Annotated in this window: 50 protein-coding genes and 3 tRNA genes (1 of these 53 only partly in view); 18 read left to right on the top strand and 35 right to left on the bottom strand. The window is 61.8% G+C overall.

Annotated features, from left to right (window positions below):
- Positions 1–161: 161 nt before the first annotated feature.
- From BLW08_RS23880 to rpmH, 9 genes are all read right to left on the bottom strand, one after another.
- A complete protein-coding gene (locus BLW08_RS23880) occupies positions 162–314 on the bottom strand; it encodes a hypothetical protein (RefSeq protein ID WP_175538701.1) in 153 nt (50 codons plus the stop codon).
- A 2831-nt stretch (positions 315–3145) separates the two neighbouring features.
- Entirely contained in the window at positions 3146–4375 is a 1230-nt protein-coding gene (locus tag BLW08_RS13710) for a ParB/RepB/Spo0J family partition protein (protein ID WP_091325753.1), read from the bottom strand.
- Between the two features lie 67 nt (positions 4376–4442).
- Entirely contained in the window at positions 4443–5498 is a 1056-nt protein-coding gene (locus tag BLW08_RS13705; RefSeq protein ID WP_254779860.1) for a ParA family protein, read from the bottom strand.
- Between the two features lie 87 nt (positions 5499–5585).
- On the bottom strand, positions 5586–6236 hold the full coding sequence (rsmG, locus tag BLW08_RS13700) for a 16S rRNA (guanine(527)-N(7))-methyltransferase RsmG (RefSeq protein WP_090822133.1): 651 nt from the start codon (positions 6234–6236) through the stop codon (positions 5586–5588).
- Positions 6237–6242: 6 nt separating this feature from the next.
- The gene (locus BLW08_RS13695) at positions 6243–6794 is read right to left on the bottom strand and encodes a Jag family protein (protein WP_090822135.1); all 552 of its coding nucleotides are present in this window, start codon (positions 6792–6794) and stop codon (positions 6243–6245) included.
- Entirely contained in the window at positions 6794–7771 is a 978-nt protein-coding gene (gene yidC / locus BLW08_RS13690) for a membrane protein insertase YidC (protein ID WP_062072211.1), read from the bottom strand. The genes BLW08_RS13695 and yidC overlap by 1 nt, the downstream gene beginning before the upstream one ends.
- A 16-nt stretch (positions 7772–7787) precedes the next feature.
- Positions 7788–8141: a membrane protein insertion efficiency factor YidD gene (gene yidD, locus BLW08_RS13685; protein ID WP_254779881.1), complete on the bottom strand. Its 354-nt coding sequence runs from the start codon at positions 8139–8141 to the stop codon at positions 7788–7790.
- Positions 8142–8202: 61 nt separating this feature from the next.
- Positions 8203–8613, bottom strand: coding sequence for a ribonuclease P protein component (rnpA, locus tag BLW08_RS13680; RefSeq protein WP_090822139.1), 411 nt, complete (start codon positions 8611–8613; stop codon positions 8203–8205).
- Between the two features lie 41 nt (positions 8614–8654).
- Complete coding sequence (rpmH, locus tag BLW08_RS13675) at positions 8655–8792, bottom strand: 50S ribosomal protein L34 (RefSeq protein WP_011776797.1); 138 nt, start codon at positions 8790–8792, stop codon at positions 8655–8657.
- Positions 8793–9257: 465 nt separating this feature from the next.
- On the opposite strand from rpmH, the gene dnaA reads away from it, so the two are divergent.
- The 11 genes from dnaA (at position 9258) to BLW08_RS13625 (ending at position 21397) form a co-directional block, all read left to right on the top strand.
- On the top strand, positions 9258–10676 hold the full coding sequence (gene dnaA, locus BLW08_RS13670) for a chromosomal replication initiator protein DnaA (RefSeq protein WP_024818846.1): 1419 nt from the start codon (positions 9258–9260) through the stop codon (positions 10674–10676).
- Between the two features lie 563 nt (positions 10677–11239).
- A complete protein-coding gene (dnaN, locus tag BLW08_RS13665; protein WP_090822140.1) occupies positions 11240–12364 on the top strand; it encodes a DNA polymerase III subunit beta in 1125 nt (374 codons plus the stop codon).
- Positions 12365–12406: 42 nt separating this feature from the next.
- Positions 12407–13291: a phosphogluconate dehydrogenase (NAD(+)-dependent, decarboxylating) gene (gene gnd, locus BLW08_RS13660; RefSeq protein WP_090822142.1), complete on the top strand. Its 885-nt coding sequence runs from the start codon at positions 12407–12409 to the stop codon at positions 13289–13291.
- A gap of 23 nt (positions 13292–13314) precedes the next feature.
- The gene (gene recF / locus BLW08_RS13655) at positions 13315–14508 is read left to right on the top strand and encodes a DNA replication/repair protein RecF (protein WP_091325750.1); all 1194 of its coding nucleotides are present in this window, start codon (positions 13315–13317) and stop codon (positions 14506–14508) included.
- The gene (locus tag BLW08_RS13650; protein WP_091325749.1) at positions 14495–15049 is read left to right on the top strand and encodes a DciA family protein; all 555 of its coding nucleotides are present in this window, start codon (positions 14495–14497) and stop codon (positions 15047–15049) included. The genes recF and BLW08_RS13650 overlap by 14 nt, the downstream gene beginning before the upstream one ends.
- 337 nt (positions 15050–15386) lie before the next feature.
- Complete coding sequence (gene gyrB, locus BLW08_RS13645; RefSeq protein WP_090822149.1) at positions 15387–17465, top strand: DNA topoisomerase (ATP-hydrolyzing) subunit B; 2079 nt, start codon at positions 15387–15389, stop codon at positions 17463–17465.
- 62 nt (positions 17466–17527) lie between these two features.
- Entirely contained in the window at positions 17528–20197 is a 2670-nt protein-coding gene (gene gyrA / locus BLW08_RS13640) for a DNA gyrase subunit A (RefSeq protein ID WP_139244902.1), read from the top strand.
- Positions 20194–20898 carry a DUF3566 domain-containing protein gene (locus BLW08_RS13635; RefSeq protein WP_090822151.1) on the top strand — a complete coding sequence of 235 codons (705 nt, stop codon included), beginning with the start codon at positions 20194–20196 and terminating at the stop codon, positions 20896–20898. Before gyrA ends, BLW08_RS13635 begins: the two co-directional genes overlap by 4 nt.
- 113 nt (positions 20899–21011) lie before the next feature.
- Positions 21012–21085 (top strand) — tRNA-Ile (locus BLW08_RS13630).
- 46 nt (positions 21086–21131) lie between these two features.
- Positions 21132–21251 carry a DLW-39 family protein gene (locus BLW08_RS24040; RefSeq protein ID WP_217639245.1) on the top strand — a complete coding sequence of 40 codons (120 nt, stop codon included), beginning with the start codon at positions 21132–21134 and terminating at the stop codon, positions 21249–21251.
- A gap of 70 nt (positions 21252–21321) precedes the next feature.
- Positions 21322–21397, top strand: a tRNA-Ala gene (locus BLW08_RS13625).
- A gap of 178 nt (positions 21398–21575) precedes the next feature.
- Here BLW08_RS13625 and BLW08_RS13620 read toward each other — a convergent pair.
- From BLW08_RS13620 to BLW08_RS13600, 5 genes are read right to left on the bottom strand one after another with little or no spacing between them, the layout of a single operon-like run.
- Positions 21576–23057, bottom strand: coding sequence for a 5-methylcytosine restriction system specificity protein McrC (locus BLW08_RS13620; RefSeq protein WP_091325747.1), 1482 nt, complete (start codon positions 23055–23057; stop codon positions 21576–21578).
- Positions 23044–24699, bottom strand: coding sequence for an McrB family protein (locus BLW08_RS13615; protein WP_091325746.1), 1656 nt, complete (start codon positions 24697–24699; stop codon positions 23044–23046). Before BLW08_RS13615 ends, BLW08_RS13620 begins: the two co-directional genes overlap by 14 nt.
- Entirely contained in the window at positions 24699–26666 is a 1968-nt protein-coding gene (locus BLW08_RS13610; protein ID WP_091325744.1) for an N-6 DNA methylase, read from the bottom strand. Before BLW08_RS13610 ends, BLW08_RS13615 begins: the two co-directional genes overlap by 1 nt.
- Entirely contained in the window at positions 26663–28435 is a 1773-nt protein-coding gene (locus BLW08_RS13605) for a DNA methyltransferase (RefSeq protein WP_091325742.1), read from the bottom strand. The genes BLW08_RS13610 and BLW08_RS13605 overlap by 4 nt, the downstream gene beginning before the upstream one ends.
- On the bottom strand, positions 28432–28578 hold the full coding sequence (locus BLW08_RS13600; protein WP_139244901.1) for an AbrB/MazE/SpoVT family DNA-binding domain-containing protein: 147 nt from the start codon (positions 28576–28578) through the stop codon (positions 28432–28434). The genes BLW08_RS13605 and BLW08_RS13600 overlap by 4 nt, the downstream gene beginning before the upstream one ends.
- A 384-nt stretch (positions 28579–28962) precedes the next feature.
- Between BLW08_RS13600 and BLW08_RS13595 the strand changes: the two genes are divergently transcribed.
- Positions 28963–29775: a GIY-YIG nuclease family protein gene (locus tag BLW08_RS13595; protein ID WP_091325739.1), complete on the top strand. Its 813-nt coding sequence runs from the start codon at positions 28963–28965 to the stop codon at positions 29773–29775.
- Between the two features lie 988 nt (positions 29776–30763).
- Here the strand turns inward: BLW08_RS13595 and BLW08_RS23875 are convergent.
- The 3 genes from BLW08_RS23875 to BLW08_RS13580 form a co-directional block, all read right to left on the bottom strand.
- On the bottom strand, positions 30764–30919 hold the full coding sequence (locus BLW08_RS23875) for a hypothetical protein (RefSeq protein ID WP_175538700.1): 156 nt from the start codon (positions 30917–30919) through the stop codon (positions 30764–30766).
- A 428-nt stretch (positions 30920–31347) separates the two neighbouring features.
- Complete coding sequence (locus BLW08_RS13585) at positions 31348–31629, bottom strand: hypothetical protein (protein WP_254779859.1); 282 nt, start codon at positions 31627–31629, stop codon at positions 31348–31350.
- Positions 31630–31740: 111 nt separating this feature from the next.
- Positions 31741–33735: a glycoside hydrolase family 84 protein gene (locus tag BLW08_RS13580; RefSeq protein ID WP_139244900.1), complete on the bottom strand. Its 1995-nt coding sequence runs from the start codon at positions 33733–33735 to the stop codon at positions 31741–31743.
- Positions 33736–33853: 118 nt separating this feature from the next.
- Between BLW08_RS13580 and BLW08_RS13575 the strand changes: the two genes are divergently transcribed.
- Complete coding sequence (locus tag BLW08_RS13575; RefSeq protein WP_091325736.1) at positions 33854–34762, top strand: DMT family transporter; 909 nt, start codon at positions 33854–33856, stop codon at positions 34760–34762.
- A 17-nt stretch (positions 34763–34779) separates the two neighbouring features.
- Here the strand turns inward: BLW08_RS13575 and BLW08_RS13570 are convergent, their stop codons facing one another.
- Together BLW08_RS13570 and BLW08_RS13565 are read right to left on the bottom strand one after the other, a co-directional pair.
- Positions 34780–35655 (bottom strand): glycosyltransferase family 2 protein, encoded by an 876-nt coding sequence (locus BLW08_RS13570; protein WP_090822157.1) that lies wholly within the window; start codon positions 35653–35655, stop codon positions 34780–34782.
- A gap of 117 nt (positions 35656–35772) precedes the next feature.
- Positions 35773–36732: a hypothetical protein gene (locus BLW08_RS13565; protein ID WP_090822159.1), complete on the bottom strand. Its 960-nt coding sequence runs from the start codon at positions 36730–36732 to the stop codon at positions 35773–35775.
- 153 nt (positions 36733–36885) lie between these two features.
- Here BLW08_RS13565 and BLW08_RS13560 point away from each other — a divergent pair, with 153 nt between their 5' ends.
- Both BLW08_RS13560 and BLW08_RS13555 read left to right on the top strand, forming a co-directional pair.
- Positions 36886–37428 (top strand): peptidylprolyl isomerase, encoded by a 543-nt coding sequence (locus BLW08_RS13560; RefSeq protein WP_090822161.1) that lies wholly within the window; start codon positions 36886–36888, stop codon positions 37426–37428.
- A 21-nt stretch (positions 37429–37449) separates the two neighbouring features.
- On the top strand, positions 37450–38304 hold the full coding sequence (locus tag BLW08_RS13555; protein ID WP_091325734.1) for a rhomboid family intramembrane serine protease: 855 nt from the start codon (positions 37450–37452) through the stop codon (positions 38302–38304).
- A 13-nt stretch (positions 38305–38317) separates the two neighbouring features.
- Here BLW08_RS13555 and BLW08_RS13550 read toward each other — a convergent pair whose 3' ends face one another.
- From BLW08_RS13550 to BLW08_RS13520, 7 genes are all read right to left on the bottom strand, one after another.
- Positions 38318–38929, bottom strand: a complete 612-nt coding sequence (locus BLW08_RS13550; RefSeq protein ID WP_090822165.1) for a GyrI-like domain-containing protein — start codon at positions 38927–38929, stop codon at positions 38318–38320.
- Positions 38930–39688: 759 nt separating this feature from the next.
- Complete coding sequence (locus BLW08_RS13545) at positions 39689–40309, bottom strand: DNA-3-methyladenine glycosylase I (RefSeq protein WP_091325732.1); 621 nt, start codon at positions 40307–40309, stop codon at positions 39689–39691.
- Positions 40310–40410: 101 nt separating this feature from the next.
- Entirely contained in the window at positions 40411–41127 is a 717-nt protein-coding gene (locus BLW08_RS13540) for an alpha-ketoglutarate-dependent dioxygenase AlkB family protein (protein WP_091325730.1), read from the bottom strand.
- Positions 41124–41753: a methylated-DNA--[protein]-cysteine S-methyltransferase gene (locus tag BLW08_RS13535; protein ID WP_091325729.1), complete on the bottom strand. Its 630-nt coding sequence runs from the start codon at positions 41751–41753 to the stop codon at positions 41124–41126. Before BLW08_RS13535 ends, BLW08_RS13540 begins: the two co-directional genes overlap by 4 nt.
- Positions 41750–42280, bottom strand: a complete 531-nt coding sequence (locus tag BLW08_RS13530) for an RNA polymerase sigma factor (protein ID WP_090822173.1) — start codon at positions 42278–42280, stop codon at positions 41750–41752. The genes BLW08_RS13535 and BLW08_RS13530 overlap by 4 nt, the downstream gene beginning before the upstream one ends.
- Positions 42280–42789, bottom strand: a complete 510-nt coding sequence (locus tag BLW08_RS13525) for a methylated-DNA--[protein]-cysteine S-methyltransferase (protein ID WP_091325727.1) — start codon at positions 42787–42789, stop codon at positions 42280–42282. The genes BLW08_RS13530 and BLW08_RS13525 overlap by 1 nt, the downstream gene beginning before the upstream one ends.
- 45 nt (positions 42790–42834) lie before the next feature.
- The gene (locus BLW08_RS13520; RefSeq protein ID WP_090822177.1) at positions 42835–43089 is read right to left on the bottom strand and encodes a cell division protein CrgA; all 255 of its coding nucleotides are present in this window, start codon (positions 43087–43089) and stop codon (positions 42835–42837) included.
- Positions 43090–43247: 158 nt separating this feature from the next.
- On the opposite strand from BLW08_RS13520, the gene BLW08_RS13515 reads away from it, so the two are divergent.
- Entirely contained in the window at positions 43248–44075 is an 828-nt protein-coding gene (locus tag BLW08_RS13515) for a class E sortase (protein WP_090822623.1), read from the top strand.
- A 170-nt stretch (positions 44076–44245) separates the two neighbouring features.
- Positions 44246–44887, top strand: a complete 642-nt coding sequence (locus tag BLW08_RS13510) for an aminodeoxychorismate/anthranilate synthase component II (protein WP_091325725.1) — start codon at positions 44246–44248, stop codon at positions 44885–44887.
- Positions 44888–44985: 98 nt separating this feature from the next.
- Here the strand turns inward: BLW08_RS13510 and pknB are convergent, their stop codons facing one another.
- From pknB to BLW08_RS13475, 7 genes are read right to left on the bottom strand one after another with little or no spacing between them, the layout of a single operon-like run.
- A complete protein-coding gene (pknB, locus tag BLW08_RS13505) occupies positions 44986–46887 on the bottom strand; it encodes a Stk1 family PASTA domain-containing Ser/Thr kinase (RefSeq protein WP_090822180.1) in 1902 nt (633 codons plus the stop codon).
- 10 nt (positions 46888–46897) lie between these two features.
- A complete protein-coding gene (locus BLW08_RS13500; protein WP_091325723.1) occupies positions 46898–48733 on the bottom strand; it encodes a protein kinase domain-containing protein in 1836 nt (611 codons plus the stop codon).
- A complete protein-coding gene (locus tag BLW08_RS13495; protein WP_090822183.1) occupies positions 48730–50187 on the bottom strand; it encodes a penicillin-binding transpeptidase domain-containing protein in 1458 nt (485 codons plus the stop codon). The genes BLW08_RS13500 and BLW08_RS13495 overlap by 4 nt, the downstream gene beginning before the upstream one ends.
- On the bottom strand, positions 50184–51614 hold the full coding sequence (locus BLW08_RS13490) for an FtsW/RodA/SpoVE family cell cycle protein (protein WP_090822185.1): 1431 nt from the start codon (positions 51612–51614) through the stop codon (positions 50184–50186). Before BLW08_RS13490 ends, BLW08_RS13495 begins: the two co-directional genes overlap by 4 nt.
- A complete protein-coding gene (locus BLW08_RS13485; protein ID WP_091325722.1) occupies positions 51611–53290 on the bottom strand; it encodes a PP2C family protein-serine/threonine phosphatase in 1680 nt (559 codons plus the stop codon). The genes BLW08_RS13490 and BLW08_RS13485 overlap by 4 nt, the downstream gene beginning before the upstream one ends.
- A gap of 3 nt (positions 53291–53293) precedes the next feature.
- Entirely contained in the window at positions 53294–53773 is a 480-nt protein-coding gene (locus BLW08_RS13480; RefSeq protein ID WP_090822625.1) for an FHA domain-containing protein FhaB/FipA, read from the bottom strand.
- Between the two features lie 5 nt (positions 53774–53778).
- The gene (locus BLW08_RS13475; RefSeq protein ID WP_091325720.1) at positions 53779–54528 is read right to left on the bottom strand and encodes an FhaA domain-containing protein; all 750 of its coding nucleotides are present in this window, start codon (positions 54526–54528) and stop codon (positions 53779–53781) included.
- Positions 54529–54914: 386 nt separating this feature from the next.
- On the opposite strand from BLW08_RS13475, the gene BLW08_RS13470 reads away from it, so the two are divergent.
- Positions 54915–54997: transfer RNA gene (locus tag BLW08_RS13470), tRNA-Leu, on the top strand.
- A 63-nt stretch (positions 54998–55060) separates the two neighbouring features.
- On the opposite strand, the gene BLW08_RS13465 is transcribed toward BLW08_RS13470, so the two are convergent.
- Together BLW08_RS13465 and BLW08_RS13460 are read right to left on the bottom strand one after the other, a co-directional pair.
- On the bottom strand, positions 55061–56260 hold the full coding sequence (locus BLW08_RS13465; RefSeq protein ID WP_091325718.1) for an aminotransferase-like domain-containing protein: 1200 nt from the start codon (positions 56258–56260) through the stop codon (positions 55061–55063).
- Positions 56257–57671: the 3' portion of an ABC transporter ATP-binding protein gene (locus BLW08_RS13460; protein WP_091325716.1), read on the bottom strand. It continues 301 nt past the right edge of the window; the window shows 1415 of its 1716 coding nt (coding positions 302–1716); its start codon lies beyond the right edge, outside the window; the stop codon is at positions 56257–56259. Before BLW08_RS13460 ends, BLW08_RS13465 begins: the two co-directional genes overlap by 4 nt.

The following is a 57671-nucleotide window of genomic DNA, read 5'->3' as shown; positions in this document are numbered from 1 at the left end:
TGCGGTTATCGCGATCCACTTCCTGAGTGGTATCCACGCGCTAAGACGTCCATCTCCTGCTCTACGGGTAAACCGTGGAGGAACCGAAGCCAGTCGGCCAGAAATCAATGAATACCGGGCTATATGCGATTGCTCACACCGCCGAAGCTGTGCTCCAGGGACTATTCGAGCCAATCCAAATTCAGTCCCCTGGTGCCGGCCTCGGGCCATGCCAGCTGGCGGCATATGAGAGTACGAGCGTCGACGTGGATGAGCTTGTTCTCCACAAAGTTATCCCCAATGTTTTCCACAGGGATATCCACCGGGTTGTCCACTGTGGCGAATCTACAATTGCCTGCTCCCAGGGCGTTGGAGCTACAGTCGGATTTGTCTCGTTTCACGTGAAACATGACGCCGTGGGATCTCCGACACCACTACGTCAAACAGTCGCCCAAGCAAACATTCCACTGCAACTCGGAACAAGTCCAGCTCTTACGAACGTCCTCGAGACTGCAGCCCAGAAGTCGCACCACATACCTGCCATCAACATCGGACCAATCCGCCGCCTGAACGGATGGGGTCTGCAAGCATTATGTACTCCTGCTGAGAGCGTCAGCACCTTGAATGTAGGCTGCAAGCACGGCTTCCCAGCAACCCCTAGAAGGGCTGTGAGTGACTTCAACGGTGGCCCCAGTGATTCCGTGAGCACGGGGGAGCCTCAGCTTTTCGTCGGGTCGTCATGGACTAGCTGAAGCCCCGTACCTTTCCTGCCTCACAGATGAAGCTGGGGGGGCAGATGTACATCGACGCCCGATACCCCCGCACCAATACGTTCACGGGGAATCTGTCTCCGTAGGGAAGTGACTCCAGCCGACAAGAGATTGCAGCTTCACTGACTGCGATTCGACTTCTAAGCTTGTCCGGCATCAATACATCATGGTCACCAGGCATCCACGCGGAACCTCTCATCGTCCATTGGGCGTCAGTGCCGCAGCATCCACCAAAGCGGCGGACGGTATACAGATGACCCGCCTGGAAGTCGCCGGTGGGCCCTAGCGTTGCCAAGGGTGTGCTCAGGAAAATCAGGGCATCGCATGGTGTCCCTCCGTGCTCCGGACCCGCCCAACCCCATGAACACTGTGCCGGGCGGGGATGCCTACTGCGCCTGGATCGGGCACGACAAGGGCAAACCAATTGCCTCGGTTACAAAATTGCCCGCAAGCCCAGTCCCACCTTCAACGGATCGGACCCAGATCGTACTGAAGCAGGAGCCAATGACAACAACCGGCGTCGACCGGCACCGGTGTCCGGTACTCAGAGGCGTATCCAAGATTCGCTAAAGGACGGCCTTCTTACCCGTCGACGAGGGAAAGCGTTCTGTGGACAGTGCACGGTAGCTCTCGGGATGTTGGCGAGCACCCACCACTGCGGATATCCAGGGTGGCGAGCTGCAGATGCGAACCCCAGCATAGAGCGAAGACGCAGTTGCACGGGGGAGTCTGATCGCTGTTCGGCCATTGCGTCTTGCCTTACATGGACCAACTTTGACGCTGCATCCAAATGGCCACGGTGGAAGAAATTCCATAGCCGCCAAGCCTGACACCAGCGGGTGAGGATCCGCCACCAGGGCTCAGCGTGACCACCCCGAGCGTAGGGTTAGTAGAACCGACCGAAATCTAGGCCACATACGGTTTCATTCCTACGCGGCAATCCATGTTTCACGTGAAACCAGGTACTAAGAGCCAGCTAGGCGTGGGTCGCCGCCTAAGCAGACTCTGCGGAAACTCACTCTCATACTGCCCACGGTCGGATTACCCCCCCGCCACGCTTCTACGTCCAGGAGCATTTCGCGCGTCTCAAGTGGCCATTGAATGCTTCCTGTTCAGTACAAGCGACCAAGCCAGCTAACATTCTCTGCGCTGCGAAGCGTTCCTTACCCTAATGTTTCACGTGAAACGGCGGCTCTGAAAGCGGTTGACGCATGCAAATTCGACGCGGTGCCAGTGCCGTGGTGTCAGTGAGTGACGGAAGCCGCCCACCTACAAGCAAGCCCTGAAGAGTCTGTTGCGCTGATCCCTCTGGGGAGTCCAGGCACAAAGATAATGACAACATCGAGTCTGAGTGAGCGCAGCCCAATGGTTCCGCCTTGTAGGAGAACTTGGTATCGATAGTACTTAGTGCGAAGACATTGGGCAGCCAAGTGACGAGCTGCGCAAGCTGACATCCAAGCATCCAATCTGCTACACCACACATGGAGTCCACAGGTTGAATCCCCTTTGGCAGGGCGCCGAGCGTCGAATTGCCCTTCTTTATGCCGAATCATGAGCAATTCGGTCGTCCCGAGTCGTACGGGTACCTCTCCGTTCAGCCCAACTCGCGCACAGTAGGCAAACAGAAGCTGCTTCCCGGAAGAATCTGAATCGAAAGGCGCATCTGCGGGACATTACCCTCTCAATTGCTGCGCAGAAGTAGTGTTTCACGTGAAACTGCGCGGAGGATTGGAACCCGGATAGCTCGATGAATCGGGCTGTTTCACGTGAAACAGCGTAAGGGCGGTCCCGGATTCAGAACTGCCCGACGTGCTCCAGGCGTTCACCTTGCTGAATCTGGACTGAGCTCAAGGCCTCCGGTCTGAAACTACCGAGCTGGTCCAAGTTGGTTCCCCGCATTCAGGAAGCCCTCCATTGTTGGCCAACTACCGCAGCGGAGCCCTTACGGGCATCCGAGCCTCCCAGACCGGCACCTAGCCGTACACCGCCCATGGCCAGATTCGTCGGCAGTCGATGAATGCGTAGAGATTTAGCGATGAAGCCCTTAGTCCATCAACGCACCATCACGCCCTCAAAGCTGGCAGGCAACGTGGTTCTGCATTGGGCCACCGAATTGCCACACTAGGGATAGACGCTCATGTCACTGAGACTCATCAGTCCAGCGCTATCTCCGCGTCGAGGGGAACAGGAAATTCGACTTTGCAGTTGTGTCTCCTACATGCGGCCGTCAGAACCTTGTTCCGCTGACAAGTTTCACGTGAAACATGTCAATGAACACTGAACATGCGGGGCCCAACGCATGATCAATCCGCCCCCAAACCAACAAACTGCTCATCCTAGAGGCAAACAAGAAAGGGGCCCACTTATAAAGTGAGCCCCTTCAGTTGATTTGTTAATTACTCCTCTGCGCCTGGACCCAGGACATCCATGATGCGGTTGAGGTCCTCGACGCTGGCGAACTCGATGCTCACGCGGCCCTTCCGAGCACCAAGGGTGATCTTCACATTGGTATCCAGGCGATCCGAAAGAGACGACGCCAAGTAATCAAGACGTTCGTGGCGTGCATTTGGCTTTGGAATGCTGCTCTTCGCAGGCGTTGTGGGGTCCTGGTACAGGGCAACGGCTTCTTCCGTGGCCCGAACGGACATTCCCTCAGCCACGATCTTCTGAGCGAGGCGCTCCATAGCAGCAGCATCAGGGAGTGCGAGCAAAGCTCGAGCATGGCCGGCAGACAGAACACTCGCCGCAACCCGACGCTGCACCAGCGGTGGAAGCTTCAGCAAGCGCAGTGTGTTTGATACCTGTGGGCGTGAGCGGCCGATGCGGTCCGCCAGCTGCTCGTGCGTGGTACCAAAGTCTTCCAAGAGCTGCTGATAGGCAGCTGCTTCTTCCAAAGGGTTCAGCTGACTGCGGTGAAGGTTCTCGAGGAGAGCGTCACGGAGAAGGTCGTCATCCGTCGTATCACGAACAATGGCAGGGATAGTTTCGAGTCCCGCGGCCTGTACTGCACGCCAGCGACGTTCACCCATGACGAGCTCATACGGTTCTCCACCTTTTTCAGTTGAAGTACGTACAACAATTGGCTGGAGAACGCCGATTTCCCTTACGGAGTGCACCAACTCAGCCATGTCGTCTTCATCGAAGACGGATCTGGGCTGCTTACGGTTCGGGTGGATATCGCCCACCGGAATCTCAGCAAACCTGGCACCGGGAACCTCTACCAGCTCAACATCATTGGCGGACGGAGCGGATGGAGCGTGCTCAGTAGAGGGCGCCTCAACCGGCGTCGGCTTGGGCTCCTCTGCCGGTACCTCTTTGGAAGCAGCCCGCTTTGCCGCCGGCTTGGACGTCGGGGACTTGGCCGGGGTCGCCTTGGCGACAGGCTTCGCAGCAGCGCTCTTTGCCCTGGACGCAGAGGCAGCGGAAGTCTTTTCCGGGGACTCCTTGGAAACAGCGGCACTCAGGTCATCAGAAGCAGCATCTACTGTGGACTCTGCAGTCTTGCGTGCCTCAGGGAAGAACAGATCCACAGGACGGGATGGTGCAGCGCCATTCCCCTGAGCTCCTGCAGAGCTGGGAATGAGAGCCCCAAGACCCCTGCCGAGGCCCCTTCGCTTTTCGCTCATTGATTCATCCCTCCGATGGAATAGCCGAGCACGGACCGGCTCAAGCTGTTGCAGTGTTTCAAGAATTCTAGCGTTCAGCGATTTCGGCGGCGGCTTCCATATAGGACAGCGCGCCGCTCGATGAAGGATCGTAGGTCATGACCGTCTGCTGGTAGCTCGGCGCCTCAGAGATGCGTACAGAGCGCGGAACCACAGCACTGAGGACCTGCTCGGGGAAGTGCTGGCGGACCTCTGATGCGACTTGAGCGGCAAGGTTCGTCCGGCCGTCATACATGGTCAAAAGGATTGTGGAAACTACCAGATCAGCGTTGAGGTGCTTCTGGATCATCTCAATGTTTTTGAGTAGCTGGCTCAAGCCTTCCAGGGCGTAGTACTCGCACTGGATGGGAATGAGGACTTCGCTGGCTGCGCAGAACGCGTTGACGGTGAGCAGTCCCAGGCTGGGTGGGCAATCGATGAAGATGAAGTCCAGCCGGCCTTCACCGTTCTTCTCCCGCTCCTTGGCGTAGACGTCAATGGCACGTCGGAGCCGCTGCTCGCGGGCCACCAGTGACACGAGTTCGATCTCAGCGCCAGCCAGGTGAATAGTGGCGGGCGCGCAGATCAGATTGGGGATGTCAGGGCACGGCGCCACAACATCCTTCAAGGGGAGGTCATTTATCAGGACATCGTAGATGCTGTCCACATCGGCATGGTGCTCGATGCCCAAGGCCGTCGATGCGTTGCCCTGCGGATCGATGTCGATCACCAGGACGTTGAGTCCGGCGGACGCCAAGGCAGCTGCGATGTTGACCGTCGTAGTGGTCTTACCCACTCCGCCCTTCTGGTTGGACACTGTGAAGATCCGTGTCCCCTCCGGCTTGGGCAGTTCGCGGCCTATCAAGCGCTCACGACGCCGGGTCTCGTTGGCCAGCTGGCGGGCGATGGGGCTTGAATCATCAATGGAATCCATGACGTTGTGCACTCCATCTGAAACGGTTTCACGTGAAACGGCCGCATTATCAACTGAATTAGTGCGCACAATCGCGGATTGAAGGGACGCAGAGGGTGTGGCCATGGCCCGCGCGGACCCCAAAGACATAAACGGGGGGATCCGCTGCGTGGAGGTTTCACTACTGCCCACTGGTCACACTCTCACTCTCATTCGGCGCTTGCTGCCGTTCTCTAGCCTAACCGCTCAGCCGCCGACACGCGGGAAACCGAGCGGGACCTACGCCGTCTTTCCGGGCTTGTTGACGATAATCCTCACCACGGTGGTGGGTTCCTCCAAAAGCTCCTGTCCACAAACAACAACGGACGTTTCCACGCCGCCAAGTTTGCGTATGACCTTCTTTGCCTTCTCAATCTCCTCGGCAGCACTGCGGCCCTTGATGGCAACTACTTCGCCGTGGCCATTCAGGAGGGGGATGGTCAGTCCTGCCAAGTTGGTGAGTGCAGACACCGCTCGGGCCGTCACCACATCCGCGTCCACCATTCCAACTGCCAGTTCGGCACGCGTCCTCATGATGGTGACGTTGTCCAGGCCGAGGTCGTCCACGACTTCCTGCAGCCAGATGACTCGGCGTTCCAGCGGCTCAATCAGCGTCAGTTCCAGGTCTGGACGGGCAATCGCCAGGCAGAGGCCCGGGAGGCCTGCGCCGGATCCGACGTCAGCCACGTGGCTGTCCATGGCAATCGCGGATTCAATGACGGCACAGTTGAGAACATGCCGGCTCCACAAACGGGGAATCTCGCGCGGACCAATCAACCCACGCTCAGTTCCTGACGTTGCGAGGTGTTCCACGTAGCGCTTGGCAAGATCCAGGCGCTCCCCAAAAATCTTCTCTGCCGCTTCCAGTTCAGCTGCGGTAATTTCAACCATGAGCTGCTAGTCAGCCGATACAACGATGTGGCGGCCAGCGCCTTCGCCTTCGGACTCGGAAACGAATCCGAGGTCGGCGACAGCGTCGTGCACGATCTTGCGTTCGTAAGCGCTCATCGGCTCAAGGGCGACAGTTCCGCCGTCGGACTTCACCTTGGCAACGGCGTCATCGGCGATCTGCTGAAGGACGCCCGCACGCTCCTTGCGGTATCCGTTGATGTCCAGAACCAGACGCGAGCGGTTTTCCGTTGCAGAAAGAACGGAGAGCCGCGCAAGCTCCTGCAGTGCCTCAAGAACTTCACCGTCGCGCCCTACCAGGCTGTCCAAAGCGGCGGATTCTTCATCGGCGCCGATGGAGATGTAGGTGCGTCCGTTGCGGACTTCAATGTCGATGTCGCCGTCGATGTCGGCGATATCCAGGAGTTCCTCGAGGTAGTCGGCGGCAATGTCGCCTTCCTCTTCCAAACGGCTGGCCGTCTTGGACTGGGTTTCTTCCGTGGAGGCTTCCTGCTCTTCAGTCACAGGGGCAATAACTTCTTCGGTGCTCTCGGCAGACATTACTTCTTCTTCCTGTTCTTACGTTGTGGCTGGACGCGCTGGGCACGGATCTCGGCTGCTGCAGCGGCAGCAGCTTCGGCTTCAGCGGCAGCGTCCGCGGTCTTCTTGCCACCCAGCAACGGCGGGAGGCCCTTGGCGGCGCGTCGTTCCTCCAGTGCCTTGGCAGCGGGTGAGCCCGGGGTGGGCATACGGCGGATGACAAAGAACTGCTGGCCCATGGTCCAGAGGTTGGTGGTGGTCCAGTAGATGAGGACGCCGATGGGGAAGTTGATGCCACCGATACCGAACACGAGCGGCAGGATGTAGAGCATCATCTTCTGCTGCCGCATGAACGGGCTGGCCATGGCCTCTTCGGACATGTTCTTGGCCATGATCTGCTTCTGGGTGATGAACTGCGAGGCCGTCATGGCCACGATCATCACGATGGAGAGAATCCAGACTGCGACCTCGTTGCCACCAGCACCACCGTGGAGCAGCGATGCAGAGAGCGGGGCACCAAAGATGCTGGATTCATCGAACTGGACAACCTGGTCGGCACTCATTGCCCCGATGCCCTTGCCGCTGTTTCGGGCCGCGGTGATACCCGACAACACCTGGAACAGCGCGAAGAAGAACGGCATCTGGATCAGCATCGGCAAACATGCCGAGAACGGGTTGGTCCCGTGCTTCTTGTACAGCGCCATCTGCTCCTGCGCCATGGCCTGGCGGGAGAGCTGATCGGTCTTGCCCTTGTACTTGGTCTGAAGTTTCTTCAGGTCCGGCTGCAGGAGCTGCATACCGCGCTGGGCTTTAATCTGCTTGACGAAGACAGGAATCAGGGCGGCACGGATCACCAACACGAGGCCGATGATAGACAGAGTCCACGTCCAGCCGTTCGCGGCGGGCAGGCCAATGAAGCTCAGTCCCTCGTGGAAGCCAACCATGATGATTGACACCAGCCACTTGAACGGAAACATGATTGTTTCAAAGAAGTCCATACGATATCCCTATTCGTTAGGCCGCCGAGCGGCCTTCTTCATCAGCCTGAGCAGCCAGGAACTGGTCCGGATTGTTCAGTACAACAATTGTGGGCGTCTGGCCTTCGGGCCAATGACGATGGCCGGCGGGGACATGATCCACTCCACCAGCGTTCCAGGGGTGGCATTTGGCGAGCCTCTTGGCTGCAAGCCAGCTACCCTTCACGGCGCCGTGCACCGTCACTGCTTCCAAGGCGTAGGCCGAGCAGGAGGGAAAGAAACGGCAAACCTGGCCGTACAGGGGCGAGATGACCTTGCGATACGTCTTCAGCAAGAGAATGAGGATGTTGCGCGGCAAATCCCAAAGGAAGGTGCCCACCGCAGCGGACAGATTCCTCGAGGGAACCTGTCCGGAGGGCGCGCTTGAAGAAGGAACGACGGCGGTGCTTATGTCATGCACGCGGTGTCCCTTCCGTTGTGGTGCCGTTGTGTTCAGTCGAAGCGTTGCGTGGAGCTGAACCACTCAATCGCTTCGTCGTCACTGCCAGTGCGGCGTTGTAGTCCGAGAGCAGTTGCTCCCAGCTGGCAGATGCAGCTGCGGGCAACGCCCGGACCACGACCGCCAGACCCGTTCCATGCGTGTGCAAGGAAAGTGCGCCTGCTTCTCTCAGTCTCCTCTTAACGAGGTTCCTGGTCACGGCGTTCCCGACGGCTTTGGAGACAATGAAGCCGATTCGACTCGGCTCCCCGGCCCCGATAGAGGCCGTATATAACACTAAGTTCCGGCGTCCATTGCGGACGCCGGAACGTACAGTTGTTGAAAAGTCGGTAGACGTCCGCAGACGGTTAGGGGTGGCTAGCACCGTCGAACCCGCAAAAAGACCCTGACCGACAAGTCAGTTATTTACGCCGACAGTTCGACGCGGCCCTTGCCGCGACGGGCAGCCAGGATGGCGCGGCCGGCACGGGTGCGCATACGAAGGCGGAAGCCGTGCTTCTTGGCCCGACGGCGGTTATTCGGCTGAAAAGTCCGCTTGCTCACGTTAGTTACTCCAGTGGATCAAAGGTGCGCCCACCCGATCAAAAAAGGGGAAGAACTGGCCGACGCTAAGTTTTGTATGTGCCTGCCGCCGTTGCCTCCCGCACGGTGAACGTACGGAGTTACAACTGATCTCAAAAGCGGACACAAAGGACTTCACAACGTTAGGGCAAAAAGGCACCCACAGTCAAACCGGGAGCCTGCCGGAGGCCTATCCACAGCTGTGTCCAACCACCGTTCCCAACCTGTGGATGAAGTGGCTCACAGGCCACTTTCCAGAACCACACCGGTGTAATTATCCACAGGCAACTTCCCAGCTATCTTCTAGCGATTTCATCCCCTAGAGTGGCTCAGTAGCCCATTGTCCACCCGCTGTGTATAACTCTGTGGATTATTGCCCAGAACAGCGCCGCCGGAGTGACTTCGGCTGCCAGCAACGCCGGCAAGCAAGTATTTAGGAACTGATTGATGACAGTAGACGAAGCCAACCACGCCAACACTGTCGGAAGTTCCTGGCGCAGGGTGCTGAGCCTCATGGAACAGGACGACCGGGTTTCACCCCGTCAGCGCGGTTTCGTCATCCTCGCCCAGGCTCAGGGCCTCATCGGTTCAACTCTGCTGGTGGCCGTACCCAACGAACTCACCCGCGAAGTCCTCCAGACGCAGGTCAAGGACGCTTTGGATGATGCCCTCCGCAATGTCTTCTCGGACGACATCCGCTGCGCAATCGACGTTGATACCGATCTGGTGCCCGTCCACGCTGAGCCGGAACCCGTCGTCGAACTTTCTGCTGTTTCCGACTTCGCCGAGCCGAAGCCGCAGCCCACACCCCCGAGTACCTCGCATGAATTCGGGCGCCTGAACCCGAAGTACATTTTCGATACTTTCGTGATCGGTTCTTCCAACCGCTTTGCACACGCTGCGGCAGTGGCTGTGGCGGAAGCGCCGGCGAAGGCCTACAACCCGCTGTTCATCTACGGTGATTCGGGTCTCGGTAAGACCCACTTGCTCCACGCGATCGGTCACTATGCCCGCCGGCTCTACAGCGGGATCCGGGTCCGCTACGTGAACTCCGAAGAGTTCACCAACGACTTCATCAACTCCATCCGTGACGATGAAGGCACCAGCTTCAAAACCACGTACCGCAACGTGGACGTGCTCCTGATCGATGACATCCAGTTCCTGGCGGGCAAAGACCGGACCCAGGAAGAGTTCTTCCACACGTTCAACGCGCTGCACAACGCCAACAAGCAGGTTGTGATCACCTCGGACCAGCCGCCCAAGATGCTCGCCGGCTTCGAGGACCGCATGACATCCCGCTTCGAATGGGGCCTGCTGACGGACATCCAGCCGCCCGAACTCGAGACGCGCATCGCTATCCTCCGCAAGAAGGGTCTTAGCGAGGGTCTCTCGGCACCGGACGATGCCCTGGAGTACATCGCTTCGAAGATCTCCAGCAACATCCGTGAACTCGAAGGCGCTCTGATCCGCGTTACCGCCTTTGCGAGCCTCAACCGCCAGCCCGTGGACGTAGCCCTTGCCGAGATGGTCCTCAAGGACCTGATCACTGATGACGGCGCCCAGGAAATCACGGCAAAGCAGATCCTCGACCAGACTGCCGACTACTTCAAGCTCAGCATGGAAGAGCTTTGCAGCAAGTCCCGCACACGGACCTTGGTCACTGCGCGGCAAATAGCCATGTACTTGTGCCGCGAGCTGACGGACATGTCGCTGCCCAAGATCGGGCAGGAGCTCGGTGGACGCGATCACACCACAGTCATCCATGCGGACCGCAAGATCCGCGAGCTGATGGCAGAGCGTCGTGTGATTTACAACCAGGTCACCGAGCTGACCAACCGCATCAAACAGCAGCAGCGCGACTCCTGAACCCACATCGCACCCGCCACTACATACCTTATTAACAGGTGCATGTGGATAAGCCTGTGGATACTTAAGGGGACAAGCGTGCTTAATGGGCTTAAAACCCTTAAGCCGTCTGTGGATCGTTAAAAACGGCCCTGGGAGTTGTCCCCATCCACACCCTGTTTAAAACCCAGTTAACGCACAGTCCGTGAACAGGGCTTAACCGCGGAACTGCGCGGCGAGATGGGGTTATCCACAGTTTCCACAGCAGTTATTAACACTACGAATCCCAAAAAATTGAAATCCCTCAAATAACAATCTCGTTCTGCCACACTTCGAGCCCGGCCACCGGCCAGGCCGAGGCCAGCCTGCGGCTGTCCACATACGCAGGGTCCGTCCGAACGGGGATGGGTTAATCGCGGATCTTCCGGCTAAGCTGTCAGCAGCGCTCCCATCCTTGGGTCTGTTTGTAGTTCGCTGAGTGCGGACCATGCAGGTTCCGGTGCCGGACTGCGAAGACTTAGCGGACTCCAAGCAGGAATCCGCAGCTATTACATGGCAGCAGCAATGAAAGGCGGCACCCTTCCGTGAAGTTCAGAGTCGACCGCGACGTCCTGGCAGAAGCCGTTACGTGGACCGCGCGGTCGTTGTCTCCGCGGCCGCCCGTACCGGTGCTTTCCGGTCTCCTGCTCAAAGCCGAAGCAGGCACCGTTAGCCTCTCGAGCTTCGACTACGAGACCTCGGCTCGCTTGGAAATTCCCGCAGACATCGCCGTTGAGGGCACCATCCTGGTATCAGGACGCTTGTTGGCAGACATCTGCCGCAGCCTCCCCTCTGCGCCGGTCGAAGTCGAAACCGACGGAAGCAAAGTCACACTGAGCTGCCGCCGAAGCAGCTTCCACCTGGCCACCATGCCTGAATCCGAATACCCGGCACTCCCGGCTTTGCCGGCAATCAGCGGCACCTTGCCTGGTGATGCTTTTGCCCAGGCCGTTTCCCAGGTCATCATCGCGGCCAGCAAGGACGACACCTTGCCGATCCTCACTGGCGTTCGCATGGAGATCGAAGACGATCTCATCACGCTCCTCGCCACAGACCGTTACCGCCTTGCCATGCGCGAAGTTCCCTGGAAGCCCGTCACCCCTGGAATTTCCACCAGCGCTTTGGTGAAGTCCAAGACTCTGAACGAGGTTGCCAAGACCCTCGGTGGCAGCGGCGACATCAACCTGGCCCTGGCTGACGACGACAGCCGCCTCATCGGCTTTGAAAGTGGCGGGCGCACCACCACCTCACTTCTGGTGGACGGCGACTACCCCAAGATCCGCTCCCTTTTCCCGGATTCCACGCCCATTCATGCCACGGTTCAAACCCAGGAACTGGTGGAGGCTGTCCGCCGTGTATCGCTCGTTGCCGAACGCAACACTCCGGTGCGGCTTGCCTTCACCCAGGGTCTGCTGAACCTCGACGCCGGTACAGGCGAGGACGCGCAGGCTTCCGAAGAACTTGAGGCCCAGCTTTCCGGCGAAGACATCACCGTTGCCTTCAACCCGCATTACCTCGTTGAAGGCTTGAGCGTCATCGAAACCAAGTACGTTCGCTTCTCCTTCACCACCGCCCCCAAGCCGGCCATGATTACGGCCCAGGCTGAAGCGGACGGCGAAGACCAGGACGACTACCGCTACCTCGTGATGCCGGTCCGCCTTCCCAACTAATCGGCAAGCACCCACCCGCTTTCGCAGAAAAGAGTTTGCACTGTGCACATCGGACTGATCGGCCTTGGAAAAATGGGGTTCAACATGCGGGAACGCATGCGGAACGGCGGCATCGAGGTCACGGGTTTCGACCGCAATCCGGACGTCACCGATGTCGCGTCAGTGGATGAACTCATTGCCGCTCTGCCCACTCCGCGACTCGTGTGGGTCATGGTTCCGTCAGGCGCCATCACCGATTCTGTCGTGACGGAACTCGGCGACAAGCTCAGCCCCGGCGATCTGGTGATAGACGGCGGCAACTCACGCTTCACCGAAGATCAGAAGCACGCTGCTGCACTCGCGGAGAAGAGCATCCGCTTTGCCGATTGCGGAGTTTCCGGCGGTGTGTGGGGCTTGGAGAACGGTTACGGACTCATGGCTGGCGGGGCCGATGAAGACATCGAGCTTGCCATGCCGGTCTTCGATGCCTTGCGCCCTGAAGGCGAACGCGCGGACAGCTTCGTTCACGTTGGCGGAGTCGGCGCCGGCCACTACGCCAAGATGGTCCACAACGGCATCGAGTACGGCCTCATGCAGGCCTACGCGGAAGGCTACGAACTACTGGCAGCCAAGGACATCGTGAAGGACCTTCCGGGGACGTTCCGTGCGTGGCAAAAAGGAACCGTCGTCCGGTCCTGGCTCTTGGATCTTATGGTCAAAGCACTGGACGAAGATCCTGGTCTGGCCTCGATTGATGATTACGTTGAGGACTCAGGCGAAGGCCGCTGGACGGTGGAGGAAGCCATTGCCAACGCTGTACCGGCTCCGGCAATCACGGCTGCACTGTTCGCCCGTTTCTCTTCCCGTGAAGACAACTCTCCTGCCATGAAGATGGTTTCCGCCCTGCGCCATCAGTTTGGCGGGCACGCCACCCGTCCGGCCAACTAGGCCGCAGGAGTCCTGCAAACGGCGTGTACCTAGAACATCTTTCGCTGACGGATTTCCGCAGCTATGCACAGGTTGACCTGAAGCTCGGCCCCGGCGTGACTGTCCTGGTTGGTTCCAACGGAATCGGCAAGACAAATCTGATGGAAGCCATCGGGTACCTGGCCACGCTGAGTTCACATCGGGTGAGCACGGATGCGCCTTTGCTCCGCTTCGGCGCAGAGCGCGCCATGATCCGTGCCAGGCTGGTCCGCGGAGAGCAGTCAACGGTCATCGAGCTGGAGATCAATGCCGGACGCGCCAACCGGGGCCGCATCAACCGAAGCAACCCTGTCCGCGCCAGGGATATTTTGGGCATCTGCCAAACAGTATTGTTCGCGCCGGAGGACCTGGCGCTCGTCAAGGGTGACCCGTCGAACCGCAGGCGCTTCCTGGATGAGTTGTTGGTCAGCCTTGTTCCGCGCCATGCGGCCACTCGAAGTGACTACGATCGCGTCCTGAAGCAGCGGAACGCCCTCCTGAAATCGGCCCGTGCCGGCAAATTCACCGCCGGCCACGAAGCGACACTGGATGTTTGGGACCAGCACATGGCCCGGGCAGGTGCCGAACTCCTGCACGCCCGCCTTGAACTCGTGGAACGATTGCGTCCCCACTTGAACAACGCTTATGCGCAGCTCACCGACGGGTCCAAGGACGCCGGTGCCATCTACAGGTCAACCATCCAAGGCGTCCTGGACGACGACGGCGGCCCGGCCGATCACGGAACGGAACCTTCGCCGTCGGTTGATGACCTCCGGCTCTTGTCGGTAGACGAACTCACTGAACGCTACATCCAGGCTTTCGCAATGTCCCGGAAAAAGGAACTGGAGCGTGGGATTTCGCTGGTAGGTCCGCACAGGGATGAACTTGAACTTATCCTGGGCCAAGCCCCCGCCAAGGGCTATGCCTCCCACGGCGAAACGTGGTCCATGTGCTTATCCCTGCGGCTGGCTTCCTACTATGTGATGCTGGATGATGCCCGCACCGGTGGCACCGCGCCGATTCTCATCCTGGACGATGTTTTTGCCGAACTCGATGTCCAGCGGCGGCGTAAACTTGCTGCAATAGTTGCCGGTGCCGAGCAGGTACTGGTGACTGCCGCCGTCGACGCAGATATCCCTGAGGAGCTGGCCGGACGGCGCGTAACCGTTGTTCCGGGAGGCATCGATGGCGAAGGATAGCCGCGACGGACTTCAACCTGGACGCGATCCGGACGAGATTGATGCTGCCCAAGCGGCCCTGAACCGCATGCGCGAGGCCGCTGCAGCCCGGGGAGAAGTGCGGCAGAGAGCCCCACGGCCTGGTTCTGCCCCGAAACGCAAGGGCCTGCGCGATACAAGGGGTTTTGCCCAGTTCCACGGCAGCGGCAGGGATCCCTTGGGCCTGGGAAATGTGGTTGGCCGTCTGGTGGCTGAACGCGGCTGGACGTCTCCTGTGGCGGTTGGCTCTGTCATGGCGGAATGGGAGACCCTGGTTGGTGCGGATATTTCGGCCCACTGCACCCCGGAGAGTTTCACCGATACAACCCTGCATGTGCGATGCGATTCCACGGCATGGGCCACGCAACTGCGGTTGTTGAGCAGCAGTTTGCTGGAGATGTTCCGCAATGAGCTCGGCGAAGGGGTGGTCACCAGCATCCAGGTGTTGGGGCCCTCGGCTCCGAGTTGGCGAAAAGGCGGGCGAAGTGTCAATGGTCGGGGCCCCAGGGACACGTACGGCTAAACGGCGTGCAGGGCGATTGAACGCCCCTGAGCCGTATGGACCCCCATCGGGACCACCGCAGGGCCATTGCAGATAGGGCCAGTGGCCTCCCATGGGCATATTCAGCTCTCGGCTGCCCCCGTATTTGCAAGGATTCACGCGTATCCACGATAGAATTGGCGTAGATCACTGAGCGCCGGTGAAACGTCGTCCAGGTCCTGAATCCACTCTGGTGGCATCGGAGACCCCTTCGTCGGAGTAATCGGCGCAATCAGTCACGTGCCCGTTGGCGGCCGCGGTTCACTGCGGGCAGCACCGGGAACGGCCGACATCGAGTACAGAGGAGTCGAAAGCGCCTGTGGCTAACGACAATGCAGAGACCTTGGCAGTAGAGCCCGAAGAGGAGACTGTTCCCAAGCCTGACACGCCCACGGAGGCGCCCAGGGAGTACGGTGCCAGCGACATTACCGTGCTGGAGGGCCTCGAAGCCGTGCGCAAACGCCCCGGCATGTACATCGGTTCTACGGGTCCCCGAGGCCTGCACCACTTGGTCTATGAAGTGGTGGACAACTCTGTTGACGAGGCCCTTGCCGGCTATTGCAGCCACATCGAGGTCACCCTTCGCGCTGATGGCGGCGTCCGGGTTGTTGATGATGGCCGCGGCATCCCGGTGGACATTCACCCGACCGAAGGCAAGCCCACGGTTGAAGTTGTCATGACCATCCTGCACGCTGGTGGCAAGTTCGGCGGCGGCGGTTACGCAGTATCCGGTGGCCTGCACGGTGTGGGTATCTCCGTGGTCAACGCACTGTCGCGTCGCGTGGACACGGAAGTCCGCCGTCAGGGTCACGTTTGGCGCATGACCTTCGCCGACGGCGGCAAGCCCCAAGGCGAACTCGTTCAGGGTGAAGCCACGGACGTTACTGGAACGTCCCAGACGTTCTACCCGGATGGGACCATCTTTGAGTCCACCGAATTCGATTTCGAGACGCTCCGCGCGCGCTTCCAGCAGATGGCCTTCCTGAACAAGGGTCTGCGCATTACGTTGACCGATGAGCGTCCCGTTGCACGCGAGGGCGACGACGATCTTGATCTCGATGCTGTTGCAACCGAAGGCGAAGTCGCCGCAGAGCACCGCACGGTGGTTTACCAGTACCCGGATGGGCTGCTGGACTACGTTAAGCACCTTAACTCGAACAAGAAGGTGGAAATCGTCCACGAGGACGTCATCGCTTTCGAGACCGAAGACACTGAGCGGCACATCGCCGTCGAAGTTGCCATGCAGTGGACCACCGCTTATTCGGAAAGCGTCCACACCTATGCCAACACCATCAACACCCATGAGGGCGGAACGCACGAAGAAGGCTTCCGCGCCGCGATGACCTCGCTCATCAACCGCTATGCGCGTGAGAAGAGCATCATCAAGGAGAAGGAAGACAACCTGACCGGTGATGATATCCGTGAAGGTTTGACGGCGGTTATCTCAGTCAAGCTGTCCGAACCGCAGTTCGAGGGCCAGACCAAGACCAAGTTGGGCAACTCCGAGGTCAAGGGCTTCGTCCAGCGCGTGGTCACTGACCAGCTGGGTGACTGGCTGGAACGCAACCCCGGCCCCGCCCGCGACGTGATCCGTAAGGCCATTTCGGCTGCCCAGGCGCGCATGGCTGCACGGAAGGCCCGCGACAATGCCCGCCGTAAGAGCCCGTTGGAATCGTTCGGCATGCCCGGCAAGCTCTCCGACTGCTCCTCAAAGGATCCCTCGCGCTGCGAGGTCTACCTGGTGGAGGGTGACTCTGCAGGCGGTTCGGCCAAGCGCGGCCGCAATCCCGAGACCCAGGCCATCCTGCCCCTGCGCGGCAAGATCCTCAATGTTGAGCGTGCCCGCTTGGACAAGGCCCTCGGTAACGCGGAAGTCCAGTCCATGATTACGGCTTTTGGAACGGGCATCGGCGAAGATTTTGATATCTCAAAGCTCCGCTATCACAAGATCGTTTTGATGGCCGATGCTGACGTTGATGGCCAGCACATCACCACGTTGCTCATGACGCTCCTGTTCCGGTACATGCGCCCCCTCATCGAGAACGGCTATGTTTACCTCGCCCAGCCGCCGCTGTACAGGATTAAGTGGTCCAACGCTGCCCACGATTACGTATACAGCGACCGTGAACGCGATGAAACCATCCGCAAGGGTGCCGCCATGAACAAGAGACTTCCCAAGGACAACGGCATCCAGCGCTACAAGGGTCTTGGCGAGATGGACTACACCGAGTTGTGGGACACCACCATGGACCCGGACCGCCGCACGCTGTTGCAGGTCACCATGGACGACGCACTGGCCGCCGATCAGACATTCTCAGTCCTGATGGGCGAGGACGTTGAATCACGCCGTAACTTTATCCAGCAGAACGCCAAGGACGTCAGGTTCCTCGATATCTAGGGGCTCATAAGGCCACCGAATATTCCAGAACTGACATATACCTGAAACGGAAAACTTAGATTATGAGTGACGAAACTCCCGAAGTCCCGGCGGAATCCAACGCCGAGGACGTCATCCTTGAGGGCGATGTGCTGACTGACCGCGTGGAGCAGGTGGACCTGCAGACGGAAATGCAGCGGTCCTACCTCGATTACGCGATGGCCGTCATCGTCGGCCGTGCCCTTCCGGACGTCCGTGACGGTCTTAAGCCCGTACACCGCCGCGTCCTGTACGCGATGTTCGACGGCGGATACCGCCCCGACCGCTCGTTCAACAAGTGCGCACGCGTGGTGGGCGACGTCATGGGTACGTACCACCCGCACGGTGACATGGCGATCTACGACGCCTTGGTCCGGCTGATCCAGGACTGGACCATGCGCTACCCGTTGGCACTGGGCCAGGGCAACTTTGGTTCGCCCGGTAACGACGGCGCTGCCGCACCGCGTTACACCGAAACCAAGATGGCCCAGCTGGCCATGGAAATGGTCCGCGACATCGACGAGGAAACCGTCGATTTCCAAGACAACTACGACGGCAAGAACCAGGAACCCACCATCCTGCCGGCGCGTTTTCCCAACCTGCTGGTCAACGGATCCTCGGGTATCGCCGTCGGCATGGCGACGAACATTCCGCCCCACAACCTCCGCGAGGTTGCTGAGGGTGTCCAGTGGGCGCTCGACAACCCCACGGCGACACGCGAAGAACTCCTCGAAGCACTCTTGTTGCGCATCAAGGGACCTGACTTCCCCACGGGCGCCACCATCCTGGGCCACAAGGGCATCGAAGACGCCTACCGTACCGGCCGCGGCTCCATCACCATGCGCGCTGTGGTCAATGTGGAGGAACTTCAGGGCCGTACCTGCCTTGTGGTGACCGAGCTGCCCTACCAGGCAAACCCGGACAACCTGGCCATCAAGATTGCTGAGTTGGTCAAGGACGGCAAGATCTCCGGCATTGCGGATCTCCGCGATGAAACCTCCGGCCGTACCGGCCAGCGCCTGGTGATCGTGCTCAAGCGCGACGCCGTGGCCAAGGTGGTCCTGAACAACCTTTACAAGCACACGCAGTTGCAGGACAACTTCTCGGCGAACATGCTGGCGATTGTCGACGGCGTCCCGCGCACCCTGAGCTTGGATGCCTTCATCCGGCACTGGGTTGCGCACCAGATGGACGTCATCGCACGCCGTACCCGCTACCGCCTGCGCAAAGCCGAGGAAGAAGCGCACATTCTCCGTGCACTCCTGAAGGCCTTGGACATGCTGGACGAGGTCATTGCCCTCATCCGTGCTTCCAACACCACGGAAGCAGCCCGCGAAGGGCTCATGGAGCTCTTGGAAATCGATGAACTCCAGGCCCGCGCCATCCTGGATATGCAGCTCCGCCGCTTGGCTGCCCTGGAACGCCAGAAGATCCAGGACCGGCACGCGGAACTCGAAGCGATGATCGAGGAATACAACGCGATCCTTGCTTCGGAGGAACGCCAGCGCCAGATTATCAGCGAAGAACTCGCGGAGATCGTAGCCAAGCACGGCGATGACCGGCGCACGCATATCCTGATGGGCTTCGATGGCGACATGTCCATGGAGGACCTGATCCCCGAAGAGGAAATGGTTGTCACCATTACCCGCGGCGGCTACGTCAAGCGGACTCGAAGCGACAACTACCGCTCGCAGCAGCGAGGTGGCAAGGGCATCAAGGGTGCTCAACTGCGCGGCGACGACGTCGTGGAGCACTTCTTCGTGACCACCACCCACCACTGGCTGCTGTTCTTCACCAACCTGGGCCGGGTTTACCGCGCCAAGGCTTACGAACTGGCCGAAGCCGGACGTGATGCCAAGGGCCAGCACGTTGCCAACTTGCTGGCCTTCCAGCCGGATGAGCACATCGCACAGGTCCTGGACCTGCGGGACTACCAGCAGGCCCCGTATCTGGTGCTCGCCACCAAGAACGGCCTGGTCAAGAAGACGCGGCTGGAGGATTACGACACCAACCGCACGGCCGGTGTTATCGCCATCAACCTGCGTGACGAAGATGAGCTCGTCTCGGCCCAGCTTGTCAGCGAGACCGATGACCTGCTTCTGGTGTCCCGCAAGGGCCAATCAATCCGATTCACAGCGACCGATGACGCACTGCGTCCCATGGGCCGCGCTACATCCGGTGTGACGGGTATGAAGTTCCGTGAAGATGACGAACTCCTGGCCGCTGACGTGGTCCAGGATGGCTCGTTCGTCTTCGTGGTAACCGAAGGCGGTTACGCCAAGCGGACCGCTGTGGACGAATATCGCCTGCAGGGACGTGGTGGCCTGGGCATCAAGGTGGCCAAGCTCGCCGAAGACCGTGGGGACCTTGTCGGCGCCCTGATCGTGCAGGAAGAGGACGAAGTTCTGGTGGTCATGGAGGGCGGCAAGGTTGTCCGCTCGGCCGTGACAGGCGTCCCCGCCAAGGGGCGCGACACCATGGGCGTCATCTTCGCCAAGCCGGATAAGAATGACCGCATTATCGAGGTTGCGCGCAACAGCGAACGCGGTTTGGAAGGCGAAGAGTCCGAGGACGGACTCGACGATGACGTAACGTTGGCTGCAAACGACGGCGTCCCCGAGGCGACCGCAACGGCCGAAACGGAAAACGACGCAGACCCGGAAATCGAAACGGGCGCGGAGCTGAACGAAGACAACACCGGAGGTAACGAGTGAGTAATTCCGACTCATATCCCAAGCCGAGCACAGGTGTCCCCGGCGGACTCCGGCAGCCCTCGGGCAGCGCACAGCCAGGAACGCCTGCGCGGCCCCAGCAGCGTCCCGGAACCGGGTCCACCGGTTCCGGCGCAGCTGGAGCGCGGCCCGCAAGCGGAACTAATTCCGCCCAGCGGCCGGCAGGAGCTCCAGGACAGCGTCCGGCCCAGGCAGGTCAGCGACCCGCCGGCGCTCCGGGACAGCGCCCGGCCCAGCCCGGACAGCGCCCAGCGGGTGCCACGGCCCAGCGTCCAGCCCAGGGTGCCCCGGGCTTGGTAAAGCCGGCTCCCAAGGCCAAGGTTCGCCGTGCACGCCTCCTGGTCAGCAAGGTTGACCCGTGGTCCGTACTGAAGATGGCGTTCCTGCTGTCTGTAGCTCTGGGCATTGTCACGGTAGTCGCCGCGATCGTGCTCTGGACTGTGCTGGATCTCACGGGCATCTTCAACCAGGTGGATAGCTTGCTGGGAACCCTCGCGGGTTCCGAGGGCAGCGGATTCGAACTGAAGAAGATTGCTTCCCTGGGCCAGGTGGCGTCTTTCGCCACCATCATTGCGGTGGTGAACGTGGTCCTGTTGACCGCGCTCTCCATGCTTTCGGCAGTCCTGTATAACATTTCTGCAACGTTGGTTGGTGGCGTGGGCGTCACCCTGACGGACGACTAGTGAAAAACCGCGGAAATACGCCGAAATTGGCGGAAAACCTCCGCGAAAATGCCTCGATTTGAGATCGGGCCGGGATGTGCTGTACAGTCATATCTCGGCCCGATGAGGCATCGGGGCGTATAGCTCAGGCGGTTAGAGCGCTTCGCTGATAACGAAGAGGTCCCAGGTTCAAGTCCTGGTACGCCCACGGAACCTACAAGGTTCAGGTAACACTGAATCGGAATGAGGTGCTTGTGAAGAAGTTGCTGGTAGTTGTAGCAGCGGCGATCGCAGGTGTCCTGGTCTATAAAAAGGCCCAGGAATCCGAAGCCCGGAAGGATGTCTGGAGCAAGTCAACCGACACGGTCGACTAGCTGCGGAGTACGGTTGGAACTGGTAAATACCGGTCCTGACATGGGGTATGATTGACGGGTTGCTTCTTATGGGGGCATGGCGCAATTGGTAGCGCACCTGCTTTGCAAGCAGGGGGTTCGGGGTTCGAGTCCCCGTGCCTCCACCATAAGAAAAGTCCCGGTCAGAAATGACCGGGACTTTTGCTTTTAACCCTATTCCCTGCAAACACCGTGGTCAGAAGCCCTTTCCCACGACGGAGCGGCTCATTCTTCACGTCGAAACGTACTGAGCAGCCAGGTTTTAGGTGGCGATATGGTCAATGAAGGAAGTGGTGCGTGTCGGGTTCAGCGCCCGCTATGAGCCACGAGCTGGCGTTCCCAGTCGATTGACAGGTCGTGAACCGAGGTCCCGAGGCGAGCGACGTATGCCGCCCAGTTTCCCTGACTCCTGAGATCGCATCGCGATGGGAACGGCAGGCGCACGAGCCAGAGCGGATAACGGCGGCTTCTCAGTCTTTCCAGCTCAAGCTGCTTCGGCTGACCGCCGACCCGCGTCGGATACAAAATGACCGCCAGATCGGAAACCGGCCCTCCGAGAGTCGCCAGGTGGCTATAGGCGAACAGTTGGTAGCCGTCTGATGAAGTCGGCGCGGTCCCGGTGCCGAGCTTGTACTTTGCGTCCGCGACCACCACGCGCCGACCGGAGCGAAGCATGAAGTCCGGGAAGGATGTGGTTGCAGGCTCCGGAGGCTCGATGCCTTCGGGCGCCCGCGCCACCCAGGGAGCCGGCACGCTTACGCCTTCGCCGGGCTGGGCGTCCCGGCTAACCGCGATGGTCACGAAGGCGCTCTGCAGTGCCAGCTCCATGCACTGCTCCCAGAACTTCTCAGTCGAGACGTGAATCAGGAGGGCATCCGTGCTGCTGGCTCCGGAATCGGGCTCGACGGCCCAGTCGCGGAGGACCGGCATTGCGGCGTCGATCGCAGGCTTCCAGATCTGGTCAAGCGGTCCCAGCCAGAGGTGCTCGGCGGTCAAAAGTGCTTGCTCCCGGTCGATCAGGGTGACGCCCGAGAGGTAGCGGAGCAGATGCACGGCGCGAGTCTGCAGTCGTGGCCGCAGTGATGCGATCTTGCGCGGCAGGCGGTCATTCCCGACCACGCGGAGCGCCGAGGCCACGACCCGCAGGAGCGGGGTGTCCGTCGTAAGCTCATCGAACGTTGATTCGACCCGAGGGGTGCCCGTCGCGAGCGAGTACAGGAGGCTGTCGTCGCGCAGCCGTCCGCGGGGCATCTCGAGCGTCTCCGTCCGCTCTGAGTAGCGAGGGCGGACACGGAAGATAAGGTTTTCCACGACCGAAAGCAACCGTTCCTGCGTGAGGAGCCGCAGGAGGGAGGGCGCGAACGCGCCCTCGAAGGTCAGCGGGCTGCTCGTCAGGCTGCCCCGCTCGGCGAGCAACATCAGGTCGAGGAGCTCGCGGAATGGATCGCCGGCGATGGCAGGAGCGGTCTGTGGATCGTCTGGCGGAGCCCCGAGGGCCAGCAAGTCGGCCTGCTGGCCCGAGACGTCCATGAGGCCGATCGTGATCGCCCCGATCGAGGCGGACGAGGTGCTCAGGACGGCCAACTCCGTCTCGTGCATCACGACATGCGTGGTCGAGCCCGGCACATGGTCGTAGTCGCGGACGACCTTTGCCTTGGCGGACCACGGCTTCGGCAGTACCGTCACCGTCACCCTGCCGCCGGCCCCGTCGGGGAGGACAACGAAACCGGAGCGGGTCCCGCGGGGGCTCGCCTTGATCCAGAGCCGAGGGTCGCTATTGGTCACCATCGTCGGCGTCCTCGGCGTCGGGCTCGTCCGACGTCTCCGGCGCGACGAACTCGGAAGCGGCCCCGACCGGAATGTCGACGACAGTTAGACCGCGCGTGAGGCCGTAGCCCTCCTCGGTGATCGCCAGCGAAAGGCTGGCCAGGAACCGGTCGAAGGACTCCCAGCGGTCCGCGACGTCGTTGGCGTTAGCGGCCTCGAGCCAGGCATTCCTGGTCTCCTTTGCGAGGAGATCGGTTGCGCCGACCTGGGTCGCAGTGTCGATGAGCTGAGGCAGGATCGCGTATCGCCAAATCATCCATTCGGCGTCTTCGTCGACGGTTGGCCCTGGCGTCTGCGAGGCCGCCAAGGTTGCTATGTCGATCTCCCCATAGGCTCGGCCGCCCGAGCCAGGTGTCCGGGCGTGCCATCCCGCAGCGCCAGAACTCACGGATTGGAGAGCCGCAAGAACGCTCGCTGTCCGGTCGAGCAGGATCAGCTCGAACGTGTCATCGTCGCGGCGCAGCCACACATGGATGTGCTGCTCCATGCCGTCGTCCGGGACGGCAGAAAGGATCCCCTCGTCCAGCGCTGTTCGGCCTTGGTACTTCAGGCGCACATTGCTGCCACCCTTGTTGTACTCGATCGTGTTGCCGACGAAGAGCTTCCCGGCGACGGCGATGTCGAACGAGTCCTGACTGCCGGGGCCGGAACGCACTGTCGCCGGGGTGCCGCCCGAAGCCATCGGGTAGAAGCTCTCCACCAGGCCGCGGCGTGAAGGTGTCTGGTCGGGCAGGTCAAGCTGGTTGTGGTTGAACCCCCACATCTTGCTGACTTCGAGCCATAGTCCTCCGACCACGTTCGGCTGTGATGCAGCTTCTCGGACCACAGCAAGCGGGTCATTGGCGTCAGCGACCGAGCCTTCGGTGGCCGCCACGCCGAAGAGGTAGCTGTGGCCGAGCATTGCGTTCGGACCGAGGCATCGTCGGAGGGCCTCGTTGAGATTGGTCAGCTGGTCTATGGAGCGTTCGACCCGCTCGACCGCATCTGAGCCGTCCGTCTCTGCGATGCGCTGCCGCAGCGCCTCGCCGACCAGTGGTTCCACTCTGATAAACCCGAACCGGCGGCGCAGGGCCGAGTCCAGGGGCGCGATCGAGCGGTCGGAGGTGTTCATCGTGCCGAGCAGGTAGACGTTGCTCGGCACCGAGAAGAGTTTCCCTGAGTAAGGCAGCGTGACTTCCATGCCGCCGATCCAATTCGACCCATCCCATGTAGTCCGCTTACTAGACTCCATCGTGAGCAGCAGGTCGCCGAAAACCTTGGGGACATTAGCGCGGTTGAGCTCGTCGATCAGGATCAGATAGTCGGAGGCATGATCAGCGGACGCGTTCGCGATCACTTCCCGCAGGAAGCCGTCCTTTCGGACGAAGGAGCTCTTCGCGTCGTCGTAGCGTAGCCCCTCGACGAACTCCTCGTATGTGGTGCTCGGGTGAAGCGTGATCGCGTAGTTCCCGCGGCCGTTGCCCACCAGTTTCCGGCCGGTCTCGTTTTCCCAGGCTGCTACCACCGCGCTGACGACATGGCTCTTTCCGGTCCCCGGCGGTCCCTCCAGGACAGCGTTCTTGAAGCGCCGCAGCACACGGACCGTCTCGAGCGCCAGTTCCATCAGCCCCACCTATCTGTCGCAGCAACCCTATTTGCAAAAACGTCCGATCCGGCGGCACGCGAGGACCACTTGCCGCGCGAGCGGTGACTCAGCGCCTGTTCGGCGAGAGCCTGCAGTCTCTGTGGACGGAGCTCGTCCCACTGCCCGGGAGCCAGAGCACCAGCCACTACCTCATCGATGGCGAGCTGCAGGTCTCCTGAGTGCTCCATCATTGCATCACGCCCCAGCCGGGAAAGCTTCGCGACGTCTTCGGCCGAGAGAACGGGGAGGGCCATCCGCCTCAGGTCCGTCGCCTCGATCTTGAGTGCGCCGCCGCCAAGCACCGTGCACGTAGCTTCGAGGTTGGCCCAGACCCAGCTGGAGTTCAGCAGAGCGAGCAGCGCCTCGGCGGGCATGGCGTCGGGCTCGGTAGGCCAGAAGCCCGAGAAGTTGGCGTCGATAACGGTTCTGGACGGATTAAGATACGTCCTCGGGCGTCCGCCGCAAACGCGACCAAGGAGCAGCGCCGGCCTGTGGCGGACGGTGAGCTCCGGCAGCTGGTACCAGAACCTGACCGGGCGACCGGTGCGGTCCATCTTGCTGTTCGTGGCAACGGCCGCGAGGTCGGGAAACAGTTTGGTCGGGTCCTTCGCGGACAGGGGAGTGCTCGCGACTTGTGAGATCCACCTTCCGACGGCTGCCGGGAGGACCTGCACTTCTCCCGATCCCATTCGCTTTAGGTCCGCAGCGGTGACCCAGCCGCGGAGGTTCACGACGCGGGACTGGAGCAGGGAGGCGTCGACGGCGAGATGATCACCGAGATCGCTCTGGCGACGGACTGCAGGAAGCAGGCACTCGGGCGGGATCGGCAGCGATTCCACGCCCCAGCGGGGAGCCGGACACACGACGCCGTCGACCACGCTGACGTAGAAGAAGTCGTTCGCGCCGCTCCTGAGGCCCTGTCCGGCCCGCCAGCCGTACGACGCGAGCGTCCGTGTGGCGAGGGCGGCAGGACCCGTTCCGATCGCCACTGTTACCCGCGCCGGGACATGGACCGTCTGCCCTGATGACGCCACGGAGAGGTCATGCTCGACGTGTGCGGTGAGTCCGGTGGTGACCGTGGTCGAACTGCTCGCCGTCACGGCGCGCAGGGCCGTCGCGACGGCCGCCTCGGAAGCCAGGGATCCTCTCAGGGATCCCTCGGTGTCGAGATCGCGAGTGGCTCGCGCCCTCACGACCGAGTGACCGGCGGTCCGAGCCGCGACGGGCCGTCTCCTGGCCACTACGAGCTGGGTGCGCACCTGGGCGTCCTCGAACCACGTCGCGTCGCCGTCCTCGACGATCGCCTCGACGTCGAACGCTCCGTCAAGGAGTTCTCGCACGGCGTGCGCGTAGTTGCGGCTCAACCATGCCTGCGGGGCGACAACGGCTAGCATGCCGCCCTCTCGTACCATCGCGGCGCTCAGGATCCAGGCGGGAACGGCGACGTCGGACGTGCCGGGGTAGCTCCTGGCGGCGCGTGTCCACAGTCCGCGAGCAGCGTCGGGGAGGTCCGGCCGGTTGGTGATCGCTCGCAGTAGTCCCGCTCGCACGGATTCGGCCGACGGTACGCTGATGCCGTCGACGTTGCCCTTCGACTGGTATCGGATATACGGCGGGTTGGTGATCACAAGGTCGAACTGCTCAGAGGGCAGCTCAGTGGAAAACGCGTCGCCCACGACCAACTCAGTGCAGCGCACGCCCTCGAGCGCTGCGCGGGCCTGTGCCACTGCCAGCGGGTCTAGGTCTAGCCCGAAGACCCTGTCGGGTCGTGCACCGACCGAGAGACAGGACCGAAGGAGGTCCGCAGAGCCGACCATCGGGTCGATGATGGTCTTCGCGGACTCGGCACCGGCCAACGCCGCCAGCAGTCGGCCAACGCGCTGATCGGTGAAGTACTGCCCTAACTGCTTCTTCCTGACGGTGTTCAGAACGGTCTCAACGCTCAATCGAGCCCCCGTATCTGGTACACGGCTCGGGCATCCATCGTGATGGGGACTCCGCTCATCAACGCCATTCCGATGAGCTCCGAGTAGCGGTGTTGCTGCTGGCGGGCCGTGACCGGCAGGCTGCGTTCGACCATGGCCAGGTCGCTCATCGTCGGGACGTTCTGCCGCACCGCGGCCACTCGCGGGCGTCTTTTCACGCGGAGCAGCGGGTCGCCGCTGACGGCCAGGTGTCCGTTCACCTGCTTGAAGCTGGCCTGCGTCTTGTCGAGGATGCTCGCCGCTGTGACCGCCAGGCCGGCGTCAGCAAGGCTCGCGGTGAGCGCCTGCCAGACGGTGGCCTGGGACGAGTGGAACACGAGTGTCGCGTCGGCGTCCGGCTTCATGACGCGTGCGACCTCCAAGAACACCGACGTCAGCAGTGCCTGGTACTCGCCTACGCCCTTGCCTTGGGAGGGAGAGATGATCGCTTCTTCCTCGGTTTTGGTGGTCTGACCCAGCCACAGCTCGTTGACCTGGTTGATCTCCGAGTAGGGGATGTAGCCGCCGAATGGCGGATCGGTGAACACGTAGTCGACCGACTCGTTCGGCAGGTGCAGGTCGGCGCTGCTCCCTGTGACGATGGTCGCGTCGCCTGAGAGGCCGTGCAGCAACTCGAAAGCGGCCGCGAACGTCTTGATCTTACGCCTGATGCCCGTGAAGACGTTCTTCTCCACCGGCAGTCCGCTGACGTACATGACGCCGGACTGGGCACCGGTGACAACGAAGTCCTTGGAGTTCTTCTTAAGCACGACGCGGGTCATGAGTGTCGAATGGGCGGCGTTGTAGGAAAGTACGAGCAGCTTCAGCGCCTCGCGGAGTTCTTCCGGCTCGCGCTCGATCAGCTGCCACAGCGTAGCCAGCGCACGGAAATTGCGGGCGGTGTAGAGGTGATGGAGGTGCGTCATGCCCTGGTGGTAGCCGTTGCGATGGAGGTCACCCCAGTGCAGCGGGACGATCGGTGCGCCCAATGGCAGGCCGCGGGCAAGAGCGTCGTCCTCGACCCTGCCGTCTTCATCGGTCGCTCGCCTGCTCCAGTTGCCGGTCGACGAGGTGCCGTATACCTTCCACGGCATCCGGCGGCGACGCCGGTTCGTCTCGCCGGTCCAGGGGTCGACCACGTCTTCCAGCACGCGCGGCCAGTCGTCGGGCGAGCCTGTATGGCCGCAGACGCAGCTGAAAGTGTCGTCGAACCGCAGGGGCTCGTAGCGGACACGTGTATCCGCATAGGTGGTTTCTGCTCCGCAGCGGGGGCACTGCACGATGTCGCTCCAGATGATCTGGCGTACTGTCCCGTCCCGGCCGTCGGGCCCCGCGGCGTCGTAGAGTGTCGGCTCGAGCGCCGAGGCAGCGTCCACCAGGCGCGCTGCGGCGGCCTTGAACGCCTCCGGTTCGGGGGCGGCGGTCATGACCCGCGAGAGTAGCGTGCCGATCTCCGAGAGTTCGTAGACGGTGGCGTTCCGCGCACCCCAGCGCGGTTCCAGGCCGCGTTCGCCGGCCATCGACACCATGCGGTCGGTCGGTCGCTCGCAGAGCAGTGCGGCAATACCGGTGGTTCCCGAGCCGCCGAAGACGTCCAGGACGTGGTCGCCGGGCTCAGTATGGCATGCGATGAACAGCGCGACGCTTTCCGCCGAGATTTTGGTGGGATACGAGAACGCGTTGTAGAGAGCGCCGGTGCGGCTTGCGGGCAGCGGCGACGCATAGAGGGCCTGAAGCTCATCCGTGCTCATGATGCCTCATTCTCGTCCTGGTCCGTCCGGGAACGCCCGGTCGGACGAATGCGTATCTCGCTGTGGTCCTCGCTGAGGGCGAACTGGAGTTCGCTTCCCACGTCGAGGTTCAGGGCACGCAGAAGCTCGACAGGTATACACACCTGCCGCACCTTTGTCAGGGCACGAGGGCCGTACCAAACCACCTGCTCTGGAACCACAAGCTCAAGCTAACACAGTTATTAGATTTCTTAGAATTTATAGAGATATTAGAGCTAATAGATTGTCGAACTTCGCCATGGTGCCGAGAGCCAGGGCAGGCGCTCTGAGCTTCGGCGCCGAACGGTGGCGAGGATGATTCGGGCTTGGGTGGGTGCTCGGCTCTGCTCCGACACTAAGAGCAGCCACCGACACTGAAAGAACGGGTTGGATCGACCTTGGAGGTTGGTGGTCGCGTACATTCGTTCCAGGGCGATCCGTTGGATCGCCCGCGATTTGGTTCAGACGACGAACTGCAATACAAAGCAAGAGGAAGAAGCGACCCGCCGATGACGCTGACGCTCGAACCGATCCTGCACAGTGCAGGCATCGATCCCACGGCGGCCCTGGCGATTCGCCACGCCTACGTGCGAGAGCACGAGGACACCGGACTGCCGGGCATCCATTCCGACTCCACCGACGCGGAGATCCTGGCGTACACGAGCGAGCAGTCCGCGAAGCCGCACATTTTTCCGGTTTCTCCGCCCGGGATCTGGGTCGTTTTCATACGGGAAGGGGGCAACCGCGCCCGGCTCTGGTCGGTCCTTGAGAACCGCGGGGAGACGTCGAACGACGGAGCTTTGCGCACCTTCGACCTAGTTGAGTCGGAGCATATGGCCGAGCTCAGGAATCGGCTCGTGATCGGCTGGAGGTCGCCGCGCACCTGGCGACTCAACGGCCCCACGGCCGCCGGCTACCCGGTCATGGAGATCGCCGACGCGCAGCCGGTGCCGTTCCCGGGCTTCGACGGGCTCGTGCTGGATCACGCGCAGCTCCAGGCTGTGATGCGCGAGCATCGTTACGCCTCATGGCGCACTGCGCTGACGTCCGTTATAGGCGTCAATTTGATCACTGATACCAGGGACGGACGCCAGTACGTCGGCAAGGCCGAAGGAGATGAGAGCATCCGACAGCGCTGGAGCGCGTACGCGACCAACGGTCACGGCAGTAACGTTGAGTTGCGCACCCTCGACCCGACGACCTTCCGCTTCTCGCTGCTGCGGGTGTTCGACCCCGCGACGCCCACCCGACAGATCGACGCAGCGGAGAGCCACTACAAGCATGCCTTCGACACGCGAACGCACGGCCTTAACCGGAACTGACTTCCGAATGCGGAGGATGGTGCCGCCGGAGCTAGCAAGTTGGTTTTCGTCGGAAGCCGCCCAGTCGCCGGATGCCGCGCACAGGCTTGACGAAATCCGGCAGCGGACAAGGTGAATCGCGTCGTTCGTCTGGGCTCCGCCTTGTCCGGGCCCTTGGTCGTCTAGCCTTATCAATGCCGTCCTTGTCTGGCCGGGAGAGGCCCCCTTCCGCATCGAGTCTCAAGGTCAAGGGCCACAAATTCTGCAGCCGTCAGTCGGACCGGGCCGTGTCGCTACGCTCTCGTAACGCCACCTCAAGCGCGGCGGCATAAGACATGTCCGGGAACTCCCGCCACGTGTAGCGTTGCCAGCGGGACGGATGCCTGGGAGCACCGCCCACCCACCAAGAAGGAAGTGAGAGAGCCGCGATACGTCCCTCTAGCCAGTCCACCTGCCCGCGGAAGTGCAACCTGGCTGGCCCAGTCGGGGGATTAGTGCCGTAGGCAAGCAGGACTGCGGAAGCCGACGACAGTCCTGCCTCTAAATCTCCGCGAGCAGCAAGCCACCCCGCTGGCTCAACGCCTAGTACCGACACGTCACCGGAGCGATAAGACGAGCCTCCAAACAAATTTACGAGCCGAGCTTCCTCAAATCCGAGGATGTCCCGTGCCTGCTCCACTCTATTCAGAGTCCGCTTGCCACTTGTCTGCGAGGGAGGATTGCTCCCAATTACCAAGAGCAGTCGAGCGGGCTTCATCCTCTTACCTTAGAGCCATCATTTCGGCCGGAGACTATTTCCTAGCCCGCGAGCGACGTTGAGTTGATTAGTCCACTTGGAGACCGTGACTGCGGACCAGCCGACTTGGGACATCCGGGGAATGTTCCCGATTACCGGACCCAATTCAGGACGCCAGATTGTGTCTCAGCGCATGCGCTCGGCGAGTTGGTCGAAGAACTCGGCGACCATTTTGTCTGCACAGTCCCTCATCAACTCGGCCCCGCCAAACCGCTAGATCTCGTAGCCGGCGAGCCTCAGCCGTCGGTCCTCGGAGACCAGCTCGCTGTAGAGGGCTGGGCTCGCGGTATCGCCGTTCGCATAGTGCTGCTTCCCGTCGACTTCGAGAACCACGCGATGCCTGCTGGAGAACAGGATAAGGAAATCCATCCGCTGCCGCGCCAACGGGCTGCCGCTCTGGCCAGCAGATCGGCGAGCCGACTGGGTTGGTCATTGTTCGTGGCATTTCTTTCGCTGGCATCATCAGCTGCGGCGGTGTGGTTGGCATACCTCGCTCTTGTCGCTACGAGCGCCGCATCCAGCGGAGCTAATCAGAAGGTTCGCGTTGAGAACTTGACGCTGGGAGCAAGCAACCCGAAATGAAGGTTCCCGCCTGGATCTGACGGGAAGCCCTGCCGCCTCTGTGGTCGTGGGGCCGCCAGTTCTCGGGCCCCTGGTGGGCTATTCTCGGCGAGATGTCAGCGGCTACCTCTCTACGCAGTTCGCGGCGTAGGTCCCATCCCTTTTGGAAGTGACGAATGTCCCGGTAAGGGATCCTTAGCGTGCTTCCGAACAGCTTCGAACATCGACACCTGCCATCACGCAGACTTGAACCGCGAGGCTACCGCCTCACGCATAGCCGCGACATCGCTATCGCCGGCTGTCTGCTCCATAAGCACTTTGGCCAGCCGTTTCGGCCAGAGCATATGAACGCCACGCGTCGAGAACGCGCCCCCGATCAGCGGCCAGTCGGCCTCGAGATAGCACAGCGCCCCGGTGACCGGAACATCCCCGACGAGGTCGCGCACGATGTCAACCTGCCGCCGGTTGCAGCGTAGGAAGATGCTGGAGCGGCGGGTACCTATCGTGTTCACGGTCATCGTTCTGCCGGTGCTGGGAATGGGACTGGCCCACAACTACCTGGTGGACCGGCCCAGGGTCGTTGCGGAACACCCAAAGTCGAACAGCAAGCACAAGGCCCACGCACGGACTCAGCCAGCAGGGGCTTGTTGAAGAGCCCGCTCAAGGAACGCCTTCAGCTCACTGTCTCCCAGCACAGGAGTGACCACCCCGAGCTCCAACGTTGGCTGGGATTTCGCGCCAGCGGCGACCAAGGAGCTCTGGACGTTCCTGCGAGCCACCATGGCAGCCTGGGTATCGCCCTTCCTGGCAGCCTCCAGCATGCCCAAGGCCTCCTCAACGCCACGTCCATACTCGGCGGCCGCCGCAACCCAGGCGCTGGCGTCCTTTGCGAAACCAGGCTGGGCCATGCCGGGAAGGAGATCGGGCAGGCGCTGAAGCAGCTCAGCGCGTGCCTTCAATGCTCCTGAACCAGGCTTCCCGGCGTCGTAATCCGCCCAGAACTGGTCAACATCGCGGCGCAGACCGGGAGCGGACGGCGTGAGCTCGTCGTCCTGCCAATCCTGGTTCAGGTCAGCGAACGCCTTCACAGCGGCTTGGGTGTCGGGATCCGGACCGGCAACGAGGGACAAGGCGGCGTTCATGGACTTGGCGGGGTCGTAGGCCGGCCCGTTCCAGGAGAGATCGGCGTAGTTGAAAATGGCTGGCAGGGAAAGATACGGCTGGATCATGGGGTTGGTAACAATGCCACGGATGGATTCATGAAGATCCGCGTCCCTGCCGATCACCGGTGCCAGGAACAGGTGGTCCTGCGAGAAGTCGTTGACCGGGTAGTTATCCCAGATGATGATGTCGCGCGGTGATCCGGGGCTCCCATAGCTCTGCCGTGCCGTGTCCGCTGAGTCCTGGCTAATTCGATGGGACACTACGTCCTCGCCGGTCCACTGCACCACGATTCCGGGATTCAGCGCACGGCCAAGCTCCTTTTTGTACGGGGTGCTCCCGGAGCCGTTGTAGAAGGTGGGGACGGTTTCCAAAGGCAGGACACCAGCCTTGCCGGCGATGAACCTTTCATTGACGTCATTGAGGAAGGACGCCTGTGCCTTTGCCAGGTTGACCTGGCCCGAACCGAACTCCCGGAGGTCGTCAGCGCATTGGACCTTGGTGGCGATATCGTCCAAGGGGATCACGAAGGACCGAACCCCCAGCGAATACAAGGATTCAAGCTTGGCCACGGCGTCGTCCAGATCAGATGTGCGTGAATAGCAAATGTCGATCCCCGGTGACAGGGCGTAGCTGAACCGGACGTGGTTGGCCGCTGCAGCATCAATGAGCTCCCGCAGTTCCCCAAGCTCCTGATTCGAGTAGAGGTCCCGCCACTTGTCCCTGAGCAGGGGGTCGTCCTTGGGCGAATAGATGTAGGTATTCATCTTTTGCCGGCCGGCGAACTCGATCACGTCCAAACGGGCCTGATGGGACCATGGCGTTCCGTAAAAGCCCTCGATGACGCCGCGGGTTTCCATCAGTGGCCAGTCGCTGATCCGCGCTGCAACTACAGATCCGTCCTTGAGCAGCTGACGCAGTGTCTGCACTGCGTGGAAAACGCCGTCGTTGTCCCCACCGGCGAGCACCGCAGTCGGGATCCCGTCAGGCCGCCCGGTAGCCAGGGCGTATCCTTCCGGCCGTCCCAGTGCCTCGCGGATTTCAGCATCGCTGTCCAACTGCAATGACTTGAGGGCCGAAGCCGCAGCTGCCCCTGTTCCCAAGTAGACGGCAGAAGCTCCCTCGCGTGGGTTGGACAATTCTGCGACGATCTCGGTGGTCCCTCCAGCACCCGCCACCAAGTCCTGAACAGCGGCAATCGAGGACTGATCCGTTCCTGAGGGGGCCACAACGTAAACGTGGCCCAGCAAAGGGACCGGACCCCCGGATCCGGCGCGGGCATGCTGCGGAACCGGGAAGATGCTGGGAATTCCGCCCGCATCTCCCTCCCGCCCGCCGGGACGCTCACGTGAAACAACAAACCAGCCGGTAACCACCAGGGCAGCCGCGAGTGCCCCCGCTGCGAGCGACAGCAGGACATACCGCCGCCGTTTGGCGCCAGCGCCGATGGGTGCTGTGTTCAATCGGGTAACCCCTTGGGTATGTCGTCGCCGGCTCACTGGAATATTGAGTCAAGACAATCACACTGTCCGCCCATCAGATAGGGGCGGAAGCACTCCCCCGCCACACTAGGGTTGATCCGTGAACCTTCTCATTGCTGCCCTTGGGGTCTTGGGTGTTGCCTCTTCCGGACCGCTCATTGCAGGCACTCTCGGAGCCACCTCGGTGACGGCGTTGGCCATAGCTTTTTGGCGCAACGCGATCGGTGCGGTGGTGATGGCCGCGCCTGTGGTCATCCGGGAGCCCCGTGCCTTCGGTAGGATCACCCGCCGTGAGTTTGGTTGGTCTGCTGTGGCCGCCGTTGCCCTCGCCTTCCACTTCGCGTGCTTCATTACCGCGCTGCAACTGACGTCGGTGGCCGCCGCGACCGCCTTGGTGTGCCTCCAGTCGGCGTGGATTGCGGTGTTCCAGTTGTTCAGGGGTACGCGACACCGTTGGCCGGTGCTGCTGGGCTTGGGGATTGCTTTCGGTGGCGTTGTAGCCATCACGGGGTTCGACATGGGCTCATCCCCAGAAGCCCTCCTGGGAGACCTTCTGGCACTGGCTGGCGGAGCCCTGGCGGGTCTGTACACCCTCGCCGGCGGCAAAGCCCGGCAGTCAATGGGTACGGGAACGTATACCACGCTCTGCTACGGCATGTGCGCCGCGATCGTGGCCGTGCTGGCTTTGTTCAACGCCCAGCCCCTCACAGGGTTCGACGCCGGAGGCTGGCTGGGGATTATCGCCATCACCATCTGTGCGCAGCTGGTTGGGCACACGGCGTTCAACCATCTGCTGGCAACCATGAGTCCCCTGCTGGTGTCCATGATCATCCTGCTGGAGATTCCAGGAGCAGCGATTTTGGCAGCCATCTTCCTGAATGAAACTTTGCCGGCCGGAACATATGCGGGCCTGGCACTGATTCTGGTTGGACTTGCCGTGGTGGTTGCCGGGCAGCGGCGTGGCCGGCCCGAAGCAGACCGGCGCGAAGCCGAGCTGGGTACGGACTGACGTTCCGGCGTCGGGCGCTAAACGCCGCCCCGGCGGACGCCTTGCGCGGAGTTGGCAGCGTGGATGGCGCGCAGCAGCTTGGCCGGGAAGTAGACCGAGAAGAACACCACCATGGGTGCTTTCAGGGCCATCTTCTTGACGTTGTGTGCCTTGTAGGTCCGGTCAAATCGCTGGACGTAGTAGCGGTAGTCCCGGGGTGAGTCCTCGAGTCGACGGGCGGACATCCCGGACACCATCTGCGGCAGGTACTGCACTTTGAGGTCGTGCTCGAAGAGATGCAGCGAAAGATCTATATCCTCATGCATCTCATCTTTGGGGTCCAAGCAGGCTTCGTCGCGAATGGTTTCCCATGCAGTGCGGCGCAGAGCCATGTTGGAACCGAAAAGGAAGTGGTACTGGTGCTTGGCCAGGCGCAGCATGAGTTGGCGCATCTTGTCGTCCGCCTTGAGCCCGAAACGGCGCATGGGCATGTCGTAGTAGACCACGGGACCGGTGGCTGCGGAAACCGAAGGGTCCATGAATGCTTTTTGTACCTGTTCCACCCAATCTGGTTCCAGGACGGAGTCAGCGTCGATCCGGCCAACCACGTCCCCGGTGGCGCTGTTCAACCCGTGGTTACGGGTGGGGATGAGGCCTTGGGCGGCTTCCTGCCGCAAGAGAATGATGGGGCTCTCCGGGTATTCCTGCTGCATCTGGCGCACAATCCTGGCCGTGCGGTCCGTGGACAGATTGTCCACCACAATGATCTCGTCGGCAGGTACGGACTGGTAGATGGCCGCGATGAGGCACTGGCGAATGACGCTTTCCTCGTTATACGCCGGGATGACGATGGAAACGCCCGGAGGAACCGGAGCATCCTGGAGGGCACCCGCAGAGGGTCTATCGGCTGACATCACTCCAAATCTAACACCCGGACCCGGAGACCGATGGAGGCTTTGGTTACAAGCCGGCAAACACTGAAGGGACCCCGGCATCGGCCGGGATCCCTTCAAATGCTTGAACTGCTGGTGCTAGCTGTGGGCACCCTTGGCGTCGGTATCCGTGCCTTCGGTGTCCTTGTGCAGGCTGGCAGCGATGTTCTTGACGGCAGTTTTGGCGTCGGTTGCCACCTTTGCGGTGGTCTCCTCAGCGCTCTTCGCAGCGTCCTCGGCTACCTGCGCGGCCTCAGCAGCTGCCTCATCCGGCGTGACATCCGTGGCAGGGGTTGCGGCCGCAGCTGCAGAGGCAGCGGCGTCGGCCGGAGCCGGCGAGGATGCCGGAACCGGTGCGGGCGTCGGTGTCACCGGAGCAGGTGTCTTCCACGGATCCTCAACCGGCTTGGAAGCCTTCCAGGCAGCAACACCGGCAGCGGCCGCGGCGGCGATGACCGTAACGATCAGCCAGCCGCGCTTCTTGGGCTTGGGTTCTTTGCCCAGCTTGGTGGAGACAGCCTTGCTGGCTTCGCCGGCAACCGCCTTGATCTGCTTGCTGGTGGCCTCCGCCTTCTCCTGCACGCTGTGGACAACGCCGGAGTCAACCAGCTTCTGCGCGACGGCGTCTACCTGGGCCGGGGCGTTCTCCAAGGCGTGGTGAACGGCCACCGAAGCCTGGCCCAACTGCTCGGACAGCTTGGGCAGGTATTCGTCCACCACTTTGTCCCGCGCGTGTCCAAGGGCAGGAGTGGCTTTATTGAGCGTCTCCTGGATCCTGGGAGTTGCGTCCTCTACTGCGTCATGGATCTTCGGCGCGAGGTGCGCCAGTCCATCCTGAATCCGCGGTGTGACAACTGCAACGCCATCGGCGAGGTTGTGCGCAGCGGACTTCAGCCCCTCTTGGATCTTGGGGGAAGCGGTGTCAATGCCGTGCTGGATACGCGGAACAGCCCAGTTAACAGCTGCTTCCACGCGTGGTGCAGCCCAGTCGCGGGCGTTATCCACACCAACCGCAACGGATTGTTCAAGGTCGCGGGCAATACGGTCTGATTTCTTCACAACTACCTCCCGATACACATGCTCGTTTGTTGCTAGCCTACGTCGCCAAGTGAACACGGGCTATTCATCTCCTGGATTAGGCCCGGATTTCACCGAGCGCGGAACAGGCTTTACAGCCACTAAGGCGTTGACCCTGCATGGAAGAATGGGGCCATGACCATCGCAACCGCAAAAGCAACGATCCACACGACCCTCGGCGACATCAAGGTTGACCTCTTCGGCAACCACGCGCCCAAGACGGTCGCCAACTTCATTGGCTTGGCCACTGGCGAAAAGTCCTGGAATCACCCTGAAACGGGCGAAGACAAGACCGGGACGCCCCTTTACGACGGCACCATCTTCCACCGCATCATCAAGGACTTCATGATCCAGGGCGGCGATCCCCTGGGCCGCGGCGTTGGTGGCCCCGGCTACCAGTTCGACGACGAAATCCACCCGGAACTGACGTTCAACGCTCCCTACAAGCTGGCTATGGCCAACGCCGGTATCCAGATGGGCAAGGGAACCAACGGGTCACAGTTCTTCATCACCACGGTGAACACCGACTGGCTGTTCGGCAAGCACAGCATCTTCGGTGAGGTCACCGATGAGGAATCCCGCAAGGTTGTTGACGCTATTGAGGCAGTCCGCACTGGCATGGGCGACCGTCCCGTCGAGGACGTCGTCATCAACAGCATCGACATCGAACAGCTCTAATCACCTACTGAAACTGAGCTCATGAGTTACGGAATTCCGTCGGCAGAGCCGTCCGCTGAAGTTCCGGTGTGCCCCAGGCACCCGGACCGGCCCTCCTATGTGAGGTGCCAGCGCTGTGGGCGCCCTGCGTGCCCGGAGTGCCAGCGGGCGGCCGCCGTCGGGTTCCAATGCGTTGACTGCATCAACGAACAAAAACGTACGACGCCGGTATACCGCTCTCCCTACGGCGGCGCCCTGGCTGTCGGCCGGCCTTTGGTGACGTTCACGATCATCGGGCTGTGCGTCCTGGTGTACATCCTTCAGTGGATTGTGCCTGGGGATGAAGTGTTCGAGAATTTTGCGTTCGCCAACATCTTTGCCGTCAGTGAGCCATGGCGCATGGTCACTGCGGCCTTCCTGCATTCACAGGGATTCCTGCTTCACATCGTTCTCAACATGTACACGCTATGGATCTTCGGACAAGCCCTGGAGCCTTTGCTCGGGCGTATCCGATTCCTTGCCGTGTATCTGCTTTCCGCAATCGGCGGCTCTGTAGGGTTCCTCGCCCTCACCCCCACGCTGCCCCCTGTTGGCGTCGTAGGAGCTTCCGGCGCCATCTTCGGGTTGTTTGGCGCCATGTTGGTGGTTCAACGCCACCGGGGCGGCGACACCAAACAACTGTGGGTCCTCATCGCGATCAATGGTGCGATCGGCTTCTTCGTCCCCAGCATTGCCTGGCAGGCTCACTTGGGCGGCTTGATCACCGGTGGCCTTGCTGCTGCCGCGATTGCTTACGCTCCCAAGGGCAAGAACCAGGCCCTTCTCCAAGCCGGTGGACTGGTCCTGGTGGCAGGTCTGCTGGCAGTGGTTACCTGGTTCCGCGTCACAACTGGCTAGCAGCAGCACCGACTCATCCTGTGACGGGCTGCCGCAGGATGGTCTTGAGCTTGTCAGGGGCCGCCCGGCGAGGGTCCCCGAGATAGATCTCATGGTGCCTGCCGGTCATTGTCAGTGACTGCGACGGGATGAACGCATTGTGCATCTCCTCGAGTACCGGTCCCTCGTTGTCATAGGGGCCAATGTGGAGTGTCTGCACGCTCAGCCCTTCCTCCAGCGGCTCCAAACGGAGTGCCTCCAAGGCCGGCGCCTCCCCCTTCCTGGCGACCAGCTCCCGTGCCGCCTCAAAATGCTCCGGCGTGATCCAGTCAGGGACCATGCTCATCAGGGTCCAGTCCCAGCGTGACTTGTCCCGGGCGCTGGTGAACGACTCCATGTCATCGGACCACCACAACGCTTCCAGCGGCATGACGCCGTAATCCTTCCCGAGGTCGGCCTTGCTGAAGAACTTCAGCTTGTAAGCCACGGGGTACAGCGTGGTCAACGCATCCTTGTAGGCCTGGGCAGTGTTGGGGTCCCCGTGACCATCGATCATCAGAAACTGCAGCGTGGGAACGGTCACCACGGCGAATTCGCCGCGCTTGGCACTGTACGTCGGAATCAGCTTCTTGAAGTCGCTCTTCATGGCACCAAGGTACGCCCTTCGTTCAAGAAGGTTCCAACGGGATGCCTAAGGGGTTATCCACAGCTGTTATCCACACTGTGCGTAACTTACACGGGTGTAGTTAGAGGTTCTTCCCGGCGTTGGACCTGCCAGAGCGGTAGATATCCCCCGAAAGGCATGAATTTCTCCACAACTGTGGATAACTTTGTCCCCGCGGGGGTCGAATATGTGGACAAGTAGGCCTCTTGGCCACATTCTGTGGATAACCCTGTTAATTACCGTCAGCTTCGAGGTCTATCAACAGCCTTATCAACAGTGTTAATAACTACAAGCGTGTAGTTCACAGGGTGGCTATGGTCGCTCAGGCCCAGCAACGCAGGGATCCCAGGATTGAAACCCACAAGTTTTCCCCACTTGTGGATAACTTGTGGGCAGGGGGTTGTTGTTAAGTGGGTAACTGCCGACAGGGGCGTTGACGCCGCCCGTGAACAACGCATCGCTCAATGGGTGCGGTGCAGTCATTGTGATCGCCCCAAGAGAGACTCTTGGCAAATCTGGCAATGCCGGCATGTTGAACATTCGATGAAGCTTGGCGCACTATCCACAGCTCCGTACACAGTGGGTATAAGTCATGGCCTGGCGCTTTCCCGTCCATAATCAGCGACAGCGCAGGGATGTGGAGTGCCAATACGTGGATGTCCACAGAGTTTATCCACGCCTGTGGATAAAGTTCCCCACTTCTGTGGACAAGAAATGCGACCCGGCTGGTGAGGAAACCAATCAGGGAGTGGTGCCTCCGGTGTGCATCCAGACACCGGACGTTCCACGGCGATGGCTGTCCACCAAGTGGGTATCGATGATTCCAATCGCTTCCATCAGGGCATACATGGTGGTGGGCCCAACGAAGGCGAAACCCTTCTTACGGAGTGCCTTGGACAGCGCGATTGATTCCGGGGACGTTGTGGGGATGTCTGCAAAAGTGCGGGGCTCCGGGGTGCTGTCCGGCTGGAAGGACCACACGAAGTCCACCAGGCCACCCTCCTCACGGAGCGCGATGGTGGCCTTGGCGTTGGTAATAGCGGCCTGGATTTTCAGGCGGTTGCGGACGATCCCGGAATCCTGCATGAGACGTTCGACGTCCGCTTCGGTGAACGCGGCAACGCTTTCGGGGTGGAAGTCCAGGAATGCTTTACGGAATGCTTCCCGTTTCCTGAGGATGGTGGCCCAGGAAAGGCCGGCCTGGAAGGCTTCAAGGCTGATGCGTTCATACATACCCTGCTCGTCGCGGACGGGCATGCCCCACTCGTGGTCGTAGTAGGCCTGCATGAGGGCGTCCGAGGCAGCCCACAGGGGCCGGGCCAGGCCGTCGTCACCGATGATGATGCCGTTATCCGGATTCATGAACGCTCCTCTGCAGCCGAGCTATCAGGGCACCGGCGTTTTTTTGTGCTTCCCGGGATATTCTGCCCGGTGCCAGTGACATTAAGGTCCGGGCCGGTGCGTCACGACAGTCCAGTGACCCGCATGGTGATGTTGATCCGACCATGTGACAGGCCACAATCCGCAGGAGCCGTTCCAGGGAGGACCTTGGGGATGCCGTGATAGGCGAATCGGGACGGACCACCAAATACGAAAAGATCGCCGGAACGAAGTTCAACGTCTGTGTAAGGCTTTGTCCGGGTCTTGGTGTTGCCGAACCGGAAGACACAGGACTCGCCGATGCTGAGGGATACCACAGGTGCCCTGGAGCGCTCGTCCTTGTCCTGGTGCATACCCATGGCCGCGCCGTCGTCGTAGAAATTCACCAAGGCAGCGTCTGGAGTGTACTCAGCGGCTGATGCGGTCAGGGACTCATCATCCGCTATGCCGGACGCATAGGCTGCCGCAACCGCCTTGCGTCCCAGACGGACCATCCAATCAGGGAAGTCCAGCACGGGCCGGCCGTTGACATCGGTAGCTTCCCGCGAGTATCGGTATGGCTGCCAGTGCCAGCCGAGGCATACGGTTCGAACCGACATTTGGTGCCCACCAGGAAGAGTGGCAGCCCTGAGAGGAACGGGGCCGTGTGTCCACTCCCCAAAGCGGTTCGCGATCCACCGCTGCTGCTCCAGCGTCAGCCAGCCAGGGACATGAACCGCCCCTGGAGCAATCAGGCGGGGACCGGCGTCGTGGTTTTCCGGCTGTACCAGCTCCAACGGAAAGAGGGCGTCGTCATTCACGCCGCTGCCTCGAGGGTCAACAGCGCGCGTTTTGCATCTGCTCCGCCAAGGTAGCCGCCGAAGCTGCCGTCCGACTTCACTACGCGGTGGCAGGGCACGATCACGGGCAGGGGGTTGGTTGCACAGGCGGTCCCTACGGCGCGGACCGCATTGGGACTGCCGGCCGCCACGGCGACTTCCGCGTAGCTTTCCGTGCGGCCGTACGCGATGCGGGGCAAGTGCTGCAGGACGTTCAGGCGGAAGCCGCGGGACAGGCGGAAATCAAGGATGAGATCAAATTCCCTCCTGGCGCCGGCAAAGTACTCATCGAGCTGCCGTGCAGCATCATCCAAACGTGCCGGGGCCTGAAGGATTCTGGGGCTGACGGTGTTGGCCAGAAGCTGCAGGACGTCCCCGTGGTTCTCCAGTTCGAAGGCAACGCGGACGATTCCCCGGTCCGTGGCGGCGAGGAGGAGCTTCCCTAGCGGGGAGTCCACTATCCGGTACGCGATGTCCAATGTGTGGACGAGTTGTGCGTCGCGGGCCAGCCGGGCATGAAGTCCGGCGAGGGCGGTTTCGAGACCGGCATCGAGGGGCTCCAGGAGCGATGCGACCTCTGAATGATCGGGGCTTGCTTCAAGGGTCATCGGAGTTCTCCTTTCGAAAATGAGTGCGCCAGCGCAGGAGGATCAGCAAGGGCATTGCGAAGTGATTTCACGCCGTCGGCGCCGGCACGCCGGGCGGCATCCGGCGTGCCTCCCAGCAGGTCGGCGACATCCTTGTAAGGCAGACCGGCCAGGTAGTGATAAGCCACCGCCTGGCGCTGCTTCGGTGGAAGGCCCGCGACGGCGTCCAGCAGTTCCGCGTGTCCGCCACCGGGAATGCCAAGGCCTGAAGGGCGCTCGGGCGGCGAGTCCACTGGCAAGGCACGTCGGCTCCCGGCACGCAAATGGTCAATGCACTTGTGGTGTGCAATGGTGACCAGCCATGCCTGCACGTTCGCGCCCGGCGGCAGATCCGGATATGCCTGGAGGGCCGCCAGGAAGGTATCGGACCAGGCATCCTCGGCATCGTGTGTGCCCAGGACGGCGCGGCATACCCGGAGAACCGTGGCGCCCTGTTCCTGGACTACGGCCTCAAACGGTCTCTTGCTGACTGCCTGCTCCGGCTCCATCAGAACAGCTTGCCTTCCCGAACGGTGGCGGGTTCTTCCAGCTCCAGGAGGAAACGCTTGTTGTGGAGACCACCCGCGTACCCGGTCAGCTGTCCCTTGCGGCCCACCACACGGTGGCACGGGATGATGATGCTGATGGGATTTCTTCCTACGGCTGATCCCACGGCCTGGGCGAGATGGGGGTCGCCCAGCTCGGCGGCCAACTCACCGTAGCTGACAGTTTCGCCAAAAGGAATGTCTTGGAGTCGGGACCAGACCTTCTCCTGGAATGCGTTCCCACGGGCCTCGAAAGGGACATCGAATACGGTGCGGTGGCCACTCAGGTACTCCCCAAGTTCAACCCGGGTCACAACAAAGACCGGATCCTCGGGTTCCGCGGGGACTCCGAAGTAGTCCGGCGGAGGCATATGCCAGTGACCTTCGTAGAAGATACCCGTCAAAAATTCCCCGCGGGCAGTCAGCGTCAACTGCCCCAACGGGGAATCCATGGTGGTGTGCCGGATGTTCATATCTTGTAGACGTTCACGGGCACGGAAATGTGAGGTGCGGTTTCCCTAGGAGCGCCAGCGGGTGGTCATGAGGAAGCCGACGATTGCGATGCCAAAGCCTGCAACGATGTTCCAGGAAGCCCAGTCCCGGACAGGAAACTGGCCCTCAGTGATGTAGAAGGTGATGATCCAGATGAGCCCCAGAATCATCAGTCCGAACATGACGGCCTTGTACCACACCGGGTTGGGCTTGTACTGCTGCGTTGCGGAAGTCTGCTGGGCCTGACGGGCAGGCCGCTTGCGGGGCTTGGACTCGGGCACGGATCCTCCTTGGCTGTACGTTAATACCCGTTTCGGCCGGCCTTGATATCCTGCAGGAAGGAAAATTCCAGCGGTTAACGGCCACGCGGCGTTCCGGGTTGGTTCTAGCTGTCAAGTCTAGCCGCAACTCGGGGTCCGCCCGCCCGCGTCCGTGCCCGATACAAGGAGACCCTGTGGCGCACCAGCAGACGACGACGGGTTCTTCCGTGTCGTCCGCCCGCCGCGGTCAGGAGCGGGGTCCCCGCAGGCCGCTCCGCGCATCGGATGTCATCCGCAAGATCAGCCAGATCCTGGGCGAACTCCTCATTACTGCGGGAATTGTCCTGCTTTTGTTTGTGGGCTGGGAACTGTGGTGGACCAACGTGGAGGCCGACGCCAAACAGACGGAAGCCGTCCAAAGCTTCGCGCAGGACTTCACTGGGCCCATGACGCCAGCAGCGCCGGACGCCGCCGTGGATTATGGGCCGCCGGTTGTAGGGACCGCTCCGGGATACGGCGAAATGATTGGGATCATGTACGTCCCCCGCTTCGGAGCCGACTACACCCGTCCCATCATCGAGGGCACTGATGCAGGGGTCCTGGACACTCTTGGCTTGGGTCACTATGGGACTACCAGCATGCCCGGCGCAGTGGGCAACTTCGCTGTGGCCGGCCACAGGCAAACCCACGGTGCTGTGCTGGACAATATCCACACATTGGTTCCCGGAGACAAGATCTACGTTCAAACGGCTGATGGCTACTACACCTACGTCTTCCGGAACAACCAAATCGTCCTGCCGGACCGGACGGATGTTCTGATGCCCGTTCCCACGCAAGCTGGAGTCACACCGAAGGAAAGTATCCTCACCATGACCAGTTGCAACCCACGATTCGGGTCGCAGGAACGCATCATCGCCTACTCCACGCTGGATGGCTGGCAGCCTGCGTCAGCCGGACCGCCGTCGGAAATCGCTGCCCAAGTAGCCCAAGCCCAGGGAAAGGGGTAAAGGATGTACGCCTGGATCTTCCGCAATTTACCCGGGCCGCTGTGGGTGCGGATCCTGACATGCTTGGTATTGGTGGCAGCAGCACTGGTACTGATGGTCCAGTTCCTCTTCCCCTGGTTTTCCCAGTTCACCACTTTGACTGACTCAACGATTGGTTTAGTGCAGCAGCCATGAGCACAACAAAAATTCTTGTAGTAGATAACTACGACAGCTTCGTCTACACCCTGGTGGGATACCTCCAGGAACTCGGCGCCGAAACTACGGTGGTCCGCAACGACGACGTGACACTCGCCGAGGCTACCGAACTCGCAGCTACCCGCGACGGCGTCCTGGTCTCGCCCGGTCCCGGGACCCCGGCCGAGGCCGGCGTGTGCATCGAGCTCATCAAATGGTGCGGCGACAACAACAAGCCAATGTTCGGCGTATGCCTGGGACACCAGGCCCTCGCCGAGGCCTACGGCGGCGTGGTGACCCATGCTCCTGAGCTCATGCACGGCAAGACCTCAGCGGTCCAGCATGAAGGCAAGAGTGTTTTCGCGGGCCTTCCTTCGCCGGTTACTGCCACGCGCTACCACTCCCTCGCAGCGGTCCGCGACTCCATTCCGGACGTTCTTGAGATCACCGCGGAAACAACCAATGGCGTGGTGATGGGCCTGCAGCACAAGACCGCGCCACTGTGCGGTGTCCAGTTCCACCCGGAATCCGTACTCACCGAGGGTGGCTACCAGATGCTCGGCAACTGGTTGGAGTCCCTGGGCATGACCGGGGCCGCCGAACGCGCATCCAAGCTGAGCCCGCTGATCAAGCAGTAGGCAGGGAGGTGGGCGGCATCCGCCGGCCTCCGCGGGCTGCTCCGTCGTCGCTTTGACGCACGCTTCCGGTGGCCAGCCCGCGGCCGACAGTCCGGACGTTACTTCTTGGTCTCAGTGGGCTTCGGCGTTGGCTTGTCGGTGTTTGTGGGTGTCGGCGTGGGCGTTGGTGTCGGGGTGACAGGGGCTTTGGCCACCGTCACGGTGACCGTCTTGCCCTGATCCACCTCAGTGTTGAAGGTTTCGCTCTGGGCCGTGACGGTGCCAGGCGCCACCTCGGAATTCTCTTGCTCCACCACTGCCATTACCAACCCATTGGTCTTGAGGGTGGCTTCTGCTTCAGTCTGGGGCAGCCCAATCAGCTGCGGCATAAGGACCTTGCCCGAGGAAACCTGCAGTTCCACTTTGGAGGAGGCTGCGATTGGCCCGCCGGGGGCAGGCGCGGTGTTAATGACCACGCCCACTGGAACAGTGGCGCTGTGAGTCCTGACCGTGGAAACGTCGCCGGTGATACCAAGCTTTCGCAGGGCGTCACGAGCGTCTGGTTCAGTGCGGCCCACGATGTTCGCCGGGATGGTGACGGAGCTGGGGCCGCTGGAAATCTTGAGGATAACCTCGGCGTCCTGGTCCAGCAGGGAACCGGCCGTCGGAGCTGTGCCAATGGTCATGTCCTTGGCTACCGAATCGCTGGCCTCGCGCACGGTCTTTGGCACCAGCTTGGCCGAGTACAGTTCCTGGATTGCCTGGGACTCGGACATGTTGGCCACCACGGGCACAGGAATCTTCGCTGGGGGCGGTGGTTGCAGGTTCATGAGGCTGTACAGCCAGAACCCACCGCCGGCCAGCACGATCAGCGTGAAGATCACCAAGGTTGCTATCCACGTACGACGGCGGGTCTTCTGACCTGCTGTCCGCTCGCGTTCCGTTGGGAGGCCCAAGGGAAGCGCGTCATCCTGCGGATGGTCGACGGGTTGGTCCTTGAATTGATCGACATCAAGAAAGCCCACGGCGGTGGTGCTCAGGAGCTGGGTGGCGGGGTCCTCCTCCACGAGGTCGTTCGGATCGGTGGGAGCTTCGCTGGACGGAAGAGCCGGCACGGGAATTCCGTTACTTGCCGCGCGCAGTGCGCGTCGGAAGGACGCTGCATCCTGGAAACGGTCTGTGCGGCTCTTCTGGAGGGCCTTGGCCAGGACCGAATCCAACGCTTCGGAAACATCGGGGTTGTGGGCACTTGGCATGTCCGGGATCTCGCGGACGTGCTGGTACGCCACTGAAACCGGGCTATCGCCAACAAAAGGCGGCCGGCTGGTCAGCAGTTCGTAGAGGAGGCAACCAGCAGAGTAGAGATCGCTGCGAGCATCCACGGTCTCACCACGTGCCTGCTCCGGTGAAAGGTATTGCGCTGTGCCCACGACGGCCTGTGTCTGGGTCATGGTGGCTGCGGAGTCGGCCATGGCACGCGCGATGCCGAAGTCCATGACTTTGACGTCTCCGGTGTCAGCGCACACCATCACGTTGGCCGGTTTGATGTCGCGGTGGACGATGCCCGCGCGGTGGCTGTACTCCAGTGCGGACAGGACGCCCAGTGTGAAGCCGATGGAGCTCTCCACGTCCAGCTCATTCGCCTTGATCATGTCCCGCAAGGTGCGGCCGGCCACGTACTCCATGACGATGTACGGGACGCGGACGTCCTCGCCGGGACCACCGGGTACGGAGTATTCGCCCGTATCGAAGATGGCCACGATGGACGGGTGGTTCAATGCCGCCACGGCCTGGGCTTCACGTTTGAACCGGGCCTGGAACTGGGGATCGCGGGCGAGGTCCGCCCGAAGGACCTTGACCGCGATGGTCCGTCCCAGCAAAGTATCCGTTCCGCGGTAGACGTCCGCCATGCCGCCGCGACCGATCAGCTCACCGAGTTCGTAGCGGGCGTTGAGGATGCGCTGTGAAGACACAGGTGTGCTCTCCTCTCGATGCGCGGGACCTTGGCGTGGCGTAGACATAACGGATCAGCTAGTTGCTCGGGCTGCCGCTGGGGCTGGCACTCGAAGAACCGGGGTTGGTGGGCACAACGGACTTGGACAGGAAGTACGTCACGGTGGAGCCGGCGGGGACTTCGGCCCCCGCAGCGGGCGAGGACCGCACGAAGGTTCCGGGCTGCTGGCCGACGGCACCGTTCACGGGATCACCGGCTACCCAACGGAGCCCGGCGCCTTCTATGGCGGCCCGAACCTGCGACTCGTTCGCTCCGACGCCAATGGTCGGAACGGCTACTGATTCAGGTCCCTTTGAGTACTGAACCGTAATGGTCTGTCCAGGATCGACTGGCCCGGTCGGGTTGAGGCTGATCACGGTCCCGGGAACAGCGGCGTTAAAGACTTCCTGACCGTCCACACCCAATCCCAGGGCACGCAGCTCGGCGCTCACCGATTCAAACGGCTGACCCAAGTACTGCTCGGGGATGACGTTGACCTTCTGCGGGGTGGACTGCGTGGGCGTGGGAGACGGCGACTCCGAGGTTTGGCTGGGTGTGGGAGTAGCCGAAGTGGACGTTGGGCTGGCCGTCCGGCTGGCGCTGGCCGACGTGGACTGGCTCGGGCTGGGGCTCGGCGAGAAGAATCCGGACTGGGAAATCAGGAAACCAACCAGTGCGAACAGGACCAGCAGGATCAGGGCCACCAAGGGCCAGGTCCAGGGGCTGCGCTTCCTGCGTTCGGGCTCGCGGTCGTCGAAGTTGTCGTCGTCGCTGTAAGCCACTTCTTCGTCGTCGTTGAGCTGGCGCTCTGCCTCCAACGCGTTGGCGCGCGACAAGGGGTTGTCGGAAGAAGCCGCGGCGGCCCCCACAGCAGCTCCGGCTGCGGCGGCACCGAGCACCGGAAGTGCGGAGGTCGCCGTCGACGACTGCTCTTTTCCGTAAGGCGAGGTGACGACGCCGGTGGGTGCTGTCGCGGTGTCGACGGGCGCCGTGATGGGCCCCGTGGTGGATTCGAACAGCAACATTCCGGGTACGGCGGCGTGGGCCGTGGCGATGTCGCCGTTGCGGATGGCGTCAGCGGCCTCGGCCAGCTTGATGGCGTTGGCGGGACGGTTCTTGGGATCCTTGGCGAGCATGGACATCAGGAGGGCGCGCACGGGCGTGGGCAGGGTTTCCGGCAGGGGCGGCGGCGCGTCGTTGACCTGTGCCAAGGCGATGGCAATCTGCGATTCGCCCGAGAAGGGACGGTGGCCGGTGAGGCACTCATAGCCAATGACGCCCAGGGAGTAGATGTCCGAAGAGCCGGTGGCGGTCTGGCCGGTTGCCTGCTCAGGAGCCAAGTACTGGGCAGTGCCCATGACCTGGCCAGTCTGGGTCAACGGGACCTGGTCTGCCAAGCGCGCGATGCCAAAGTCAGTGACCTTGACGCGGTTGTCCGGGGTGATCAACAGGTTACCCGGCTTGATGTCCCGGTGAACCAGGCCCTGAGCGTGTGCCACGGCCAGGGCGCGGGCGGTCTGCGCAATGATCGAGAGCGTCATGTCCGGGGACAGTACCTGCTCTTTTTCGAGGATTCCGCTCAAGGGGTGGCCAGGCACGAGCTCCATGACCAGGTACGCCGAGCCGGCTTCCTCGCCGTAATCGAAGACGTTGGCGATGCCCACGTGGTTGAGGAGGGCGGTGTGCCGTGCCTCCGCCCGGAAGCGCTGCAGGAAGCCGGGGTCCCCCGTGTATTCCTCCTTGAGCACCTTGATGGCAACGATCCGGCCGAGGATCTGGTCCTTGGCCTTCCAGACCTCGCCCATGCCACCAATCGCAATGCGACTGGTCAGCTGGAACCTGCCGCCGAGTGTGATTCCCGAAGTAGGCCTCACTTATTCAACACCGCCTCAAAAATCTTCTTTGCGTTCGGACTGGTTAGCTGGGCACCGCTGAGCACATCCACACCTTCCATGACGATGGTGACGGCCACTTGCGGATCGTTTGCCGGGGCGAACCCGGTAAACCATGAGTTGTTCAAACCTGAATCGCCAAGCTCCGCGGTACCGGTCTTGCCGGCCACCTTGACGCCGGAAACGGCTGCTCCCTTGGCAATGCCGTTATCCACTGCGCTGGTCATCCACTCGGTGATCTGACCCGCGATGGGCTGGGTGGTGCTGGTGCGGAGGGCCTCAGGCTTGAGTTCGCTGATCACGCGAAGATCGGGTGCGCGCACCGTCTTCACGAGGTTGGGCTTCATCTGCACGCCACCGTTGGCGATCGCCGCGGTCATCATGTTGATCTGCAGCGGAGTGGCCTTGACGTCGCGCTGGCCCACTGATGACTGGGCGAGCTGGGCCTGGTCCAGGTCTTCCGGGAAGACGCTGATGGCCTGCTGGAGCTTCAGTTGATCGCCGAAGGTTTCACCGAAGCCGAACTTCTGGGCCTGATCCCGTATGGCGTCCTGGCCAAGGTCAAGCGCGATGCTTGCAAACGGCGTATTGCAGGATTGCTCCAAGGCGAAGGCGAAGGAAGCTGTTTCGCGGACGTTGCAGTTACCGCCGGCGTAGTTGGGCAGGCTGGCACTGGATCCGGGCAAGGGCAGGCTGCTGGGGTTCGGCAGCTCGCTGTCCTTGTTGTATTTGCCCGACTTCAGGGCTGCCGCCGTATCGATGAGTTTGAAGACCGAACCGGGTGACAGCAGGTTGCCCGTGGGGCCGCTGACGTTCTGGTTCAGGTTAATCCCGGGAACCTGGTTCAGTTCGTTGTAGCTGGCCTGGGCCGCCGCGGTGTCGTGCGTGGCGATCAGGTTGGGATCGTAAGACGGTTTGGACACCATGGCGAGGATGGCGCCGGTCCGCGGATTGGTGACCACGATTGACCCGCGCTGACCGTCGGGAATGAGGTCGAAAGCGAGTTTCTGGATTTCAGGGTCCAAGGTCAGTTCCACGGATGCGCCCTTGGGCTCGTTGCCAAGGAACATCTGGCTGACGCGGTCCAGGAACAGCTGGTCCGAGTTGCCCGCGAGTGTGTCGCCCATGGACTGTTCCAAGCCGGTGGAACCGAAGCCCTTGGAGAAGTATCCGGTAATGCCGGCGTACAACTCAGGCTGGGTGTACTTGCGCTGGAATGCGCAGGATTCTGTCCCCGGAACGGACTCCGCTACGGGTTTGCCGCCAACAATGATCGCACCGCGATCGTTGCAGAACGAGGCGAGGATGGCCCGTTGGTTCCAGGGGTTGGCGTTGAGGTCGTCAGCGCCAATGACCTGCACATAGCTGATGGCGCCGAAGATCAACGCGAACATGGCGACAGCCGCCATCCATGAGCTGCGAATAGCCTGGTTCATTGTTGCTTCACCGCCTCTGTTGGTGCGCTGGGTGTCTTGCCTGTGGCCGGTTTACGAATGCCGTTGGTGTTGGTGCTTGCCGGAGGTTTGTTGACCATGGGTGTGGTGTCCACCGGGCCGCGGGCCGTGTTGGAGATCATCAGCAGGAGGCCAACGATGATCCAGTTGGCCAGGAGCGATGAACCGCCGGCGGCCAGGAACGGCGTGGTCAGGCCGGTCAGCGGAATGAGCCGGGTGACGCCGCCAATGACCACGAAGCACTGCAGTGCAATGGCGAAGGACAAACCGCAGGCGAGCAGCTTGCCGAACGCATCCCGGGTGCCCAACGCTGCCCGGAAGCCTCGCGTGAACAGCAGGAGGTAGAGCATGACGACGGCGAAGAGGCCGATCAAGCCCAGTTCTTCACCGATGAGGGCCACGATCATGTCGCTGTTGGCAAAAGGGACCAGGTCCGGCCGGCCTTGACCGAGGCCAGTGCCTACCAGGCCACCATCGGCCATACCAAACAAGCCCTGGACAATCTGTCCACTGCCGCCGGGAGACCTGCCGAAGACCTCCGGGGTGAAGGCGTTGATCCAGCTGTCGATGCGGAACGCAACGTGGGAGAAGATCTGCGAGGCAACAAAGCCGCCGCCCAGGATCAGGAGCAGGCCGATGACGACCCACGAGATGCGGCTTGTGGCCACGTAGATCATCACGATGAACAGGCCAAAGAAGAGGATGGAGGATCCGAGGTCGCGCTGGAAGACCAGCACTCCGATGCTCACCAACCAGGCAGTGATCATGGGTCCCAGGTCCTTGAACCGCGGGAACTGCATGGGGCCGATCTTCCGGCCTGCCAGCAGGATGAGGTCGCGGTTGGACGAAAGATAACCGGCAAAGAATATGGCCAAAGTGATCTTGGCGATTTCACCAGGCTGGAAGGTCATGGGACCCACCCGGATCCACACCCTCGCGCCAAGGATCTCACCCGCGGAAATGCCCGGAATCAAAGGGAGCAGCAGCAGGAAAGCACTGACGGCCAGTGAAATGTAGGTGAAACGGCGAAGAACCCGGTGGTCTTTCAAGAACCAGATCACAGCGATGGAGACCGCCATGGCGATCAGCGTCCAGCGGAGTTGGTTGTTGCCGGTATCGTCCGCGGGTCCGTCCATCCTGTGGATCAGGGCCAGCCCCAGCCCGTTCAGCGCCACAACAATCGGAAGTATTACCGGATCGGCATATTTCGCGCGGAGCCTGAGGACCACGTGGAAGGCGAAAGCGGCAACGGCCAGCAGGCTCGACTGGAACCAGAAGTCCCTGTCCAGGCCTACTTCGGAGTTGATGCTCACCAAGGCACTGGCGCCAATACCAACGGCAAGGGCAAGGACGATGAGCACCAGCTCAACGTTCCGGCGGGGTTTGGGAGAAGTGTCTGTCTGGATCACTTGGCCGCCTCACAGGGAGTCGGGACGGGCGAGGGAGTGGCAACGGCCGCGGTACTGGGTACGGGCACGCTGCTGGTAGGCGACGGGGTGGGTGTAGCCGGAGTGCTGGTAGGGCAATTGGCTGAGGCGCTGCCCGTGTTCTTCAGGTTTTCCACAATGGTCTGGGCATCGTCCAGGTCACCCGCCGGAACGGTCTGGCGTACGCTCTGCTGGCCGTATTCGGGCAATGAATCCACCCTGATGTCAGTGACGGCTTCCAGCCGGGAGAGCTGAATGGGTCCGAGGCGCTGCGAGATGCCGTTAAAGATGGCAACGCGCTGGTCGTATTCGCCCACGTAGTAGCGGGTTTGGGTCCACGCGTAGCCCAGCCACAGGCCAACGACGACGCCCACCACAACAACCGCGGCGACAGCCGGCATCAACCAGCGGATACGCCGCCTTGCAGGCTCTTCAACGTCCACGCGGTCCTGCTCGGCCTTATGCGTGAGGACAGTCGCTGCCCTGCGGGCCACGGTGCGGCCGGCAACAGTAGGGATGGATCCGGTTTCGGCAGCAGTAGCCGCAGCGCCAACCAGTTCATGGGGACGGCTGGCCAGCTCTTCGCGCAGGACTTCAGCGGAGAGGTGCTCACCGAGGTGTGGGTCGGTGGTGGTGGGCGGCTCGCTGGACGCCTTGGAGGACTCGGCGGATTCGTCGACGTCCTTGGAGGGATCGCCCGCACTGAACGACGACCCCGCGTCTGCCTCCAGCGCGGCTTTCGCCTTCTCCGCAGAGTCGGCGTCCTCAGCTTTCCTGGTTGCTGAAGGACCATCGGGAGACTTGGACGCCGTGACGGGTTCGGGCTCGTCCACTGCGGCAAGTGCCGCAGCCGGAACGACGTCGACGGCGGCCGTGTTGACGTCGTCGTCGGTCTCTTCGACGATCTCCAGCATCACCACGGTGACGTTGTCCGGGGCGCCGGCTTCAAGCGTGAGGTCCACCAGGATTTCCGCGCACTCGCGCAGGTCCTTGGTCTCGCGGACCATGCGTTCCACAACGTGTCCCGCAACGTAGTTGAGCCCGTCGGAGCACAGCAGCCAACGTTCGCCGGGTTCAACGTCCAGAACGTCCAGGTCCAACTCGGGGCTGGCATCCACATCGCCCAGGACGCGCATCAAGACGTTCTTGTGCGGGTGTGTTTCGGCTTCCTCGGGGCGCAGCCGACCCTCGTCAATGAGGCGCTGAACGAAGGTGTGGTCCACGCTGACTTGCTCGAACTTCTTGTTCCGCAGGCGGTAGGCCCGGGAATCACCGATGTGGGCGAAGTGGAGCTTGCGATCCTCAAGGAGCAGCGCAGTAACAGTGGTCCCCATGCCGGAGAGCTTGGGGTTCTGGTGGACAAGTTCGGAGAGCAGGGAGTTGGCGGTCTGGATTTCGTCCGCGAGGACTGTTTCCGCGCCGTCGGGGTAGTCGTCATGATCAAGATGGATCATGTCCAGAACCGTTGAAGCAGAAGCGACATCACCGCCTGCGTGACCGCCCATGCCGTCGGCCACGACTGCAAGATGGCGGCCCACATATGCGGAGTCGTCATTCTTGGAGCGGATCCGTCCGACGTCGGAACGCGCCGCGTAGCGCATGATGAGCGGGCGCTCCGCGGGCTTTTCCTTGCCTTCGGGGGTCTCGGGGGAGGCCATGGACTACGGCCTCAATTCAATGACCGTCTTGCCGATTCTCACGGGGACGCCAAGCTCAACCGGCAAGGCACGGGTGAGCTGTTGATCGGCCAAATAGGTGCCGTTGGTGGAGCCGAGGTCCTCAATGAACCAGCGGCTTCCTTGCGGGAACAGCCGGGCATGGCGGCCGGAAGCGTAATCGTCCTCCAGGACAAGGGTGGCTTCCTGGGCGCGGCCAAGCAGGATGGGGCTGGCGGCGAGGGGGACCGTGGTGCCCTTGAGGGGGCCTTCAGTGACCACCAGTGTGCGGGCATGCTGGATGGCAGGCGGCGGAGAAGCGGCCAATTCAGGATGCTTGCGCACCTCGCGTGCCGTGGGGGCCCCGGTGACGGCTTTGCGGCCGATCTGGAGGTCACGGCGCATGGTGGTGACGATGCTGAAGATCAGGACCCACAGCAGCAGCAGGAAACCGAAGCGAAGCGCTGTGATGGTCAGTTCGCTGATGTCGTTCACGCGTTGCCACCCTGGTTTTGGGGGAGGAGGCGGAAAATGATCTTGGTACGTCCCATCGTGATGGTTGAGCCGTCTGTGAGCTCCACGCTGCCGTTCACTTTATGGCCGTTGACGTAGCTGCCGTTAGTGGAACCAAGGTCAACGGCCCAGGTGCTCCCATTCTCCGTGCGGATTTCAAGGTGCTTCCGGGAGACTCCTGTGTCATCCACGAGGATGTCTGCTTCCGAGGAGCGGCCCAGCACTACGGAGCGGGCATTGAGGGAATATCGTTGGCCGCCGATGTCCAGAACGGGCTGGAGGCGGGTGGGCTGGCGTGCCGGGGCGGCCGGAACATGCGCCCTGGGAGCTTGTGGAGCCGGAGTACCGTCGTCCGACGATTTCTCGGTCCGGGAATTGATTTCAAAATGGCCGGCCCGTTCTTCGTCATTTCGACGGAACGAGATCCGGACCGCGCCCTGAAGCGTGTAGCCCTGGCTGCGGACGTGCTGAATGACGACGTCGCACAGTTCCTCGGCGAGGGGTGTTCCCCATTCCTGGGCCCGGGCGAAGTCTTCGTCGCTGAGCAGGACATCAAAAACGTTGGGAGCCAACGTGCGCCCCGCAGCGATGGTGATGGACTTGTTATCCAACTCCCGCCGTAGCTTGCTCGCAATCTCCACCGGCTCAACACGTGCCCGCGACCCTGTGGAGAAGACATTGCGGACGGCCTTTTCAATGCCGCGCTCGACTTTGTCCAGCAAACCCATGGTCCTTCTCCTTTCCTTGCCGCGGCACCCGCTGTGCCTGGTCCGATAGTCCGTCCATTGCTCCGTCTGCGCACACGGCAAAGTACGCGCCTGACGGCCCTTCCACTTCCCGATACTACTGGGACTGACTGGGAATGGCCTTAATCCACAACGCCTTGCGACCCGGAAAAGTTCGCGCCCGGCCCTTGCTGGCGCGGGAGTCGGGGGTTCAAATTTCCATGGAGTTCAGCCGTTGTTGGGGGATCTTTAGGTGGCTTCGCGGCCTCACCGAGGGGGTGCCGGAGCCCCGATTGGTGTTTTGCCACAAATGTCCGTTATGCTTGATCTCGCTGCTTTTGAAGGAATCGAAGCTGGGAAACCCGCAGATGTCCAGAAAAAGAAGTTGCGCGCGAGTGGCGGAACGGCAGACGCGCTGGCTTCAGGTGCCAGTATCCGAAAGGGTGTGGGGGTTCAAATCCCCCCTCGCGCACGCAAATAAGAAAGAGCCCCGGTCTTAGGACCGGGGCTCTTTCGTTGTGCCCTGGAGTGAGGTTTACGGAACTTGCCGCTTCAGCGCACGTCCGAGGCGCGCAGCCGCTTCCTCCAGCTTGGACGCCGCAACGTCGCCATACGCCAGGCGTAGGTGCCGGTCAGCGTCCGTTCCGGGCCCCGAGGGGAAGAATGACCCCCGCTGGTACTCCACTCCTTCTGCGCTGGCATCAGCGGCCAGCTGGTCAGGATCTATGGAGTCGTCTGCCAGTTTGGGCCACAGGAACAGTCCGCCGTCCGGGAGAACAGTCTCAAAAGCTCCCGGAGCTTCCCGGTGCAGCGCGGTAACCAGCGTTTCAGCGCGGTTCCGGTACAGCGCGCGGGCCCGGTCCAGAGTGGCGTCGAAGATTTGGGGGTCGGAGGTGACCAGTTCACCGATGATGGCCTGGACCAGCGTGGAGCTGTGCGAATCCTGGCGGCTGCGCAAGGCCACCAGGTCACGTGCCAGGCGCTCGGGTGCAACCGTCCAACCAAGGCGCAACCCGGGCCCCAGTGTCTTGGTGAAGGTGTTGATGTGGAGGACGTGGTCAGAGTTGTTGAACTCCTCCACACTTTCCTGCACGCCGGCAAAGCGAAGCTCACGGTACGGGTTGTCCGCAAGGATCACGAATCCGTAGTGTTCCGCCAGTCGTACGAGTTCTTTCCGGGCCTCCCCGGACAGTGTGCCTTGGGAGGGGTTGTGGAAGTCCGGCACTGTATATAGGGCGGCTGGTCGGGCACCGCCCCTGAGCTGGTCCGAGAGATGATCGACGTCCAGGCCCTGCGGACCCACGAATACCGGCAGGGTCCGTGCATCAGAGAGCTGGAGCCCACGGAGGAACAGCGGGAAGATCGGGTTGTCCACGGCCACCAGGTCCCCGCGTTCCACCACGGACTGGATGGCCAAGGAAAGTCCATGGAAGCCGCCGTTGGTGATCAGGATCCGGTCAACGGAGACGCCTTCGCGTTCTGCTATCCACTCCCGCAGCGGCGAAATACCCTCTGTCCGTGAGTATTGGAGCGCAGGGACGCCGGGCTTGTCCAGAACACGTGCTGTGGCGGCGGCCAATTCCTCCGTGGGGAGGACGCTGGGATCCGGAATGCCGCCCAAAAGCTCAATCGCATCCGCTCGACGATCCCGCAGAGTCTGGTCGCCGAAGCCCTTCGGCGCGGTGAAGGCCTCCACGAGGGCGGGCCGGCGGGTGGATATCAGGTTCACGGTCATGCTGTTGCCTTCGCTAGTTGTTTGCTGGTCTGTTCCTCGGTTGGCGCAGTTGCCAGCGGGATCGCCCCAAGGAGGGCGCGGGTATAGGGATGCTGCGGTCGGTGGAAGATCTCCTCCACGGGACCGTCCTCCACCACGTGGCCGCGCCGCAGAACCGATACGGAGTCAGCTACCTGCCGCACCAGCGCAAGATCGTGCGAGACGAACAAGTACGTCAGGCCCAGCTCACGTTGCAGTTTGGACAGCAGCTCAAGGATTCCCGCTTGAACGCTCACGTCCAGCGCGGAGGTGGGTTCATCCAAAACCACGACGTCGGGCCTCACCACCAGCGCCCGGGCGATCGCCACCCGTTGCCGCTGGCCGCCGGACAGGTGTGCGGGCCGCCGTGAAGCCACCTCGGACGGTAGGCCCACGGCTTCCAAAGTCTCGCGAACCCGCTGGGCACGCCCGGCCTTGGTGCCCACGCCAAACTGATCCAGTGGCTCGCGGACAATCCTGCCCACCCGCCACGTGGGGTCGAGGGACGTGAACGGGTTCTGGTAGACCAGTTGGAGGTGGCGGCGGATCTCGCGGACATCGGCCCTGGAACGGCCCGACGTCGATTGGCCGGCTACCGTAATGTCCCCACCGTCCGGCTGTTCAAGACCCAGCAACAGCCGGACCGCGGTGGTTTTGCCGGACCCGGACTCGCCGACGAGCGCGTGCGTCCGCCCGCGTTCCACGGAGAAGGACACCCCGTCGCAGGCGAGGACGTCCTTTCCGCCGGCCGAGAAGCGCTTGGTCACACCACGGACGTCGATCTGGAGCCCGGCGTCCGGCGCGCTGGACGCCGGGGTGCGGGAGCCGCCGTCGTGCGCTGGTGTTAAGGTGATGCGCTGGTTCCTGTATCGGTCCGGGTGCAGCGCCGGGACGTCGGCCTGAAGGCTCCGCGCGTAATCCGTGGTGGGCGAAGCGAACACTTCCAGGGACGGTCCACTTTCCTGCACCGAGCCGTCCTTCAGCACCACCAGGGAATCGGCGCGCTCGGCGGCGATCGCGAGGTCGTGCGTGATGAGGAGCAGGCTGATGTCCAGCTCGCGGCGGAGCTCGGTCAGCATGTCCAGGATGAGCTTCTGAACGGTCACGTCCAAAGCGGAGGTTGGTTCGTCAGCCACAATCAGCGCCGGACGAGGCAACACCGTGAGCGCGATCAGTACGCGCTGGAGCATGCCGCCGGAGAGCTGGTGCGGGTAGGAATCGTAAACCCGGGAAGGGTCCGGGAGGCCCACTTGCTCCAGTACGTCCAGGATTTTTGCGCGGCGGACGGTTGGGTCTGTTTCGCCAAGCAAGGCGGCGGCCTCCTGAGCTTGCGCGCCGATGGTCCGCACCGGGTTTAAGGCCGATGCCGGGTCCTGGGGGATGAAGCCCAGCT

Origin of the sequence: Arthrobacter sp. cf158, assembly GCF_900106835.1 — a bacterium.
GTDB lineage: Bacteria > Actinomycetota > Actinomycetes > Actinomycetales > Micrococcaceae > Arthrobacter.
This window is presented reverse-complemented; position numbering and strand designations above follow the sequence as displayed.

What these genes read in the sequence shown, in the direction of transcription:
- BLW08_RS13710 (WP_091325753.1), bottom strand. Translation starts at nt 4,375, where the DNA reads ATGAGCGAAAAGCGAAGGGGCCTCGGCAGGGGTCTTGGGGCTCTCATT.
- rsmG (WP_090822133.1), bottom strand. Translation starts at nt 6,236, where the DNA reads ATGGTTGAAATTACCGCAGCTGAACTGGAAGCGGCAGAGAAGATTTTT.
- BLW08_RS13695 (WP_090822135.1), bottom strand. Translation starts at nt 6,794, where the DNA reads ATGTCTGCCGAGAGCACCGAAGAAGTTATTGCCCCTGTGACTGAAGAG.
- yidC (WP_062072211.1), bottom strand. Translation starts at nt 7,771, where the DNA reads ATGGACTTCTTTGAAACAATCATGTTTCCGTTCAAGTGGCTGGTGTCA.
- dnaA (WP_024818846.1), top strand. Translation starts at nt 9,258, where the DNA reads ATGACAGTAGACGAAGCCAACCACGCCAACACTGTCGGAAGTTCCTGG.
- BLW08_RS13650 (WP_091325749.1), top strand. Translation starts at nt 14,495, where the DNA reads ATGGCGAAGGATAGCCGCGACGGACTTCAACCTGGACGCGATCCGGAC.
- gyrA (WP_139244902.1), top strand. Translation starts at nt 17,528, where the DNA reads ATGAGTGACGAAACTCCCGAAGTCCCGGCGGAATCCAACGCCGAGGAC.
- BLW08_RS13620 (WP_091325747.1), bottom strand. Translation starts at nt 23,057, where the DNA reads ATGGTGACCAATAGCGACCCTCGGCTCTGGATCAAGGCGAGCCCCCGC.
- BLW08_RS13615 (WP_091325746.1), bottom strand. Translation starts at nt 24,699, where the DNA reads ATGGAACTGGCGCTCGAGACGGTCCGTGTGCTGCGGCGCTTCAAGAAC.
- BLW08_RS13605 (WP_091325742.1), bottom strand. Translation starts at nt 28,435, where the DNA reads ATGAGCACGGATGAGCTTCAGGCCCTCTATGCGTCGCCGCTGCCCGCA.
- BLW08_RS13595 (WP_091325739.1), top strand. Translation starts at nt 28,963, where the DNA reads ATGACGCTGACGCTCGAACCGATCCTGCACAGTGCAGGCATCGATCCC.
- BLW08_RS23875 (WP_175538700.1), bottom strand. Translation starts at nt 30,919, where the DNA reads ATGGATTTCCTTATCCTGTTCTCCAGCAGGCATCGCGTGGTTCTCGAA.
- BLW08_RS13585 (WP_254779859.1), bottom strand. Translation starts at nt 31,629, where the DNA reads ATGACCGTGAACACGATAGGTACCCGCCGCTCCAGCATCTTCCTACGC.
- BLW08_RS13570 (WP_090822157.1), bottom strand. Translation starts at nt 35,655, where the DNA reads ATGTCAGCCGATAGACCCTCTGCGGGTGCCCTCCAGGATGCTCCGGTT.
- BLW08_RS13560 (WP_090822161.1), top strand. Translation starts at nt 36,886, where the DNA reads ATGACCATCGCAACCGCAAAAGCAACGATCCACACGACCCTCGGCGAC.
- BLW08_RS13555 (WP_091325734.1), top strand. Translation starts at nt 37,450, where the DNA reads ATGAGTTACGGAATTCCGTCGGCAGAGCCGTCCGCTGAAGTTCCGGTG.
- BLW08_RS13550 (WP_090822165.1), bottom strand. Translation starts at nt 38,929, where the DNA reads ATGAAGAGCGACTTCAAGAAGCTGATTCCGACGTACAGTGCCAAGCGC.
- BLW08_RS13545 (WP_091325732.1), bottom strand. Translation starts at nt 40,309, where the DNA reads ATGAATCCGGATAACGGCATCATCATCGGTGACGACGGCCTGGCCCGG.
- BLW08_RS13535 (WP_091325729.1), bottom strand. Translation starts at nt 41,753, where the DNA reads ATGACCCTTGAAGCAAGCCCCGATCATTCAGAGGTCGCATCGCTCCTG.
- BLW08_RS13530 (WP_090822173.1), bottom strand. Translation starts at nt 42,280, where the DNA reads ATGGAGCCGGAGCAGGCAGTCAGCAAGAGACCGTTTGAGGCCGTAGTC.
- BLW08_RS13525 (WP_091325727.1), bottom strand. Translation starts at nt 42,789, where the DNA reads ATGAACATCCGGCACACCACCATGGATTCCCCGTTGGGGCAGTTGACG.
- BLW08_RS13510 (WP_091325725.1), top strand. Translation starts at nt 44,246, where the DNA reads ATGAGCACAACAAAAATTCTTGTAGTAGATAACTACGACAGCTTCGTC.
- pknB (WP_090822180.1), bottom strand. Translation starts at nt 46,887, where the DNA reads ATGTCTACGCCACGCCAAGGTCCCGCGCATCGAGAGGAGAGCACACCT.
- BLW08_RS13495 (WP_090822183.1), bottom strand. Translation starts at nt 50,187, where the DNA reads ATGAACCAGGCTATTCGCAGCTCATGGATGGCGGCTGTCGCCATGTTC.
- BLW08_RS13485 (WP_091325722.1), bottom strand. Translation starts at nt 53,290, where the DNA reads ATGGCCTCCCCCGAGACCCCCGAAGGCAAGGAAAAGCCCGCGGAGCGC.
- BLW08_RS13475 (WP_091325720.1), bottom strand. Translation starts at nt 54,528, where the DNA reads ATGGGTTTGCTGGACAAAGTCGAGCGCGGCATTGAAAAGGCCGTCCGC.
- BLW08_RS13465 (WP_091325718.1), bottom strand. Translation starts at nt 56,260, where the DNA reads ATGACCGTGAACCTGATATCCACCCGCCGGCCCGCCCTCGTGGAGGCC.